The sequence below is a fragment of the Companilactobacillus sp. y65-5 genome, assembly GCF_057541095.1.
Genome location: NZ_BAAJOA010000008.1, coordinates 1 through 57,671 on the forward strand (window position 1 = coordinate 1; position 57,671 = coordinate 57,671).

General features: G+C 39.6%; 50 protein-coding genes and 1 tRNA gene (1 of these 51 running past the window's edge). 9 read left to right on the forward strand and 42 right to left on the reverse strand.

The window, feature by feature from the left end; translation table 11 throughout:
• The 9 genes from AC27FM_RS11100 to murB all read right to left on the reverse strand — a co-directional run.
• A partial coding sequence (locus tag AC27FM_RS11100; protein ID WP_487088305.1) for a leucine-rich repeat protein occupies positions 1 to 3,161 on the reverse strand: 3,161 nt, incomplete at its 3' end.
• Between the two features lie 140 nt (positions 3,162 to 3,301).
• Complete coding sequence (locus tag AC27FM_RS11105) at positions 3,302 to 3,826, reverse strand: VanZ family protein (RefSeq protein WP_487088307.1); 525 nt, start codon at positions 3,824 to 3,826, stop codon at positions 3,302 to 3,304.
• On the reverse strand, positions 3,819 to 5,423 hold the full coding sequence (locus AC27FM_RS11110) for an APC family permease (protein WP_487088309.1): 1,605 nt from the start codon (positions 5,421 to 5,423) through the stop codon (positions 3,819 to 3,821). Before AC27FM_RS11110 ends, AC27FM_RS11105 begins: the two co-directional genes overlap by 8 nt.
• A gap of 90 nt (positions 5,424 to 5,513) precedes the next feature.
• Positions 5,514 to 7,325 carry a glutamine--fructose-6-phosphate transaminase (isomerizing) gene (gene glmS / locus AC27FM_RS11115; protein ID WP_487088311.1) on the reverse strand — a complete coding sequence of 604 codons (1,812 nt, stop codon included), beginning with the start codon at positions 7,323 to 7,325 and terminating at the stop codon, positions 5,514 to 5,516.
• A 246-nt stretch (positions 7,326 to 7,571) separates the two neighbouring features.
• Positions 7,572 to 8,924, reverse strand: a complete 1,353-nt coding sequence (gene glmM / locus AC27FM_RS11120; protein ID WP_487088313.1) for a phosphoglucosamine mutase — start codon at positions 8,922 to 8,924, stop codon at positions 7,572 to 7,574.
• A gap of 17 nt (positions 8,925 to 8,941) precedes the next feature.
• Positions 8,942 to 10,057, reverse strand: coding sequence for a CdaR family protein (locus AC27FM_RS11125; RefSeq protein ID WP_487088315.1), 1,116 nt, complete (start codon positions 10,055 to 10,057; stop codon positions 8,942 to 8,944).
• Positions 10,035 to 10,901, reverse strand: a complete 867-nt coding sequence (gene cdaA / locus AC27FM_RS11130; RefSeq protein WP_487088317.1) for a diadenylate cyclase CdaA — start codon at positions 10,899 to 10,901, stop codon at positions 10,035 to 10,037. Before cdaA ends, AC27FM_RS11125 begins: the two co-directional genes overlap by 23 nt.
• Before the next feature lie 80 nt (positions 10,902 to 10,981).
• Entirely contained in the window at positions 10,982 to 13,108 is a 2,127-nt protein-coding gene (locus tag AC27FM_RS11135; protein ID WP_487088319.1) for a cation:proton antiporter, read from the reverse strand.
• A 25-nt stretch (positions 13,109 to 13,133) separates the two neighbouring features.
• Complete coding sequence (gene murB / locus AC27FM_RS11140) at positions 13,134 to 14,054, reverse strand: UDP-N-acetylmuramate dehydrogenase (RefSeq protein ID WP_487088556.1); 921 nt, start codon at positions 14,052 to 14,054, stop codon at positions 13,134 to 13,136.
• A gap of 96 nt (positions 14,055 to 14,150) precedes the next feature.
• Between murB and AC27FM_RS11145 the strand changes: the two genes are divergently transcribed.
• Both AC27FM_RS11145 and AC27FM_RS11150 read left to right on the forward strand, forming a co-directional pair.
• Complete coding sequence (locus AC27FM_RS11145) at positions 14,151 to 14,903, forward strand: exodeoxyribonuclease III (protein ID WP_487088321.1); 753 nt, start codon at positions 14,151 to 14,153, stop codon at positions 14,901 to 14,903.
• A 13-nt stretch (positions 14,904 to 14,916) separates the two neighbouring features.
• The gene (locus AC27FM_RS11150) at positions 14,917 to 15,453 is read left to right on the forward strand and encodes a 3'-5' exonuclease (RefSeq protein ID WP_487088323.1); all 537 of its coding nucleotides are present in this window, start codon (positions 14,917 to 14,919) and stop codon (positions 15,451 to 15,453) included.
• Here AC27FM_RS11150 and AC27FM_RS11155 read toward each other — a convergent pair.
• The 4 genes from AC27FM_RS11155 to AC27FM_RS11170 are packed head-to-tail and all read right to left on the reverse strand — an operon-like array spanning position 15,446 to position 18,071.
• Positions 15,446 to 15,913, reverse strand: coding sequence for a GNAT family N-acetyltransferase (locus AC27FM_RS11155; RefSeq protein WP_487088325.1), 468 nt, complete (start codon positions 15,911 to 15,913; stop codon positions 15,446 to 15,448). The two genes, AC27FM_RS11150 and AC27FM_RS11155, sit on opposite strands and share 8 nt — an antisense overlap.
• Entirely contained in the window at positions 15,913 to 16,389 is a 477-nt protein-coding gene (tsaE, locus tag AC27FM_RS11160) for a tRNA (adenosine(37)-N6)-threonylcarbamoyltransferase complex ATPase subunit type 1 TsaE (RefSeq protein ID WP_487088327.1), read from the reverse strand. The genes AC27FM_RS11155 and tsaE overlap by 1 nt, the downstream gene beginning before the upstream one ends.
• Positions 16,390 to 16,407: 18 nt before the next feature.
• A complete protein-coding gene (pta, locus tag AC27FM_RS11165) occupies positions 16,408 to 17,376 on the reverse strand; it encodes a phosphate acetyltransferase (RefSeq protein WP_487088329.1) in 969 nt (322 codons plus the stop codon).
• Entirely contained in the window at positions 17,376 to 18,071 is a 696-nt protein-coding gene (locus AC27FM_RS11170; RefSeq protein ID WP_487088331.1) for a uracil-DNA glycosylase, read from the reverse strand. Before AC27FM_RS11170 ends, pta begins: the two co-directional genes overlap by 1 nt.
• An 81-nt stretch (positions 18,072 to 18,152) precedes the next feature.
• On the opposite strand from AC27FM_RS11170, the gene AC27FM_RS11175 reads away from it, so the two are divergent.
• Together AC27FM_RS11175 and AC27FM_RS11180 are read left to right on the forward strand one after the other, a co-directional pair.
• Positions 18,153 to 19,046, forward strand: coding sequence for a Cof-type HAD-IIB family hydrolase (locus tag AC27FM_RS11175; protein ID WP_487088333.1), 894 nt, complete (start codon positions 18,153 to 18,155; stop codon positions 19,044 to 19,046).
• On the forward strand, positions 19,043 to 19,582 hold the full coding sequence (locus AC27FM_RS11180) for an LURP-one-related/scramblase family protein (RefSeq protein ID WP_487088335.1): 540 nt from the start codon (positions 19,043 to 19,045) through the stop codon (positions 19,580 to 19,582). Before AC27FM_RS11175 ends, AC27FM_RS11180 begins: the two co-directional genes overlap by 4 nt.
• 38 nt (positions 19,583 to 19,620) lie before the next feature.
• Here AC27FM_RS11180 and AC27FM_RS11185 read toward each other — a convergent pair whose 3' ends face one another.
• From AC27FM_RS11185 to AC27FM_RS11235, 11 genes are all read right to left on the reverse strand, one after another.
• A complete protein-coding gene (locus tag AC27FM_RS11185; RefSeq protein WP_487088337.1) occupies positions 19,621 to 20,187 on the reverse strand; it encodes a GNAT family N-acetyltransferase in 567 nt (188 codons plus the stop codon).
• A gap of 104 nt (positions 20,188 to 20,291) precedes the next feature.
• Positions 20,292 to 20,765 carry an SsrA-binding protein SmpB gene (smpB, locus tag AC27FM_RS11190; protein ID WP_487088339.1) on the reverse strand — a complete coding sequence of 158 codons (474 nt, stop codon included), beginning with the start codon at positions 20,763 to 20,765 and terminating at the stop codon, positions 20,292 to 20,294.
• Between the two features lie 6 nt (positions 20,766 to 20,771).
• Positions 20,772 to 23,129 (reverse strand): ribonuclease R, encoded by a 2,358-nt coding sequence (rnr, locus tag AC27FM_RS11195; protein ID WP_487088341.1) that lies wholly within the window; start codon positions 23,127 to 23,129, stop codon positions 20,772 to 20,774.
• The gene (locus AC27FM_RS11200; protein WP_487088343.1) at positions 23,122 to 23,871 is read right to left on the reverse strand and encodes an alpha/beta hydrolase; all 750 of its coding nucleotides are present in this window, start codon (positions 23,869 to 23,871) and stop codon (positions 23,122 to 23,124) included. Before AC27FM_RS11200 ends, rnr begins: the two co-directional genes overlap by 8 nt.
• A gap of 69 nt (positions 23,872 to 23,940) precedes the next feature.
• Positions 23,941 to 24,177: a preprotein translocase subunit SecG gene (secG, locus tag AC27FM_RS11205; RefSeq protein WP_487088345.1), complete on the reverse strand. Its 237-nt coding sequence runs from the start codon at positions 24,175 to 24,177 to the stop codon at positions 23,941 to 23,943.
• Positions 24,178 to 24,251: 74 nt separating this feature from the next.
• On the reverse strand, positions 24,252 to 25,790 hold the full coding sequence (locus AC27FM_RS11210; RefSeq protein WP_487088347.1) for a ClC family H(+)/Cl(-) exchange transporter: 1,539 nt from the start codon (positions 25,788 to 25,790) through the stop codon (positions 24,252 to 24,254).
• A gap of 90 nt (positions 25,791 to 25,880) precedes the next feature.
• Entirely contained in the window at positions 25,881 to 27,182 is a 1,302-nt protein-coding gene (gene eno, locus AC27FM_RS11215; RefSeq protein WP_487088349.1) for a phosphopyruvate hydratase, read from the reverse strand.
• 83 nt (positions 27,183 to 27,265) lie between these two features.
• On the reverse strand, positions 27,266 to 28,018 hold the full coding sequence (gene tpiA / locus AC27FM_RS11220; RefSeq protein WP_487088351.1) for a triose-phosphate isomerase: 753 nt from the start codon (positions 28,016 to 28,018) through the stop codon (positions 27,266 to 27,268).
• Between the two features lie 19 nt (positions 28,019 to 28,037).
• Positions 28,038 to 29,252: a phosphoglycerate kinase gene (locus tag AC27FM_RS11225; RefSeq protein ID WP_487088353.1), complete on the reverse strand. Its 1,215-nt coding sequence runs from the start codon at positions 29,250 to 29,252 to the stop codon at positions 28,038 to 28,040.
• 110 nt (positions 29,253 to 29,362) lie between these two features.
• On the reverse strand, positions 29,363 to 30,391 hold the full coding sequence (gene gap / locus AC27FM_RS11230) for a type I glyceraldehyde-3-phosphate dehydrogenase (RefSeq protein ID WP_487088355.1): 1,029 nt from the start codon (positions 30,389 to 30,391) through the stop codon (positions 29,363 to 29,365).
• A gap of 40 nt (positions 30,392 to 30,431) precedes the next feature.
• Complete coding sequence (locus AC27FM_RS11235) at positions 30,432 to 31,472, reverse strand: sugar-binding transcriptional regulator (protein WP_487088357.1); 1,041 nt, start codon at positions 31,470 to 31,472, stop codon at positions 30,432 to 30,434.
• 335 nt (positions 31,473 to 31,807) lie between these two features.
• Here AC27FM_RS11235 and AC27FM_RS11240 point away from each other — a divergent pair.
• A tRNA-Arg gene (locus tag AC27FM_RS11240) sits at positions 31,808 to 31,879 on the forward strand.
• Between the two features lie 82 nt (positions 31,880 to 31,961).
• On the opposite strand, the gene trpA is transcribed toward AC27FM_RS11240, so the two are convergent.
• The 6 genes from trpA to AC27FM_RS11270 form a co-directional block, all read right to left on the reverse strand.
• Positions 31,962 to 32,714: a tryptophan synthase subunit alpha gene (trpA, locus tag AC27FM_RS11245; protein ID WP_487088359.1), complete on the reverse strand. Its 753-nt coding sequence runs from the start codon at positions 32,712 to 32,714 to the stop codon at positions 31,962 to 31,964.
• The gene (trpB, locus tag AC27FM_RS11250) at positions 32,707 to 33,915 is read right to left on the reverse strand and encodes a tryptophan synthase subunit beta (RefSeq protein WP_487088361.1); all 1,209 of its coding nucleotides are present in this window, start codon (positions 33,913 to 33,915) and stop codon (positions 32,707 to 32,709) included. Before trpB ends, trpA begins: the two co-directional genes overlap by 8 nt.
• A gap of 11 nt (positions 33,916 to 33,926) precedes the next feature.
• Positions 33,927 to 34,502 carry a phosphoribosylanthranilate isomerase gene (locus AC27FM_RS11255; protein ID WP_487088363.1) on the reverse strand — a complete coding sequence of 192 codons (576 nt, stop codon included), beginning with the start codon at positions 34,500 to 34,502 and terminating at the stop codon, positions 33,927 to 33,929.
• 3 nt (positions 34,503 to 34,505) lie between these two features.
• Positions 34,506 to 35,240 carry an indole-3-glycerol phosphate synthase TrpC gene (gene trpC, locus AC27FM_RS11260; protein WP_487088365.1) on the reverse strand — a complete coding sequence of 245 codons (735 nt, stop codon included), beginning with the start codon at positions 35,238 to 35,240 and terminating at the stop codon, positions 34,506 to 34,508.
• Positions 35,237 to 36,271, reverse strand: coding sequence for an anthranilate phosphoribosyltransferase (trpD, locus tag AC27FM_RS11265; protein ID WP_487088367.1), 1,035 nt, complete (start codon positions 36,269 to 36,271; stop codon positions 35,237 to 35,239). The genes trpC and trpD overlap by 4 nt, the downstream gene beginning before the upstream one ends.
• Before the next feature lie 506 nt (positions 36,272 to 36,777).
• On the reverse strand, positions 36,778 to 37,254 hold the full coding sequence (locus tag AC27FM_RS11270) for a YbaK/EbsC family protein (RefSeq protein ID WP_487088558.1): 477 nt from the start codon (positions 37,252 to 37,254) through the stop codon (positions 36,778 to 36,780).
• A 138-nt stretch (positions 37,255 to 37,392) separates the two neighbouring features.
• On the opposite strand from AC27FM_RS11270, the gene AC27FM_RS11275 reads away from it, so the two are divergent.
• On the forward strand, positions 37,393 to 38,379 hold the full coding sequence (locus AC27FM_RS11275) for a 3-hydroxyacyl-CoA dehydrogenase (RefSeq protein ID WP_487088369.1): 987 nt from the start codon (positions 37,393 to 37,395) through the stop codon (positions 38,377 to 38,379).
• 324 nt (positions 38,380 to 38,703) lie between these two features.
• Positions 38,704 to 39,291 (forward strand): ATP-dependent Clp protease proteolytic subunit, encoded by a 588-nt coding sequence (locus tag AC27FM_RS11280; RefSeq protein WP_487088371.1) that lies wholly within the window; start codon positions 38,704 to 38,706, stop codon positions 39,289 to 39,291.
• Positions 39,292 to 39,340: 49 nt separating this feature from the next.
• On the opposite strand, the gene AC27FM_RS11285 is transcribed toward AC27FM_RS11280, so the two are convergent.
• Positions 39,341 to 39,529: a hypothetical protein gene (locus tag AC27FM_RS11285; RefSeq protein WP_487088373.1), complete on the reverse strand. Its 189-nt coding sequence runs from the start codon at positions 39,527 to 39,529 to the stop codon at positions 39,341 to 39,343.
• A gap of 254 nt (positions 39,530 to 39,783) precedes the next feature.
• On the opposite strand from AC27FM_RS11285, the gene AC27FM_RS11290 reads away from it, so the two are divergent.
• Both AC27FM_RS11290 and AC27FM_RS11295 read left to right on the forward strand, forming a co-directional pair.
• Positions 39,784 to 41,163, forward strand: a complete 1,380-nt coding sequence (locus AC27FM_RS11290) for a DHA2 family efflux MFS transporter permease subunit (protein WP_487088375.1) — start codon at positions 39,784 to 39,786, stop codon at positions 41,161 to 41,163.
• Positions 41,164 to 41,302: 139 nt separating this feature from the next.
• On the forward strand, positions 41,303 to 43,018 hold the full coding sequence (locus AC27FM_RS11295) for a hypothetical protein (RefSeq protein ID WP_487088377.1): 1,716 nt from the start codon (positions 41,303 to 41,305) through the stop codon (positions 43,016 to 43,018).
• 43 nt (positions 43,019 to 43,061) lie between these two features.
• Here the strand turns inward: AC27FM_RS11295 and whiA are convergent, their stop codons facing one another.
• The 11 genes from whiA to lgt form a co-directional block, all read right to left on the reverse strand.
• Positions 43,062 to 43,994 carry a DNA-binding protein WhiA gene (whiA, locus tag AC27FM_RS11300; RefSeq protein ID WP_487088379.1) on the reverse strand — a complete coding sequence of 311 codons (933 nt, stop codon included), beginning with the start codon at positions 43,992 to 43,994 and terminating at the stop codon, positions 43,062 to 43,064.
• Positions 43,994 to 45,028: a gluconeogenesis factor YvcK family protein gene (locus AC27FM_RS11305; RefSeq protein WP_487088381.1), complete on the reverse strand. Its 1,035-nt coding sequence runs from the start codon at positions 45,026 to 45,028 to the stop codon at positions 43,994 to 43,996. Before AC27FM_RS11305 ends, whiA begins: the two co-directional genes overlap by 1 nt.
• Entirely contained in the window at positions 45,015 to 45,929 is a 915-nt protein-coding gene (rapZ, locus tag AC27FM_RS11310; protein ID WP_487088383.1) for an RNase adapter RapZ, read from the reverse strand. The genes AC27FM_RS11305 and rapZ overlap by 14 nt, the downstream gene beginning before the upstream one ends.
• Before the next feature lie 93 nt (positions 45,930 to 46,022).
• Positions 46,023 to 48,887, reverse strand: a complete 2,865-nt coding sequence (gene uvrA, locus AC27FM_RS11315) for an excinuclease ABC subunit UvrA (RefSeq protein WP_487088385.1) — start codon at positions 48,885 to 48,887, stop codon at positions 46,023 to 46,025.
• Positions 48,888 to 50,897 (reverse strand): excinuclease ABC subunit UvrB, encoded by a 2,010-nt coding sequence (gene uvrB / locus AC27FM_RS11320; protein WP_487088387.1) that lies wholly within the window; start codon positions 50,895 to 50,897, stop codon positions 48,888 to 48,890.
• Between the two features lie 125 nt (positions 50,898 to 51,022).
• Positions 51,023 to 52,267 (reverse strand): MFS transporter, encoded by a 1,245-nt coding sequence (locus AC27FM_RS11325; protein ID WP_487088389.1) that lies wholly within the window; start codon positions 52,265 to 52,267, stop codon positions 51,023 to 51,025.
• Positions 52,264 to 53,553 carry an alkaline phosphatase family protein gene (locus tag AC27FM_RS11330; RefSeq protein ID WP_487088391.1) on the reverse strand — a complete coding sequence of 430 codons (1,290 nt, stop codon included), beginning with the start codon at positions 53,551 to 53,553 and terminating at the stop codon, positions 52,264 to 52,266. Before AC27FM_RS11330 ends, AC27FM_RS11325 begins: the two co-directional genes overlap by 4 nt.
• 127 nt (positions 53,554 to 53,680) lie before the next feature.
• Positions 53,681 to 55,399, reverse strand: coding sequence for a phospho-sugar mutase (locus AC27FM_RS11335; protein WP_487088393.1), 1,719 nt, complete (start codon positions 55,397 to 55,399; stop codon positions 53,681 to 53,683).
• A 117-nt stretch (positions 55,400 to 55,516) separates the two neighbouring features.
• Positions 55,517 to 55,768 carry a helix-turn-helix domain-containing protein gene (locus tag AC27FM_RS11340; protein WP_487088395.1) on the reverse strand — a complete coding sequence of 84 codons (252 nt, stop codon included), beginning with the start codon at positions 55,766 to 55,768 and terminating at the stop codon, positions 55,517 to 55,519.
• 152 nt (positions 55,769 to 55,920) lie between these two features.
• Complete coding sequence (gene trxB / locus AC27FM_RS11345) at positions 55,921 to 56,856, reverse strand: thioredoxin-disulfide reductase (protein WP_487088397.1); 936 nt, start codon at positions 56,854 to 56,856, stop codon at positions 55,921 to 55,923.
• Between the two features lie 98 nt (positions 56,857 to 56,954).
• Positions 56,955 to 57,671 carry the 3' portion of a prolipoprotein diacylglyceryl transferase gene (gene lgt / locus AC27FM_RS11350; RefSeq protein ID WP_487088399.1) on the reverse strand. It continues 99 nt past the right edge of the window, so 717 of the gene's 816 nt are visible here — the last part of the coding sequence; the start codon falls outside the window, past its right edge — the gene reads right to left on this strand; its stop codon occupies positions 56,955 to 56,957.

A 57,671-nucleotide genomic window follows, 5' to 3' on the forward strand; every position in this document is an offset into this window, starting at 1 on the left:
GGGTCCGCTGGGTCCGCTGGGTCCGCTGGGTCCGCTGGGTCCGCTGGGTCCGCTGGGTCCGCTGGGTCCGCTGGGTCCGCTGGGTCATCTGGCGTTACTGGATCCGTCGGATCTGCTGGTTGAGTTGGAGTTTCTGGATCTACTGGATCTACCGGATCCGTTGGTGTGGCTGGATCTGTCGAACCATTGTTATTACCACCTAAGGCTTTAGGTAACACATGTAACCTCACGGTTCGGCTCTGATCATCAGGTGTGCTTAAAACCACCTGATAGTCACCGACCACCATCCAATCAGCTTTACTTAAATCGACATTGACCGCTTCAGCTTGGCCGTTTTCATCAGTCGCACTCGCCTTGAAATCATCAACCGTCGGTTTAGGATCACCGACGTACATCGAATAATCACTTCCTGTTAAGCTCAACTGGGCTGGTAAAATATCCAACGTTCCAGGTACGACCGTAACATCATAATTGGGATTAGCGGTGGAATCAATATTGATATTCACTGCATACTTCCCGACTTGTTCACCTGCGACACGATCCACCGTATATTTGAGATCATCGTAATTTAATAATCCGCTCGGAGCAGTTACCGTTACAGTTAATTCGGGATCAGTTGCACCAGCCACCTTTGAAGCATTATTGGCAGTAATAGTGATTGCCGCCTTATTAATAGTGAATGTGGCATTACTATCCTTGTCAGTCCAATTGTAAATATTGCTCAAATGATCGATCCCTTGTTGGGTCAATTCTAGCTTATAACTACCAGCATTTTGCGCCGAACCCGCAATAGCAACGTCACCATTTTGCAATTTATAAACCGTTCCATCAGACAAAACTAGTTTGTAATTTGAAGGGTCAACAGTCTGGTTAGAACCAGTGTAACTATTAGAAGAGGTGCCACTCAAAGTATATGTGCCGTCGGTTTTGAATACCGAAACCGTTACAGACGCGCTGTCATTACCGTAACTATAAGTAACCTTATAATCTCCCGCTTTGGATGTATCAACAGTATTAACGACATCCCCATTTGGAGCTTGAACTTGTACAGCAACATCGGTCAAATCTGTATTAACACCAGTCGACGTCTGCACGCTCACGAAGTTATCCTTAGGCTCCCAAGTCGAACCAGCAGCGATCTGGGTACTGATGGCTTTGATGTCAGGATTACTTAAATCTACAAAATAGCGACCATCGTACCCATTGTCCATCGTCCAATCAAATGAAAAATTATCTGTGCCTGAAGGAATGGTGAATAAGCCATCAGTCGTAGAATAAGTTACACCGTTCGTCACATCAGCGATATTCAAGTTTTTTTCAGTCTCACCGTTAAGATTCAAAGTAAATAAATCAGAGATACTATTGTGAGCTGAGTCAGTAAAGATATTAGCAGATTGATTCGAAGCAATCTCCCCTAAATAAGTAAATGTCGGTGCATAAATTTTTGTAATACGATTATATTTGAATGCTTCATCTTGAATGTTGGTTTTGTTAACTTCAAACACTAGCGCTTCAATTTGATTGCCAAGAAAGGCATCAGTACCAATTGAGGTGATTGAAGCTGGAATAGTGATAGTACCTATAATTCGATTATAAGCGAAGGCAGAAGCACCGATACTCTGCACATTGTTGCCAAACTGAACTCCGATAATATTGTCACCCGCAAAGGCCTGATCTCCAACACTAGTGACTGAAGTAGGAATAATCACGTTTCCAGTTACATCAGAATATTCAAATGCTCCCTCACCGATGGTAGACAAACTAGTAGCTCCGGACATATCAACATTAGTCAAATTGTTGTCATATAAAAACGCGTCATTACCAATCGTCACCAATCCTGAAGCCAATTTAACCGATGATAATTTTGTATTCGAAACAAACGCATAAGCCCCGATTTTTTGTAAACTTTCTGGTAAAACTAATGCTTCTAGCGATGAATTGTAGGCGAAAGCACAGTCTCCGATTGTCTCTAATTGACTGTTATCAGCAAAGTTAACGGTTTGTAAATTAATGGCTGATGAAAAAGCTTCATCACCGATTGTCTTGAGACTAGCAGGAAAATCTATTGAATTTAAAGCCCCGTCATAAACAAATGACTGATATCCAATAGACTGCAAGTTACTAGATAGTTTAACCTTAGCTAACGACTCGTTGGCAAAAAAGGCTTGATCTCCAATCGTGGTTACTGAATCAGGTAAGACGACACTTTTTAAGTTGTTTGTAGCAAAGGCTAATTTATCAATCGTGGTCAAGGTCTTGTTATTCGACATATCAACCGTACTTAGATTCTTATCGTAGGCAAAAGCTCCTTCACCAATATCAGTCAAACCATTATTGATAGTGACGTCGGTGATATTCTCATTCGACCAAAAAGCATACTTGCCGATGGCAGTAACATCGTACGTCTTTTCATTCAAATCAACTGTTGAAGGAATATTTATTTGACTGTAATCACCATTTAAACCTGTGACTGTGGCACTGGAAGTAGTGTCATCCGTATCCCAAGTAAAATCACTAGCATTAGATGCAACTTTCGGTGTGGGCACAACGGGTGCTGGGACCGTAGGTGTCTGTACGGGAACGGTGGTTGGCGAAACGGTACTATCTGCGACCGGTATAGCGGATGTCGTGGTGGCACTTGCTGGAGTAGGAGTTTCTGCACTCGTGGCAATAGAAGCAGTTTTGGGGACCACGGCCGTATCTTCCGTCGTAACCGGTTCAGAATCGGTCTTGGTAGTGGCAGCTGTCGTTGCTGGAGCTATCGCGGTTAGTTTATTGGAAGAGTCAGTCGTATTGTCAATTGAACCATCGCTTGAATTAGGCGCTGCACTTTCGCTATTAGTAGTAGGTGCACTAGTATCACCACTCGTTGCTACCGTCTTGGAATCATTCGTAGTACTTGCGGTACTAGTTACTGTTGTATCTGAATTAGTAGCGTCTGATGTATTCGTAGCACTTGAAGTATGCGGTGTACTCGTAGAGCCAGAACTATCTGAACTAGCTGTCGTACCAGTAGATGCCGTCGTTGCGTCACCATTCGTATCGGCCTTTACTTGTAGTTCATCCTTCATTGAAATACCAATTCCCATAGTCACTACCGCACTAGTAACGATCAGTAGTTTTTTGCCATTCTTAGATAATACAATCTTATTCTTTTGCATAACAATACCCCATTAATTAAGATTTCCATTTGATATATCATAAGAAGAAATATCGTTTGATTTTAAACGAATATATTGTTTATTCATGACAAAAATAATAAGACCTGATATTCAATAAATAAAATATCAGGTCTTACTATTTACAACTCGTCTACTTTGAAACGATCGATCAACCACAGGATCAACTGTAGGATCAAAATACCAGTCAGCGCACCGGCACTATCTAATATCACATCAGTCACAGAGGGCGTTCTCCCGCCTGTCAAACCTTGATGAAACTCGTCAAAAGCTGCTAATCCCGTCGTGACCATCCACGGGATAAAAATAATTAGTAATTTATTTTTACTTAAATAATTATAAACCGCTAAACACAAGAACAATCCCAAGATAAGATAAATACTAAAATGTGCGCCTTTTCGGATAAAAAACTCCACGAAATGAAAATATCCGTCATTTTCGATCGACTGCGTTTTACCACCATAATTAAAACTGAATTGGCTTAAAAAATTATATAGGGGCTTATTATCCTGTCCCAATACACGTTCTAGGAACGGAACTGAAGTCTGTTGCTCGTACGTCATGGAGGAGCTATAAAATAATATTAATTCGATCAATATCACTACGCCCCAAAACCACTTGATGTTACTTTTTATTTTTTTATGCATTTCCCTTGTCATCCCAGTTAACCATTGAATTTAGTTTCTTCGCATCATCAAAGTATACAGAATGATAACAAGAACTCAATCCCCAATAGTACATGACGGTTGAGAACACAATGATCACGAGGAAATCCCAAGGATATTTTATCAAATCCAAACCACCAAAATTATTACTACCGACCCATGAAATAACTGATAATCCTACCAAATGGACGATCATCCACAGACTGGCGTATATCTTCTGTTTGAATTCTTTGAAACCACGCTGATAATCGTAAATAAAATAAATCGGTAATCCGACAATGATGATCACGATAACTTGGACTGTTGTCGGAAACATCGACCAATAAATCGCTAAGCTGATCAAGTCAAAGACAACTGGAGCCAGATACTTCATCCCGCGTATCTTGGCTGGTCGCTTAAAGTCAGGCCCCATCTTACGTAAACTGCCAGCAACTACTGGTCCCGTCAATAATGAGATCAAAGTAGAGGCTGCCACTACTCTCGACAAAAGTGCCCAGTTCTTGAACATCAATATCAACAAAAAACTCACTACAAAATCAACTGCCAAAGCAACTCGAGGGGCATTGTACTTGTTGTTAGTCCAACCAAGAATCTTGGGTAAATGACGATTTTTAGGCATCGAAGACAGCGACTTACTAGCTGAGGCTGAAAAGGCGATACCACTTCCGACTGGTGAAATAAAAGCCGTGAAGTAAATCAAAGTTGATAACCAGTATACATTCAATAAAATAGCTAAGTTAGCGAACGGTGAATCAAAGTTAATATTGGTCCAACCGGCATTGACGATCGATGCTGGCAAAGAACCGATAAAAACGATCTGCAATGAAATATAGATCAGGGCGCTGATAAATAGCGATAAAATGATTCCTCGTCTAATATTGATCGCCGGTTTAACGATGTCATTTCCCAAATTAATAACCGTTTGAAATGCAACGTATGAATAAATAATCCCCGCACTACCGATCGCAATAAAAATAGATGAGGTACCGTTAGGCATGAATTCATTCAGATTGGACCCCATATTGGCGACATCAAAATGTGCTGATATCAATACGATCATCGTGATTATAGGAACGAAAAGTTTGAAGATCGAAATCAAATTATTAAATCTAGCCATGATCGTGACTGACCAATAATTTATCAAGGTGAAAACAAAAATCAATAGCGTCGCCATCATCAAGCCTTGAGTCGATAACTCTCCATGCGACATTAACCCATGTGTCCACTGTGCCCATTTCCAAGGCCAAGTGCTCATGTATTGCGTTGAGGCCACTGCTTCAATAGGCAATATCGCCAATAATGATAACCAATTAGCCCATGAAGAGATATGTCCCAAGAAGGATCCGTGTGTATACATCGTAAAACGGCTCATCGCGCCATCTTCAGGGAACATCGTCCCTATTTCAACGTATACCATCGCGATCATTGCCACCAATATTGCACCAATGATCCAAGCAACGATTGCCGCAGGACCAGCGATCTTTGCTGCCTGACTAGATCCAAACATCCAACCGGATCCAATGATCGCACTGAGACCAAACATCACAGTTGAAAAAAGGCTAAGTTTTTTACCATTCATTAAATATCACCACATATCATTTTTTTAATACTTGAAAACAAAAAAATAGTCCCTATATAGAGACTATTTTCTTTATATATATTTTGTACCTTACTCTACTGTAACGCTTTTCGCAAGGTTACGTGGCTTATCAACGTCATTGCCACGAGCTAAACTAGCGTAGTATGAGAATAATTGTGCGGGTACCACGCTGACGATTGGAGAGATCATCTCGTCGATCTCAGGAATCACGATTTGATCATCTGATTCAGCATATTTTTCGTTAGCGATCACTAACACGTGTGCCCCACGAGCTTTAACTTCTTGAATATTACCACGAGTATGACTAGCGCCAACACCATCGTTGATATATGCGAAGACAGGCGTGCCATCTTCGATCAAGGCGATAGTTCCGTGTTTCAACTCACCGGCGGCGAAACCTTCAGCATGAATATAAGAAATCTCCTTCAACTTCAACGCTGCTTCAAGTGACAATGCATAATCGATTCCACGTCCGATATAGAAGGCGTGATCTTGACCATCCAAATAGTCTGCGCTCAATTGTTTGATGTAGTCTTTTTCGTCTACAATCGTTTGAATGCCATTTGCGGCAATAGCTAGTTGCTCTCTTAAGTCTAAGTCCTTCGCTGCTTGAACTCCTTTTAATTCACCTAGAGCCTTAGCTAGGACAGCTTCAACAGCAATTTGTGATGTATATGACTTGGTAGAGGCAACGGCGATTTCTGGACCAGCCAGCAATTCCATTGTATAAGTTGATTCACGTGAAAGAGTCGAGTTGGCAACGTTAGTCATCGTCAAACTTGGCAAGTTCATATCATTGATCTTAACCAATACTTGACGACTGTCAGCCGTCTCACCACTTTGTGATAAGAAGATAAAGAATGGATGCTTTGAGAGTTTTGGCATATGATAACCAAACTCACTACCCAATTCAACATCTACTGGGACATCTGACAAAGTTTCAAAAATATTTTTACCGACTAATCCAGCGTGATAACTAGTCCCAGCGGCGATGATGTACAAACGGTCGGCATTGTTGATTTCCTTCAACATTTCAGGATCAACATTGATAGAGCCATCTTGATTGACATAGTTCTTAGAAATACGACGCATAACACTAGGTTGTTCATCGATTTCCTTCAACATATAGTGGTCATAAGGACCCTTTGAAATATCATTTGCATCAATATTGACCATGTATGAACCACGTTTGACGGGTGTACCATCGATCTTACTGATAGATACGTTAGTCTTTTCAAGAATAACTACTTCACCATCATGAATTTCAACGAATTCATGAGTGTAGTCGAGCATTGCCATGGCATCTGAACAAATAACATTGAAGTCAGTACCCAAGCCGATCAACAATGGGCTCTTGTTCTTAGCAACAAAAATCTTGTCAGGTTCTTCTTTGTCGACCATCGCAAAAGCGTATGACCCTTCGATCATACCTAGTGCTTTTCTAAATGCGTCTTCAGCATTCAAACCTTCTTGAGCAAAATGTCCAACTAATTGAACCGCTACTTCTGTATCAGTTTGGCTCTTGAAATCTACACCTTGTAGATATTTTTCTTTGAGTTCTTGATAATTTGTAATCACACCATTGTGGACTAAGTAAAATCTATTATCAGCTGAAAAATGGGGATGAGCATTATCGATAGTTGCAGGTCCATGAGTGGCCCAACGTGTATGTCCAATACCAGTTAATCCTTGGACGTTAGATGATACTGCCTTTTCTAGTTCACTGATCTTACCGACTTCTTTAATTAAAAAATCTTTTCCTTTTTGATTGTTTACATAAATACCTGCAGAATCATATCCACGATATTCAAGTTTTTCTAATCCATTTAATAAAATATCCGTTGTTTCGCTATTTCCAACAACTCCAACAATTCCACACATCTTTAAAACCTCGCATTTATAATTGGTCTAGTCATTATTTAAATATTGGTCTAGCCTTATTTGCTAGACATTTAATTAAGGAACAAAGCCTAGAATACTAATATGTTGGAACTTTGTCAACGGTTTTATTTTGATTTTTCACAAAAATTAACAAATTGGTACAGTTGGTTTATACCAATATTGGTACAAATGAAAAGAATGTGAAAAAAATAGACCAGAGCTATCTCTGATCTGTTTTTTCATTTACTAGTTCATTTCTGTTTTAACAACTTCAACGATTTGATCACAAAATTCATTTACTTTTTCTTCAGTGGCAGCCTCACACATGACACGTAATAGCGCTTGTGTACCACTAGGACGTACGAGGACACGACCATCACCATCCATCTCATCTTCGACTGTCTTAATGACATCAAGGATTGGTTGATGTTCCTTCCACTTGTCCTTGTCATGTACAGGAACATTAACTAGTTTCTGTGGGTAAACCTTAACCGGTGCACCTAATTCGGCAAGACTCTTGTCAGTTTCTTTCATTACATGTAATAAGTGGATACCTGTCAACATACCGTCACCAGTATTCATATACTCATATAAGACGACGTGACCAGATTGCTCGCCACCGATATTGTAGTTGTTCTCACGAATTTCTTCCACCACATGACGATCACCCACGGCTGTTTGTACACTATGCATGCCATTTGCTTCAATCGCCTTGTATAATCCCAAGTTACTCATAACCGTAGTAACGATCGTATCTTTCTTCAATCTACCACCATCATGCAAATACTTACCTAAGATATACATGATCTTGTCACCGTCAACGATATTTCCGTCAGCGTCAACAGCGATACAACGGTCTCCATCTCCATCAAAAGCCAAACCAGCGACAGCGTCTGACTCTCTGACTTTTTCAGCCAATTGTTCTGGATGTGTCGAACCGACATTTTTGTTGATGTTGATTCCATCAGGATGTGAAGCCATAATTTCGAAGTCAACATTCAAGTCAGCGAATAATGTACTGGCTAAACGACTAGTTGAACCATTAGCAGTATCGAGCACGATCTTCAAACCGCTAAGATCATCTGATAAAGTCTGCTTCAAGAATTGTAAGTATTTTTGTGCGCCTTCTGGATAATCAGAGACACTACCTAAACCTTCAGCTGAAGGTCTTGGCAAAGTATCTTCCTTGGCGTCTAATAGTTCTTCGATCTCATCCTCAACGTCATCTGGCAACTTGTAGCCATCTGAACCAAAGAACTTGATCCCATTATCTTCTGCAGGATTGTGTGATGCCGAAATCATAATACCAGCATCAGCTGAAACCGCACGTACTAAATATGCAACAGCTGGAGTAGTTATGACATCCAAGTTCAACACTTCGATACCTACTGATAGCAATCCAGCAATCAAGCTAGATTGTAACATTTGCCCTGAAATACGTGTATCTCTAGCGACTAAAACGCGAGGATGTGCATTTTCGTTCTCAGAATGTTGTGTTAATACATAACCTCCTGAACGCCCTAATTTAAAAGCTAATTCCGGACTCAATTCCTTATTAGCGATTCCTCTAACTCCGTCTGTTCCAAAATATTTTGTCATAAATAATACCCCCAACGTTAATTTTCATCGTTGTTTTCATTGTTATTGTTATTTGAATCATTATTACTATTTGAAGAACTATTATCACCACTAGAAGTGTTGGTATTAGAACCATTGTTATTATTAGAATTAGTATTGTTACTATTGCCAGAAGTATTATTGCCAGTACTTCCACTGCCAGAAACGTTAATATTAACGTTTATCGTCTCAGGGTCAGTCGCCTCTACCTGACTCCCTAATGCGTCAGTAAGATTAATCGTTTTCTTGGTATCTTGGGTCACATCAGATACATCGATCGGCACATCAATTGAATCATCGATGGCGTCAAGTTGGTCTTGAGTGCCATAGATTCTGATGGTTTTCACATCAGATTCAAAGGAGAAATCCGAACTAGACGAATTCCCCTTCTGTGTTAGATTAATACTTACTTCTTTACTGGGCATACTAATTGGGATCTTAACATGAATAGTCTGTGGATCTAACGTTACATTAACAGTTTTACCATTTTTGTCCAAAGCTTGCACTAAAACTTCTTGATCAAAGGTTGTTTTTATACCCTTTGGTAAGATCGGTTTCACAACGACCTTCTTGATCTTATTTACTTCTGATGCTGCACCGGTGACGCTTACCGTCTCTGGTGACAAAGTTATCTTACCTGCTTCATAACCAGATGCTAGCGCGTTCTTACTGTAATCCACATCTACCGCAAATGTCTTAGTCTTACGCTTTTGGATATTCACATCTACATATTTGGGTTTTATGGAATACGTCAGTTCGCTATTCAAACCAGTTTCCTTAACTTGAACACGATGCTGACCAGTTGATAATTTTTTTAGATTTAAATATAGATTGAAATTTTGAGTGTTTTTCGTAGCTGTTACTAGTGCTGAGGGTCCCTCGATCGTTATTTTGACACTATCAGGATAGCCCGTTATGTAATAGTCATTAGTATTTGCTTGCACTTGCAACGGAACTGTCAATGTTGCTTTAGTATTAACAGTCGATGTACTTGATTGATTAGAGTCTCTTGTCGAACCGACTCCAGGAGAGCTGACAGTCAGGAACAACCAAATGGCTGCGCAAAGCGAAATGAAAGCATAAAAATAATTACTATTTATTATCTTTTTCATCATTGTTTTGCTTCCCTCCATTCTTTCGACTTATTGAGAAGAAACTTAAAATTGAATGACTACTCTCTTCATCTGGATCAGCTAATTGCGCTTTGAGATACTTCAAGTAGTCTTCCCTAGAGAGATCAAGCATCATATGACCATTCCGAGTGATCATCACACCACCAGTTTCTTCAGAAACTACGATAGTAATGGCATCAGTAACTTCACTGATTCCCACGGCTGCACGGTGACGTGTACCTAATTCTTTAGGAATAGTATTGCTTTCGGATAATGGTAAGTAGGCCGCCGCTACGGATATTCGATTTTTTCGGATGATCACCGCACCATCATGTAGCGGAGTATTCGGAATGAATGTATTGATCAAGAGCGCACCGGTTACTTCTGCATCCAGTTTGATACCAGTTTCGACGTATTCTTCCAAACCAGTATTCATCTCCAAGGTGATCAACGCACCTATGCGTCGTTTACTCATATACTGAATAGCTTGATCCAAACTCTCGATCAAATGATTCTTGGTCTTTCCTTCTTCATTACTGGTGGTACTGAACAGAGGCATTCGTCCTAAATGCTCCAGACCACGTCTAATTTCAGGTTGAAAAATAATAACTATGACAACAATTCCCCAATTGATCAATTGATCCATTAAGAATGAAACGGTATGAAGATTCAATGCCCAACTAGTTAATTTGATTAGGAAAATTATCGCGATACCCTTTAGTAGCTGAACTGCCTTAGTTCCACGAATTATCGACAGAACTTTGTAAAGGAAGTACCAGACTACTATAATATCAACCAAATTAGCCAAATTTTGCCATGTAAATATATTGCTTGGTATAAAATTCATATTTTTTACCCCTTTACAGCTCGAACTAATTATAGCAAACAACAAAAATTATAAAAGTTCACCCATTATAATTTTATTTATTAAGCAATATCAACGTTAATTACTTCTTCACTATAATTAATATTTTGACGTAATTCATTGGCTGTTGACTTGCTGATCTTACCTTGCTCCAATAAGTCCTGAACAAAGGCCCGTTGATAACTCAAAGCTTGGATCTCAATGCTGACTCTCTCGCTGTTAAATTCTGGAGAACGATGCTTATGCTTCCCTTGTAAGAGATCTAGTCGATCCGCATAGTGACGTTGGAAGACGTAAACTAGATTATCAGCTACACCACCGTGTTTGCTTTGGTCCAACTCATGTAATTTTGCTAGTGCACGTTCAGCTCCAGCAATAGAGATCTTCATCGCATCTTGGTCAAACTGAATAACTTCTTCCCGCTTGATGAAACTACGACGAATAATTTTTTTAATAGTCCGATATGTTTTTTTGAAATAATTAATAAAGAATTCTAACGTCTGACCATATCTACGACGAACTATTTCCTTTTTGTATTTAGTGATCTTTTTAACCGCTAAATTATAAGATTCTTCGGAGATCTCTTGATTTTTAAATAACTCCTCGATCGCTTCTAATTCACAGTTGAAACAAATATCCCATAATTCAGCATCTTTTTTATTTTTAACACGTTTTTTACTGATAGGCGAAGGATAATTCGACTGGACACCTAGGTTATGAAGACTGTATAAATATTCCGCAATGACGGTAGAATAAACAATATTATCTTGCTCCTCATTCTCATCCTTCAACTTATCGATCGTCTTCTCTAAAATAAACTTATTAGCTTGATACTGATCTAACTCGATCTGAGTATCGATAACCTCTGTATCTTCTGCCTCGTCGTCAATATTCACATCCTCATCGACGAATGAATTACCACGATATGCGACTGGTGCACTGTTCTTAGTCATGATCGGAATCAAGAGTGTTGCTCCAAGCAAACTGAAGATGATCACTGTACTAGCTAGGAACAATACTAGTGTTCTGGATGGGAATGGTGAACCATCACTGATCGTTAGTGGTATCGACAGAGCACCAACCATTGTGACGGCTCCACGGACTCCAGAGATACCAGACATCAGACAATAGTCAAACCTTTGTTTTGAGAATAAGACGAATTTATCATTTCCGTTCTTAGAAAAAGTCGTATATAGGTAACTCCACGCGAATCTAATTGCGACCAACATCACCCAAATGATGAATGACAGACCGATGGCTCCGAATGTACTAATGTTGTCGTTTCGGACTAATTTTTCCATTGCGAACGGAATTTCGATTCCTAATAAGACGAAGACGATACCGTTAAGAACATAAACTACCAAGTCCCAAGTTCTGGATGTGACCAGTCTGATTTCTGGTGAAAAAGCACTGACAGTCTTGCTGGATGAGATATTCATTATCCCGGCGACAACTACCGCCACAACACCTGAGACTTCAAAAACATCTTCAGCAATGTAATAAATAATAAACGGAATAATTATTTGAATAATAGCGTGTAAGATGGAATCGTCTACACCTTGATTTATCAAATAAAGTCTAATACCGTTGCATATCCAAATCATCACGGCACCCGCTAGAGCACCCATGATCGAAATATAAAAAAAGTCTAGTGTGGCACTCTGCAAGGAGAACATGCCCGTTACAGTTGCAGCCACTCCATACTTGAAACAGATCAATCCTGATGCATCATTTATCAAGCTCTCTCCACTGATCAGATGCATTAATTTATCTGGGATGTGGGCTTTTTTGGCAATAGACTGAACAGCGATCGGATCAGTCGGCGACAAGACCGCCACGAGTGTAAATGCGACTGACCATGGAAGCGTAGGAATAAGGTTTTTTACAATTATCCCTCCGACCACGGTGGAAATAATAACCAATATAACGGCGTTACCTATGATAGGTCCCCTCAAATTCCACAACTCTCGTTTAGGGAACCTGTTACCGTCGTTAAACAAAATTGGCGCAATAAACGCCAACATAAACCATTCTGTATTTACGGAAATTTTTACATTCATAAAAATAGCTGCCAAAATCCCAGCCGTGATTTGAATCAAACTGGGTGGAATCGACACGAAGTAGTGGCTAATAATATTCGCCACGATTAATAATGTAAGAATCAAAATAATTGATTCAAGTATCTGCACAGACATCACCCATTTTCTTTTTTTATTAGTCTTTTACATCTTCACCGATTATTCTTACTTCAGTTTGAAGATCAATATCAAATTGATATTTGATAGCCTTCTGGATCAAATGTATCAAATCCATATAATCAGTTGCCGTAGCGTGGTTGATATTTACAATGAATCCGGCGTGCTTCATCGAAACTTGTGCCCCACCAATGGTGCGACCTCTAAGACCTGCCTTGATGATCAATGGACCCGTAAAATGACCCGTAGGGCGTTTGAAGACACTACCACAACTAGGATATTCCAATGGCTGTTTAGACCCTCTGAGCTCGTTTAAGCGATCCATTTCGGCTTGAATCTGTTCACCATCACCAGATTCCAGACTAAAAGTAGCACTGATGACGATACCGCCATCTTCTTGAATCAAACTGTGACGGTATGAAAAGTTCATGTCATCGTGGAATAAAGTCACGATTTTGCCACTGGGCAACAATACTTCGGTGGATTCGAAGACGTCTTTAATCTCACCACCATAGGCTCCAGCGTTCATGAAGACAGCTCCACCGACACTACCGGGAATCCCTGCCGCAAATTCTAGACCTGTCAGAGAAGCCTTTTGCGCAGCGATAGTAGTATCAATAATGGTCGCACCCGCTTCAGCCGTGACTTTATTATTATCGATCGTTATTTTTTTGAAATTAGGTAAAATAATAACGATTCCTCGGATTCCACCATCCTTGATAATCAAATTACTTGCGTTACCAATGATAGTAATGGCAATATCATTCTCACGAGCAGTATTTACGATCTCGACTAATTCCTCACGAGTTTTAGGAAAAGCTAGTGTATCAGCGTTTCCACCAGTCTTAGTGAAAGTATATTTACTTAATGGTTCATCAATTTTAAATTCAATATTAGGTAATTTTTCAATTGGAAAGTTCAAAATTTCATCATCCTTAATATATGTAAGCTAGTTATAATTTTATCACATAGTCAGTTCCATAACGAACTGCCAAGCACTTGAATAATGATATAATCATTGCGAGGTGATTTAATTATGAAACTAATATCATGGAACGTTAATGGACTACGTGCCGTTGTTAAAAAAGATTTTCAAGCTATCGTAGATCAATTGGATGCTGATATTATCTCCATTCAAGAGACAAAACTACATCAAGACCAAATTGATCTAGACTTGCCCGGCTACCACCAATACTTTTATGACGCTGAACGTAAAGGTTATTCAGGAACTGCTATCTTCACCAAAGAAGAGCCTTTGAACGTTAGTCGTGGCTTAGGGGTTGATGAATTAGATACCGAAGGTCGTACACTGACATTAGAATTTCCAAAATTTTATTTGATCGACAGTTACTCACCTAATTCACAACAAGAGCTCAAACGACTTGATTTTAGAATGAAATACGATGACGCTTTACGTGAGTATATGAAGCGTTTATCTGCAGACAAACCTGTTATACTATGTGGTGATTTAAACGTCGCTCACGAAGAAATCGATATTAAAAATGACAAGACTAACCATAAGAATCCCGGATTTTCAGATGAAGAACGTAATAAATTCTCTGAATTATTAGATAGTGGATTCATTGACACTTTCCGTCATCTGCATCCCGACGAAGTCAAATATTCATGGTGGAGCTATCGTTTCAATGCTCGTAAGAATAATGCCGGTTGGCGGATCGATTATTTCGTAATTTCTAATAACGGCAAAGACCTGATTGCCAACGCTGATATACTCAATGATATTTACGGCTCAGATCACTGCCCGGTTGAATTAGATTTAAACCTATAAAAGGAGTTTTCATATGAATTTTGTCTCTATGGATTTTGAAACTGCAAACGGCCACCGCACTAGTGCCTGTTCACTAGCGCTAGTCTTAGTGCGTGACAGTCAGATCGTTGACAGTTTTTATACACTGATCAATCCACAAGAATATTTCAGTCCTAGAAATATTCAGATCCATCATATCCGACCTGATGATGTCAAAAGTGCTCCCACTTTTGATCAAGTTTGGCCCCACATCCAAACATTGTTTGACAGCTCACACTTAGTTGCCGCTCATAATGCCAGCTTTGATAATAGCGTCTTAAAAAACACGCTGACGAACTATGGTATTTTTGCACCTAAGTATCTGACGATCGATACTGTTAAGACTAGTCGTAGATTTTATCCACAGCTACCCAATCACAAGCTCGACACTGTTTCGCACAATTTGAATATCGACTTAGAGAATCACCACAATGCTCTGGCTGATAGTATTGCTTGTGCAAAAATCCTATTAAAAACCGAACAAGATTTTGGTACGGAACAAATAAAAAAGATGGTCAAGCTTACTAGCTAACCATCTTTGACATAATTATCGTATTTGATTTTTCTAACTCTGTTGTAAATCCATATTTTTGATAAATGTGGATCGCAGCAGGGTTATTTTTGTATACTTCCAAAACCAACTTATCAAGCGCAGAATCCTCCGCCCAAGCAAGCACTTCTTCAACTAAGTATGATGCAATACCATTATTCCAAAAATCAGAATCCACTACAACACCTAACTCAGCGACACCATCAGCTGTCTTCTCAAGTCGACAGAAGCCAATAATATCTTCTTCAAAGATTGCAACAACTAGCTCATTCTCAGCCGAATGATAAATATTATCTAGCGCTTCAGCCTCTATCTCAACCGTAACACCGTCTAATGAATCATGCTCGATAAAATCACTTTGAGTGCTGGCACGCTTTAGGAATGCCAGTAATTGTGCTGAGTCGACTGGGATCGCTTCTCGTAAAATCAATTGTTCACTCATCAGTTAACCTCATTCAGATAATCGCCAAAATCTCGTTGTTCATAACGATCGCCGTATAGTTTAAAGGTAATTTGGCGATCATCGTCAGCTGCAAGGCGTTTGATATTGATCGACATGTGGGCAGCTGGAACTTCATCTTTGATAAACTGCGGCCATTCAACGATTGTGACACCGTCACCATTAAAATATTCATCAAATCCTAAGTCCTCATCTGGGCTACTTTCTAGACGATAAGCATCCATATGATATAACGGTAACCGTCCATCTTGATATTCACGAATCAAGGTAAATGTTGGACTTTTAACATTCTTTTTGATGCCTAAACCTTGAGCTAACCCACGTGTAAAAGTAGTTTTACCCACACCGAGGTCGCCGTTCATCAAGACGACATCCCCAGCTTTCAAGTATGGAGCCAATCGCTTACCCAATGATTCTGTATCCTGATAAGAGTGTGTTTGTAGTTGATATTCAGTCATATTATTCCCCATTAAATATTAAAGTGCTAATGCGGCAGTAAGAATTGAAGTCTTGTAAACATCCTCTTCGTTACAACCACGTGATAAATCAGAGATAGGTTTGTTCAAACCTTGTAAGATAGGTCCAATTGCTTCGAATCCACCGAATCTTTGAGCGATCTTGTAGCCGATGTTACCTGATTGCAAGTCTGGGAATACAAAGACGTTAGCATTACCAGCAACTTTTGAACCGGGAGCTTTTTGTGCACCAACGCTAGGTACAAATGCAGCGTCGAATTGTAATTCACCATCGAGTGGAAGGTCAGCGTCGAGTCCGTGAGCGAATTCTGTAGCCAAAGCTACCTTATCAACTTCTTCACTCTTAGCACTACCCTTGGTTGAAAAACTAAGCATAGCAACTTTTGGATCAATATCAAAGAGTTTTGCACTCTTAGCAGTTTGCACAGCGATCTCAGCTAGACCTTGTGCATCTGGGTTGATGTTGATAGCACAGTCAGCGAACATGTATCTCTCGTCACCCTTTTGCAAAATAAATGATCCACTGATTCTTGAATTACCTGGAGCTGTTTTAACGATTTGAAGTGCTGGACGAACAGTATCACCAGTTGAATGGACAGAACCGGATACCATACCATCGGCTTTATTCATATAAACAAGCATTGTACCGAAATAGTTATTGTCTTTCAACATTTTAAGTGCTTGTTCTTTAGTATTCTTACCCTTACGACGTTCAACGAATGAATCGACCATTTCATCGAATTCAGGATATGTTTCTGGGTCCATAACTGTTAAATCATCAATATTCCATGAATGTTCGCTTGCTACCTTTGCGACTTCATCTTTGTTACCTATTAAAATTGGTTTAAGGATATTTTCTTTTTGTAGACGAACTGCAGCACCCAAGACACGTGGTTCCGTACCTTCAGGCAATACGATCGTTAAGTTTTTTCCATCAATTTTGTTCTTTAGACTTTCAAATAAATCCATTATTTCTCCTCCATTTCATTGACAATTTCAGGTAATTGCCAATTGATTACCCTTTCATTATAGGATAAAAGCGCTTTATTTGTACGAGAAAATGGTTTTGAACCGAAAAAACCTCGATATGCGGACAGCGGACTGGGGTGTGGCGAGGAAATAATCGTATTTTTACTTTGATCGATCAACGGAATTTTGCTCTTAGCAGCTCCGCCCCAAAGAATGAAAACTACCTTGCCACGTTCCGACAACGCCTTGATCGCATAGTCGGTCAGTTCTTCCCAACCTTTGCCTCGATGTGAGTATGCCTGCCCTTTTCTAACGGTCAAAACTGAATTGAGCAACAATACACCTTGGTCAGCCCATGATTTCAAATAACCATGCTCTACTGGCGTACAGCCAACATCATCTTGTAATTCTTTATAAATATTCACCAATGATGGTGGAATCCTCACCCCCGGTGCCACAGCAAAACTACAACCTATCGCCTGATTAGGCTCATGATAAGGGTCTTGTCCTAAGATCACGACCTTAGTATCTGTGAACGATGTCCAAATAAAAGCTTGAAAAATATGGTACATATTGGGATAGATAGTTTGTGTGCTATATTCTTCTTTCAAAAAATCATGAAGGCTTTGATAATACGGTTTATCAAATTCTCCACCTAAAATATCTTGCCAATCATTTTTTATTAATGTTCTCAAATTTACACCTACTGTCCTTGTATATGTTCTCTAAAAATATGGTAACATTCAATTATAGAATAACGCATTCGGAGGGACTTTATGATTAAATTAATTGCATCAGATATGGACGGGACTTTATTAAACGAAAAAATGGAAGTATCCGAACGTAATATTCAAGCTATAAAAAGCGCTAAAGAAAATGGTATTGAATTTCTAATAGCATCTGGTCGAGGTTTGAGTGAGGCCAAACCTTTCCTAAAAGATCGTGTTCATCCAGGATTCATTACTTTAAACGGTGCTGAGGTTTTTGATAGTGACGAAAACCTTATTTCTAGCAATCCTATTTCAATCGAATCAAAAAATAAAATCATCGAATTATTTCATAAATATAATATGTATTTTGAAGTAGTTACTGACAAAGGTATCTTTTCAGATAACAAAGAATTACGTATCTCCAGCTTAGCCAACCTATTGATGAGCCTGAATCCGGGCACTACTTACGAACAGGCTTATGCCGACACTTTGGAACGAATTAAGTTAACTCCGATGACTTTTTTGGATAGTTACGATAAAATCTTCAATGACGAATCATATCAGATTATGAAGTTATTAGCTTTTGACTCAGGAGATAACCGAGACGCTAAGTTGAATCCTCTAACAGATGAGATTCATAACACTTTAAAAGACGTCATCGTTACCTCATCATCACCTAACAACATTGAGGTCAACAGCACTAGTGCCCAAAAAGGTATAGCTCTATTGAAATACGCCAAAGCCAAAGGTATCAAGCAAGCCGAGACCATGGCGATCGGTGACAATCTCAACGACGCTTCCATGATCCAAGATGCTGGTATCGGTGTCGCAATGGAAAATGCCATCCCTGAAATCAAAGCAATAGCTGATGAATTTACTGATAACAATTCTAATGATGGTGTTGCTCAAGTTATCGAAATGGTTATTGAGCAAAACGAGAGAGAAGGCCAAGTGGAATGAAACTTTATATACGCAAAGCAGACTTAATGGTGGGGAATATTCTTGTAGTTACCAATCAGAATAAAGAAACTATTTTTATTGCTTCGCGTGATAAAGACAATCCTTTTTTGATTCAACTTTACAATCGTCTGAATACAAAAATTGGTGAAATAAAGCTTAAAAATAGTTTCTTGAAAATTTATTCGATCGAAATCGACGGCGAGGAAGTAGCTACTATCAATGCTCTGCCAATGATAGATATGAAATACGTTTATCTATCAAAAATCAACTGGAATATACTCGGTAATCTAGTCACTTCCAAGTATCACGTCGTACAGGCGGGAGAAGAAATCATGAAAGTTCAACCTACGATCATGGCTCAAGGTCACCCCGGACTTGAGATCGACATCGATAATATTGACGATGGAGCGGTGGGGACTTTGATTGCGATCTTCCTCGACAAATATATCAAGCTACCTAACATCAAATCTGACACCGACGTAAAAATCGGCATGAAATCAAAATTATCATTTTTTGACTTTAAAAGTAAATGCTAAATAGGGCCATGACAATAACTTGTCACAGCCCTATTTTTTTATTTATTCAACTCAAATTGCATGTGGTCATATAAGTGACTGCCAATGTACAATTGACCGACCTTTTCAAAACCAATTTTGTCATATAAATGTCTGGCCGCTTCATTCGTAACGTCAACATTCAAACTCATGATCTTTTCACCGCGATCACGGATCAAATCGATCAATCCGATCAATGTCTTCGTACCGATTCCCTTACCTTGCATATCAGGAGCAACTGCGAATGAATCCAAATACCATTCACCTGGCCAAGCTTCCTTGTCAGTGAATAAATGATCTTCTTGGATTCCGTGCTTTTGCATGATCTTCGTCAATGGAGCATCGATACCAGCTTCTAATTCTTCTGGATAACCAACTGAAATTGCGGCGACCTTACCATCGATATCATTGACCAAAATATGATCTAATCCGTAACGATAGTCTGGTAATTTGAAACCTTCACGAATGATCTGTGACATTTTATCATTTCCGACTCGTTTAAAAATATCTAACTCCATTTCGTCAAATATTTGAAACAGTGTGGGCAATATCTGATCGATATCTCCCTCTTTTGCATATCTAAACATACTTTCACCTCATTTAATATGATACATGATGCCTGTAAAATCACCAAATTAGACGAAACCAAAAAAAGAAACCACGGCAAGATTTTGCCATAATTTCTATCAAGTTAACGAACTGCGCTCTTCATTACTCGTTGAATCTCACGTTCTTGATCGCGCCGTTTGATAGTTTCACGTTTATCGTATTGACGTTTACCTTGAGCTACTCCAATTAATACCTTTGCGAATCCGTTCTTCAAATATACTTTCAGAGGAATCACCGTGATCCCTTTTTCTTGTACGGTTGAAGCAATTCTTCTGATTTCTTTTTTGTGTAACAATAATTTGCGATTGCGCAATGGATCATGATTGAATTGATTACCTTGATCGTAAATAGCGATATTTACATTTTCAAGCCACAATTCACCATTTCTAGCTTGCACGAATCCATCACGGATGTTGATTTTACTGGCTCTAACTGATTTTATTTCAGTACCTGTCAGCGAGATTCCTGCCTCATAAGTATCCAAAATATTATAATCATGGCGAGCCTTACGGTTGTTAGCTACTTCGTTAGCAGCTTTTACGTGATGTTTCTTCATTTATCATCACCGACTTTCGTATTTACCACGTCTTCTATTATTGCCGTTTCCATGGCTATTACGACCACTTCCACCGTTGTTAGAGCGATGGTTTGAATGTCCGTTGTTTCCGCTGTGACGACGGTCGCTTCTACTGCGACTGTTGCGACGCTTAGCGAATTCTTCTTCACGTTTCTTTGCTTGTTCAGCTTCTTCTGGCGTTAGAACTCTCTCAAAGTCAATTTGACGGTGTTCAACGTCTGCCCTGATAAGTTTTACTTGAATTGCTTGACCGACCTTAAACGTCTTCCCAGTGCCGCGTCCGTGCATCGACATGCTCTTCTCATCATATTCGTAATAATCATCTTTCATATTAGAGATATGAATCAAACCTTCAATTGTATTGTCCAATTGGATGAACATACCGAAGCTGGTAACTGAGCTAACTACGGCATCAAAAGTTTCACCAACTTGATCAGCCATATATTCAGTCTTCTTAAGATCATCAACGGCACGTTCAGCATCGATCGACTTTCTTTCACGACCAGAAGTATGATCACCGATTTCTTTCAGACGACTACCCCACTTAGCTTGTTCATCATCAGTAAAGCCATTTTCTGCATAGCTATGAATCATACGATGTACTGTCAAGTCAGGGTAACGACGAATTGGTGAAGTGAAGTGAGTGTAGTATTTAGCAGCCAAACCGAAGTGACCTAGTGGTTCATCTGAATATCTAGCTTGTTGCATACTTCTCAATAGCATGATCGTTACGACTGCTTCTTCCGGTGTACCAAGAACTTGTGCAAGTACTCCTTGGAACATCTTAGGACTGATGTCTTTCAAATTACCATGGACATCGATGCCCATTGCTGCAACGAATTCAAAGAATTTTTTAACTTTTTCATCGTCAGGCTTTTCGTGGACACGGTATAAGAATGGTACGTGCTTCAAGTTGTAGTTCTTAGCAACGGTTTCGTTCGCTTCCAACATGAATGATTCGATCATTCGTTCAGAAGTACCGCGATCACGTAGTTGGATATCAATTGGCTTACCAGTTTCATCCACAATGATCTTAGCTTCTGTTTCTTCGAAGTCGATCGCACCACGGTCATGACGCATGTTGAATAAGATCTCATGAAGTTCGGCCATATCTTGCAACGTTGGCACTAGTGCCTTATATTCCTCACATAGTTCAGCATCGCCATCTAAGATCTTGTTAACGTTGTTATAAGTCATACGATACTTAGATTGGATGACACTTGGGTAAATATCATATGTCTCAACTTGTCCAGAACGGTTGATTACCATATCGCAAGTCAAGGCTAATCTATCTTCACCCGGATTCAATGAACAAACTCCATTAGATAATCGGAATGGAAGCATTGGGATAACACGGTCAACTAAATAAGTACTCGTACCACGCTCGTAAGCTTCTTTGTCTAGAGCTGAACCTTCCGTTACGTAGTGAGTTACATCCGCAATATGAACCTCCAAATGGAATTTACCGTCGGAGAGTTTTTCGACACCAACAGCGTCATCAAAATCCTTTGAGTCGTCGCCATCGATCGTAATGACCATATTGTCAGTCAAGTCACGGCGACCTTCTCGGTCACTATCGAGAACGTGATCAGGAACCTTTTCAGCTTCTTCCAGCACTTCCTTAGGGAATTCGGGATTGATATCGTTATCGACAACAATCGACATGATATCAACACCGGGATCGTTCTTGTTACCAATGACCTCTAATGCAGTCCCTTCCATACTTTGGGGATGCTTATCATTCGGATATTCGTCGATCGACACTTGAACCATATCGCCCATTTGTGGGTGTAATCCCTTGTCAGAGATGAATATCATGTATGAAGCCAATTTCTTTTCATGACTCTTAACATAGCCGTAGTGTCCAGATTTTTCGACCTGAGCATCACTATATGGATGGAACTCACCAACGATCTTAGAAAGTGAACGTTCGACGATCTTGATGATCTCACCTTCAGGTCCTTTGTCGATCCAAGGATTTGACGGTTTAGTGATTTTAACTTCAACCGTATCACCATTAACGGCGTGGAGCGTATTGTCCTTGGCAACGAATGCGTCAGGTTCTACTTCATCGTATCTGACGAATCCAAACCCTTTATCATTACCCTTGAATGTACCTTCCAATACTTTATTAGGTTGGGACATTTTAAATTCTTCTTTGTTTGTGAGCGTGATCTTGCCTTCACCCTCAAGCACGGCCAATGCTTTAACGACACGTTTGAATGCTGAAGCTCCATGCATTCTCAGTGCATCTTCAATTTGTTCAGAAGTATATCTACGTTCTGGATTACCTCTGAAAAATTCTAATATATCCGCAATTAATTTATCTTCTTTATCAGGCATTTCTATCCTCAATATTTTCTAAAAAGTTTAACACATCGCCCTCTAAGTCCTTATGAGCACGATTTATCGTTAGGACGTGACCAGCATCGTACTGATGGAAGTCTGCTGTCTTAACTATCTGAGCCACTCGTTTGGCGGCTTCAGGATCTACCATTTTATCTTTTGTACCTTGCCCTATGAAATAAGGCTTATTTATTTCAGCTAATTTATTACCCACACCGTCTGTCGTATTTCGAATGTTGATCAACATTGAATCAATTTTCGAATCGATAGTTCTCATGTTTTGGTATTTTTCTACTTCAGAAATCTCATGAACTTCGTATACTTTTTCGGCATATGTCATGAAAGCACTCCGAACGTTTTTGAAGTCCTTGGATAGTACCGGCGATCCAAATACTCCTCCACCTACGACTTCAGGAATCTCTTCCACGGCTTTAGTAGCGAAGATGGCCCCGAGGGAGAGTCCAAAGACAAAAATCTCAGTCTTGCCCTGATCCTTCAAAAAGTCCACTGCATCATTGACTTGTTGCCACCAATTATCGGGACCACCGAGATTTAGGATATCCATTGGCTCAGCTGTCCCGTGACCCATAAACATGGGCGCATACGCAGAATAGTTGTTTCGTTCCAACATTCTACCCATCAATCTCATATCATTAGATGTTCCTGAAAATGAATGCAACAATAATACTGCCTTTTTCCCCGTATCGAAGAAGAAGGGTTTTGGTGTTAATACCTTCAATAAAACCACTCCTTATACTAAAAAACCTCCTGAGCAACTTTTTTTAGTAGCTTCAGGAGGGTAACTTGCTTAGTGTGATGATAAATATACTAATACTAATGCAAAAATAAAGAATAACACTAACAAAACATAGGTAACCTTAACCATGAAGGCTTCAAAACCACGTTTCTTCTGGTTACTGAACAAGTCTCCACCGCCACCTGACAATGCGTTCAATGCATCTTGTTGTTTTGTAGGCTGCATTAGCACAGCGATAATTATCAAAATAGAAACAATAATTAGTAAAGTTTCAATAACGTTATACACCCGTAAAACCTCCGTTCATGGTGTTAAAAAGCTGAAATCACTCCTAAAACAATACCACAAAATAAGTCAAAATTCTAGTGAATTTCATTAATCAAATGATTTATCTCATTTCGAATTTGAACTCGCTTAGCTGCATTGACCATCATTACGATTCGATCACCAGCCTTGATAACAGTATCACCCTTAGGAATAATTTGAGTTTCTCCACGATAGATGGCGATTATCAAAACATCCTTTGGAAATGGGATGTCACGAATATATTTACCATCGATCGTACTACCTTCAAAAATCGGCATCTCTAATCGATCGTTGAACTTGCTGACACGATTCAAATAACTCGAATCAATATTCAGACGTTCTTTCAATGACTCATAGATCGGTGCACCATTAAGCATATCCACTACTATGTACGCCACTAATGATAACACAGCTAATGGCATAAGATGCTTCAGTGAACCGACCATCTCAGTGACAAGGATAATGGCGGTAAATGGTGCCTTACCGATGCAGGCAAAATAACCAGCCATAGAAAAAATAATTAAATTGCTCTCAAATATTGCTGGGATCAACCCTAACTGGTGCATGAAGACGGCATAAATAGCACCGATGATCGCTCCCAAATTAAGGATCGGCAAAAAAATTCCACCCGGCAAACCTGATCCATAGGAAATCATCGAGAAAACAAACCTCAATGCCAATATCCCTAATAAAAAGAATATGCTGAAATTCCAATCATTCAAACTAGTGATGATGCTATTACCACCACCAATAAGGGTAGGAAATGCCATCCCGATCGGTAAAATCAAGATGATAGGAATCAATCCTTGTAAATACCTAGGAATTCTAGTCTTGGCGTACAATGCTGGCATCGCTAACAAGACTTTTTGGTATAAACGCCCCATCAATCCCAAAACTATTCCTAACAAAATCAGATGCCAATACAATCCGATCGGCAAACTATGCTTGTACGGAATATTCAATACTGGGGTTAAACCAAAGACATATAGCGCCACTAGATTGGCGCTAACCGCACTGGCTAAAGAAGTGACCCAGACTAATGGTGAAAAGTTATGATAAATCTCTTCCAAAACGAACATGGCACCAGCAATCGGTGCATTAAAAGCAGCCGCTAGACCACCAGCCGCACCACTCGCAATCAAAACTCGACGAAATACCCCTGTTTCTTTAGTCACATCACTGAATCCTTGACCGATGGCTGACCCTAATTGAATCGAAGGACCTTCCCGTCCCAAGAATAATCCCGGACCAATACTGAGGATTCCACCGACAAATTTTCGCCAAAGGATCGACCACCAATTCATTTCCATCTCACCGGCTAATTGTGCTTCTACTTGTGGAATACCGGATCCAGAAATATTTGGTTCTTTTTTTAAAAAGCTAGCTACTAACAATCCTACTGCAATCAATAAGACCAGCAGCGCTAACAAAATCGCTACGTTATTACGAGCGGCAATGTAAGCTGCTTGAAATATCAGCAGCAATTTACCGATTGACCATCTAAATACACTCACAATGGCACCTGATAGCACCCCGACGACGATTCCTTCGAATGTAAGTTTTAACTTATCATTATCAGCCACAACTACTTTCATGTGATTCCCCCTATTACAAAAATTATACTCCAATATCAAGGGGAAAAAAAAGACAACCCTTAAAGGATTGTCTTGATTTCAAATAATTAATTATTTGTTTAAGTTGTAGAAACTGTGGATACCTTTGTATTCAGCTTGGTCACCTAATTGATCTTCGATTCTCATCAATTGGTTGTACTTAGCAATACGATCTGTACGGCTCATTGAACCAGTCTTGATTTGACCTGCGTTTGTAGCAACAACAAGGTCAGCAATTGTTGTATCTTCTGTTTCACCTGAACGGTGTGATACAACGGCTGTGAATCCAGCTTCTTTAGCCATTTCGATAGCTTCAAATGTTTCTGTAAGTGTACCGATTTGGTTAAGTTTGATAAGGATTGAGTTTGATACTCCCATATCAATACCCTTCTTCAAGTAGTCTGTGTTTGTAACGAACAAGTCATCACCAACAAGTTGTACTTTCTTACCAAGAGCTTTTGTAACTTTTTGCCAATCTTCCCAGTTGTTTTCGTCAAGTGGGTCTTCGATTGTGATAACAGGATATTTTTCAACAATTCCGTCAAGTAAGTCGATGAATTCGTCAGTTGTTAAGCTGGCACCATTTTCGCCTTCACCTTTAAGATCATACTTACCAGTTTCTTTGTTGTATAACTCTGATGAAGCAACGTCAAATCCAATAGAAATGTCTTCGCCAGGTTTGTAACCAGCTTTTTCGATAGCTTCAACCAAAATCTTGAAAGGAGCTTCGTTGTTTTCAAGGTCAGGAGCAAATCCACCTTCATCACCAACAGCAGTATTTAGACCGCGTTCTTTAAGCAATGATTTAAGTGATTGGAATGTTTCTGAACCCATACGTACGGCTTCATGAACTGATTTTGCACCAACAGGTACGATCATGAATTCTTGGAAGTCAACGTTGTTGTCAGCATGCTCGCCACCATTGATAACGTTCATCATTGGTGTTGGTAATACGTGAGCATTAGGGCCACCAAGGTATTCGTACAATGGAAGACCTAATTCATCAGCAGCAGCACGTGCGGCAGCAAGTGAAACACCTAAGATAGCATTTGCACCAAGGTTACCCTTGTTTTCTGTACCGTCAAGATCGATCATTGCTTGATCAATAGCTCTTTGATCAGTAACATCCATGCCGATAACTTTCTTAGAAATCTTGTCATTAACGTTAGCAACGGCTTTAAGAACACCTTTGCCACCAAAACGTGATTTGTCGCCATCACGTAATTCAACAGCTTCGTGTTCACCAGTTGAAGCACCTGATGGAACGATTGCGCGGCCAAAGCCACCTAGTTCAGTATATAGTTCAACTTCAACAGTTGGGTTACCACGTGAATCAAGAACTTCACGACCTAAAATATCAGTAATTACAGACATATTTTAAAAATCTCCTTTATGATTTTAATACAACCTAATTTTAACCTTTTTGATGCTTAAAATAAATATCTTAATCAAGATTATTATTTATTGTAGTTAACTAATGCTAAGAATGATTCTGGGTCCATGCTGGCACCACCAACAAGTCCACCGTCGATATCTTCTTTAGACATTAATTCTTTAACGTTAGCTGGTTTAACTGAACCACCGTAAAGAATACGTACTTTATCAGCAGTATCAGCATCGTACAAGCTAGCTAATTTTTCACGAATTACGTGAACAACTTCTTGTGCTTGATCACTTGTAGCAGTCTTACCTGTACCGATAGCCCAGATTGGTTCGTAAGCTACAACAGACTTAGCCATATCTTCAGCTGAGATACCCTTAACAGCTGCTTCTACTTGACCTGTAACCCAAGTTTCTGTATCGCCCGCTTCACGTTGTTCAAGTGTTTCACCACAACAGATGATAGGTAGCATGTTGTTGTTAAGAATAGCATGTGCCTTCTTGTTGATATCTTCGTCAGTTTCGTTGAAATATTGACGTCTTTCTGAGTGACCAATGATTACATAGTCAATACCCATGTCTGAAAGTGCCTTTGGTGATGTTTCACCAGTGAATGCACCGGCGTCTTCAAAGTAGCAGTTTTCAGCAGCTGTCTTAAGTGGTTCGTCTTTTGAGAACCATGTAAGAGCGTTCAAATCAATAGCAGGAGCACCAATGATAGCTTCTACGCCAGATTCTGGCAACTTACCCTTGATAGCTTCTAGAAATTCTTGGGTTTCTTGAGGATTTTTGTTCATCTTCCAGTTACCCGCAATAATAGGTGTACGCATAAATTTAACACTCCTTAGATTATTTGTCAGAAATTGAATCGATACCAGGTAATACTTTACCTTCTAGATATTCAAGTGAAGCACCACCACCAGTTGAGATGTGTGTTAGCTTGTCAGCAATACCCAAACTCTTAGCAGCAGCAGTTGAATCACCACCACCAACGATTGTTGTGGCACCTGTTAATTCGCCAAGTGCACGTCCAACTTCTAGTGTACCTTCAGCAAACTTGCTCATTTCGAATGCACCCATAGGTCCATTCCATACAACAGTCTTAGCATCCTTCAAAGTATCTTTGAACAATGCAACAGACTTAGGTCCAATATCAAGAGCCATTGCGTCATCAGGAATCTCAACATCTGAAGTTGTAATTGCTTCAGCGTCATTTGAGAATTCTTTTGCTACGATATGATCGATAGGAAGAACAATCTTGTCGCCTGCTTTTTGAAGGAGGTCTTTAGCAAGTTCAACTTTGTCTTCTTCGAACAACGACTTACCGATCTTGTGGCCTTGAGCAGCTAGGAATGTATATGCCATACCACCACCGATAATGATGTGGTCTGACTTAGGAATTAGATGTTCGATAACACCGATCTTATCTGAAACCTTTGCACCACCAAGGATTGTTACGAATGGATGTACAGGGTTGTCAACGGCATTACCTAAGAATTGAATTTCTTTTTCCATTAAGTATCCAGCAGCGACTGGCTTACCAGCAGCTTTCATAGCTGTTGAAATACCAACGTTTGATGCGTGGCTTCTGTGAGCTGTACCGAATGCGTCGTTGATAAATACGTCACCAAGTGATGCCCAGTATTCACCAAGTTTTGGATCATTCTTACTTTCGCGTTTACCGAAATCATTGTCGATATCTTGGAAACGTGTGTTTTCCATCAATAAGATGTCACCATCTTTTAATTCGCTGATAGCATCTTCAAGTTCTTTACCTTCGTTAGTTGGTACGAACTTAACTGATAGTCCACTTAATTCTTGTAATTTTTCAGCAACTGGCTTCAATGACAAAGCTTTCTTGTCTTCATCACTCTTGATTCTACCCAAGTGTGATAGCAAGATAACTTTTCCACCTTGTTCAGATACATATTTGATAGTAGGGATTGCGGCAACGATACGGTTTGTATCTCCGACAACACCATCTTTAATAGGAACGTTGAAATCTACACGCATAAGAACCTTTTTGTCTTTTACGTCAACGTCAGAAACAATAAGTTTGGCCATTAATAAATCCTCCAATGTTTTCCTAAAAAAAGGCGGAAGGAGTTATCCTCCCTCCGCCAATTTAAATCGCTAAATTAGGTTTTTAAATCCAGCTAAAAGCTAATCTAAAATTAGTCTAAGCTAGCAAATTTTTCAAGTGTACGAACCATTTGTGCAGTAAATCCTGATTCGTTGTCATACCATGCAACAGTCTTTACAACTTGGCCTTCACCTGAACCAACAACTTGTGTTTGTGTTGGGTCAAATACTGAACCAAATGATGTACCGATGATGTCTGATGATACGATTTCGTCATCGTTGTAACCGAATGAAGGGTTGTTTTCTGTATACTTCTTAACAGCAGCATTAACTTCGTCAACTGTAACTTCTTTGTCAAAAGTTGCAACTAATTCTGTTAGTGAACCTGTGATAACTGGTACACGTTGTGCATGTCCATCAAGTTTACCCTTAAGTTCTGGAACAACAAGACCAAGAGCCTTAGCAGCACCAGTTGAATGAGGGATGATGTTAGCAGCAGCAGCACGTGCAGCACGAACATTACCTTTACGTTCTGGACCATCTTGAAGCATTTGTGTAGCTGTGTATGCGTGAACTGTTGTCATTGTACCAGCTTTGATACCGAATTCTTTGTTAACGGCATTAGCTAATGGTGCAAGACAGTTTGTTGTACATGAACCAGCTGAAGCGATCTTAACGTCATTTGTAAGAATGTCGTCGTTAACACCGTAAACAACTGTAGGCATAGCACCTGATGGAGCTGAGATCAATACACGTTTTGCGCCAGCATCGATATGAGCTTGTGCTTTTTCTTCTGATGTATAGAAACCAGTACATTCAAGAACGATGTCAACACCGTCGTTGCCAACCCATTTAAGGTCTGCAGCGTTCATTTCAGCGTATACAGGAATGTTCTTTCCATCAACGTTGATTGCATTTTCTGTGGCACTGATCTTGTCTGACAAGAAGTTACCATGAGCTGTATCATACTTCAATAGATGTGCAAGCATTGCAGGTGATGTTAAATCGTTGATTGCAACAACTTCCAAATCAGTCTTTCCTTGTGATTGAAGATCAGCAATGCGACGGAATGCCAAACGACCGATACGTCCAAATCCATTAATACCAACTTTTGTAGTCATACAAAAATTCCTCCTTCAGGAAATTAAAAAATATATATTTTTAAGGATTATCCCTTAAAATCAGTTTTGAGGCACCTTCATCAGTAATTAGTATTGTGTGAGAAGGTGCGTTTTTCATATATGATTGAATCGCACTGGCCTTTCCAGACCCACCAGCGATCGCAATCACATACTTAATTCTATCAAGGTCCCGGACATGAAGTCCTATCCTAGGTACCTTGTAAACAAGTCTACCACTCTGATCGAAGAAATCACCAAACGCTTCGGAAACGGCTTGCCCTTCGGCAATCATTAACTTTTCGCTTCTTGATAAGTTTCTTCTATCAGCCATGATGCTTGCTGAGCCAACGCTATGAATCACTACATCACTCCTATATATTAAATCAAGAACTGACTTAATTGAAGTTTCTTTTTGAAGAGATTCGAAGCTTTTCTCACTAATATCTTCAGGAAGATACATTGCTCGATATTGGCCCTGTGTTTTCTCAGCCATTTCCGCACAAACACTATTGGCTTGAATCACTACGGACTCACCAACACCACCACGGGCGGGTAGGAAAACCAATCGACGGTTTTTTGACAAATCTGGTGATAGGTTCCTTGCCACTTTGGCTAGTGTACGACCACCAGTAACTGAGATGAACACTTCTCCATTCGGAAGAATTGAACCTAGTAATTGGTTCAATCTCCTTCCGAATGAATCAACTACACGTGGTTGTTTGTCAGCATTACCTGGTAAAACAATACAACGTGCAATTCCTAACTTCTGGCTGAGCTGTTTCTCCAGAAGCGCTGTACCTTGATAGTCGGCTAACATCTTACCAAGTTGGTCAGTTACGTGACCACCATGTCGTGTTAGTGACATACCAGACTTAGAAGAAGTAATTAAACCTTGCTTTCTAAGTAAATCTGTCTCCGTGCGCAAACTACGCTCGGTAACATCTAGATCATCAGCGAGAACTCTTCGTCCCACCGGCTCCACTAATGATATACGCTGAAGAATCATAAATCGCTTTTCCACAGTTTTAATGAAGTCTGGGGCAACTAGATCCAGCAATTCTAAATCTTCATTATTAGTCATTTGATATACTCCACGGGGCGAGATACGTCCCTGTATGTCTTAATACGACCCATATACTCAAAAAATAATAGCTCAGTCGAACCATCACTCTCCTAAGCACACTGATTATTATAAACCGTCTTGATTATTTTTCAAGCTATTTGATCGAAAATAACGCACATTTGTGAAAGTTTTTTTGAGATTACTTTACCCTCACTATTCTTTACTATAGACGAATTGTCGCCAATAGTGAAGTAAAACGATTTCACTATTATTTCTTTTGGAACTGAATTAATATTTTAAAAGTTAATTTACTTTTATGGTATAAGTGCGATAAAATTAATTTATATTGCATTGCGCTGTTAGTGTAATGGATCGCACGCAGGATTCCGGTTCCTGAAATACGGGTTCGACTCCCGTATAGCGCATTTAATACGTCAAATAGTCTCCAAACTAATGCAACTACGAAAAACATCGCTAATCTTAATTGATTGGCGATGTTTTTTGAATTCAAATTGCTGCACTGATTTCCTTAGTGTATTTCTCTAAATCTCCACGTTCATTAACTAGTTCAACCACTGCACTGCCGATGATGATTCCATCAGCGATCTCAGACAAGTCTCTAGCTTGTTGGGTTGAATGGATACCAAAGCCAATCGCTATTGGTACATCAGTATATTTTCTAGTTTCTTCTATTGTATGACCCAATTCTCTTGAGAAGTCCTCACGCTTACCTGTCACGCCGATCGAGGACACCATGTAGATGAATCCTTTTGCTTGTTTAGCAATCTTCTCGATTCGTTGACCTGAAGTTGGTGCAATTAATTGGATCAATGAAATATCGCATTGATCTGCATACTCTGATAAGTCACCTTGTTCTTCTAGTGGTAAGTCCGGAATGACTAATCCACTAATATCTAATTCTGCGCATTTTTTACAAAATTCTTCATAGCCATATTTAAAGACAACGTTAGTATAAGTTAAGAAGATCATAGGTACATTCGTTGATTCTCTAACTTTAGCAACAATATCGAAGACTACATCTGTATTAACACCTGCATCAAAGGCTCTCAAATCTGCGGCTTGTATTATGGGACCATCAGCAACAGGGTCTGAGAATGGAATCCCTAATTCGATAATATCAGCACCGTTCTCAGCCAAAGTCAAAATATTTTTTACCGTTGTATCAAAATCAGGATCGTCAGCGACTACGAATGGAATAAAAGCTTTTTTATTTTGGAAAACCTCTTGTAATTTATTCATCAATATCTCTCCCTCTGTATTTAGCAATTGCGGCAACATCTTTATCTCCACGTCCTGATAAGGTACAAATAATAATTTTATCTTTTGACATTGTTGGAGCTAATTTTTGAACATAAGCCACGGCATGACAACTCTCGATGGCGGCAATGATTCCTTCAGTTTTTGCAATATATTCGAAGGCATTGACTGCTTCGTCATCAGTGATACCCACGTATTGAGCGCGTTTCGTGATTGCCAAGTGTGCGTGTTCTGGTCCTACACCGGGATAATCTAATCCAGCTGAGATCGAGTAAACTTTGTCGATTTGACCATCTTTGTCTTGCAAGAATAATGACTTCATCCCATGAAAGATTCCAGTTGATCCACGTTCGATCGTAGCTGCAGTTTGATCAGTATCAACACCCTTACCTGCGGCCTCACAACCGATCAAGTCGACCTCTTCGTCATCGATATATTCCGCAAAACTACCAATAGCATTACTTCCACCACCGACACAGGCGACCACGGCATCTGGTAAGCGTCCTTCTTCATCCAGGATTTGTTGCTTGGATTCCTTACTGATCACACTTTGGAAATCGTGAACCATCTCTGGAAACGGATATGGTCCCACGGCAGAACCCATTACATAAAAGGTGTCTTCGATACGTTGAGTCCATGCTTGCAAGGCGGCATTAACGGCATCCTTCAAAACCATGGAACCCGTAGTTACTGGATGAACTTTGGCACCAAGTAATTCCATTCGATAGACGTTTAGTTTTTGGCGATCTGTATCGAGCTTACCCATGTAGATCTCACATTCCATACCAAACAATGCGGCAATAGTGGCTGTGGCGACACCGTGTTGACCTGCGCCTGTTTCAGCGATCAAACGTGTCTTACCCATTCTTTTTGCGATCAATGCTTGACCGATAACGTTATTTATCTTGTGTGCACCAGTGTGATTCAAATCTTCACGTTTGAAATAAATTTTAGCTCCACCTAAATCTTCAGTCATATTCTTGGCATAATATAAAAGTGAAGGACGATTGGCATAGTCGCTCAATAAAGTATGTAGTTCATCCAAGAAGTCAGGATCATCTTTGTATTTGTCATAAGCATCTGAAACTTCATTCAGTGCTGTCATTAGTGTCTCAGGAATAAATTGTCCGCCAAATTCACCGTAGTAACGTGACTTTGGATCTGTCTTTTGCATTTCTTTCATAGTTATTCTCCTTAGAATTGATGTACTTCATTTACGATTTGTTTTATTTTTAATGGATCTTTTTGATTGTTAGATTCAACTCCACGGGAGACATCGATTATCTTTGGCCCTGCTTGTTGAATTGCTTGATTTACATTAGTAGGATCGATCGCTCCAGCTAGAATGTCCGGCGTTACTGGCAAAGATTGCCAATCCAACACTTGTCCATCCCCTGCCCCACTATCGATCATCAAATAGTCAGCGTCGGTTTTAACGACCTTATCTCGAGGTAACTTATAGACTTGAATTACTTTGATGTCGTGATTGTGGAGTATCGTCACTGTTTCTTCTGATTCCCTGCCATGAAGCTGTACTATGGATATTGCTCCACTTTTTACGATTTTTAACATCTCTGTCATTGATTCATCAACGAAGACCCCGACACTAGGAATATTGCTATTGAGTTCGGCTCGTAATTTTAAGGCTTGTTCCAGATCAACATGGTGTCTCCCTTTAGCGAAGACGAATCCAGCAAAATCAGCACTGGCACGATTGACTGCTTGGACATCTTTTTCAGTCATCAATCCACAAATTTTTACTTTGGTCATAAGCTACACTTCTTTGAATTTATTGATCAAGTCGATTTTTTTATCCGACTTCATAAAAGTCTCTCCTATCAAGACTTCATTAACCTTAGCTTCCTTGAGTAATTTAATATCGGCTGTAGTTTTTATCCCACTCTCTGCAACGAATGGAATACTCGTTGGCACTAGTGGTCTTAGATTCAAACTGTTTTGTAAATCGACAGTGAAATCTTTAAGATTACGATTGTTAACGCCGATGATCTTAGCTCCAGCATCCAGAGCAATTTTTAGTTCAGATTCAGAATGGACTTCTACGATTGCGGCCAAGTCTAGTTCGTCAGCTAATTGTTGATAGGCTCTCAGTTGTTCTGGCGTCAGGATTGCGGTTATTAGTAGGATTATACTTGCGCCAGCAAATTTAGCTTGATAAATCATATATGGGTCAATCACGAAGTCTTTTCTGAGGACTGGTAGATCAACCTCGTTAGCGACATCTTTTAGATACTGTAGCTTGCCATTGAAATACTTAGGTTCAGTCAACACTGAGATGGCGTCTACTCCAGCAGCTTGATAGTCTGTAGCAATTTTTAAATATGGAAATTCTTCAACGATCGTACCTTTAGATGGGGACGATTTTTTTATTTCACCAATAAAACCCATCTCTGGTTCTAAAAATTTCTTTATTATACGTTGAACATTTCCAGAATATTTTTCATTTTGAATCCTAGTTTTTGTGGCTGAAACCAAGTCATCCAAGATCATGCGACTAAGCCAACCTTTGTCAACGAAACGAAACGGTCTAATTGTCGTTTAGCAGCACCGTTGTCAATCGCCTCTCGCGCCATTTCAATACCATCAGCAATGCTTACTTCCGGTCTAGCAGTGTGGATCGCTACCCCAGAATTTAACAAGACTACATCTCGTCTAGCATCTCTAGCACCGTCCAAAATATCACGAGTGATCAGAGCATTCTCAGCTGGCGTGCCACCTATTACATCTGATTTATAGCAACGATTGATTCCAAACTCTTCTGGAGTGATTTCGTATTTCTTGATTTTTCCATCAATTATTTCAGCAATCGTGGTTGGAGCTGAGGCTGAAACTTCATCGAATCCGTCTTGTCCATGAACGACGGTCGCATTCTTGATCCCTAATTGATTCAAAACCTTAGCCATTGGTTCGACTAGTGATTCATCATAAACACCTAAAACTTGTGAAGTCGCATGAGCTGGATTAGCTAGCGGGCCTAAGATATTGAATAACGTTCTAATTCCTAATTCCTTACGAATCGGTGCAACGTACTTCATTGCCTTGTGATATTCTTGAGCGAATAAGAAGCAGATCCCGATTTCTTTCAAGACCGCTTGGCTCTTTTCAGGGTCGATATTGATATTGATTCCTAACGCTTCCAAGACATCAGCTGCTCCACTCTTGGAACTAGCGGCACGATTACCATGTTTAGCTACTGGGATACCAGTTGCTGAAACTACTAATGCTGAGGTAGTGGAAATGTTGAAGGAGTTGGAATGATCACCACCAGTTCCGACGATTTCAAGGACTGGTTCATCTATTTCAAATTTTAAAGCATGGGCTCTCATTGCATCGGCTGCCCCAGCAATTTCTTCAACAGTTTCTTTTCGTAGTGACAAAGCTGTCAAAAAACTAGATATTTGAACAGGCGTTGTTTTACCACTCATGATTTCGTCGATCACTTGGTTAGTTTCTTCAAAATTCAAGTCGGATCCGTTTACTAATTTTTTAATGGCACTTTCAATTTTTGTATTTTCTTGCATGATGATTCCTCCAATTTAGTTTGTTGCATCTAAACCAAATTGATTGAACCATCGCTTTCCGGGATTTTGTATCATGGACTTATCTTCCTTTTCCAAATAGACTACAAAAAAATCCGTCCATAAACTTGATTAGAAGTTTAAGGACGGATTTACCGCGGTGCCACCTTATTTTAATAGACTGATAGTGTATGCAAAAACAGTTAACACTACAATCCATTACTCTTAGCGAAGGGCTATCACCCTCCCGACAACTTACGTATGCCTAACGTTTCTCTGTACTAATTCGATTTATACAATCAAATATTCGAAAGAACCCTCGATGGTCCATTTAACTACCTGCGTTTGGTTACACTCTCAGCAATGGTAACTCTCTGTGCATGCACAATAGTCTTGATCTCCATCTCATCGGTTTATGGACGAATTTGTTTTGTTGTTTATGAGAATAAGACTGTTTAATAGTTTTGTCAACTACAAAATTTGATTTTTTTTAATTTAATTAATCATTTTCACTCTTCATCTTCAGAATAAACATAATGATCATTGCCTAGTAACTCAATGATACGAGGAAGATCCTTCCCCAAAACTACCATGGTCCGATCTGGTCGACCGGGAGCAAAAACTAATTTTTCTTTACTATAAAGTTCTTCATCTACGATCAATGGCACGTCACTTGGATAGCCAAATGGTGAAACGGCACCCGGTTTTTGTCCCGTTTGTGCTTCCATGTCTTCCGATGAGACAATCGATAGCTTTTCACCGACAACACGTTTGAGTAGTTTAAAGTCAGTCCGCTTGGTCGTAAATGTTATTAAAACAAAATTACGGCCGTCTTTACCCTTCAAGAATAAACTCTTTGTTTCTGTACCAGTAAAACCTTTTTCGGATTTTACCACGAGAGCATCCTCGTTAGTATAGATGGCCCGATGTTCGTACAGTTCATAATAAATATCTTCGGCTTTAAATTTATCTGCTAGATTAATAATTTCCATAGTTATCCCTCCAAGTATTGTGAAATTTTTGTGCCGTATTGTAGGCATTTAAATAGACAAATTCACAATATACCAGTTATACTGTAACCGATTTCATTAGTTATTAATATAACAAAAATTGGAGGATTTATCATGTCGATTAAAAACGTAACTATAGCTGGTAGTGGTGTACTAGGAAGTCAAATCGCGTTTCAAACTGCATTCCGTGGATACAACGTTACGATTTACGATATTAACGATACGGTAATTTCAAAAGCCAAGGATAGGATCCATGGCTTGGTTGATACATATAAACAAGAAGTCAAAGGTCAGTCGGATCACCTTTCAGTCTTTTTAAGAAATGGTGTTTATGAGAGCACCATCCTACCTAATCTGAAGGATACCCTTATCCGTGACTTGACTACTTCAAGAAAGAACGCTGAAGCTGTTCCTGCAAGTATCAAATACTCCAGTGATCTTGCAGATGCAGTCAAGAATGCCGACTTGGTGATCGAAGCTATTCCTGAACGTATGGACATCAAGGAGAGCTACTACAAACAACTCAGTGAAGTAGCCGCACCAGAAACTATCTTTGCAACTAATACTTCTACCCTCTTACCAAGTCAGTTTGCAGAAGTAACTGGTCGTCCTGAAAAATTCTTAGCACTTCACTTTGCTAACGAAATTTGGAAGAACAATACTGCTGAAATTATGGGTACAAAGTGGACTGACCCAGAAATTTACGAAGAGATCGTAGACTTTGCTAAGGGGATTGGAATGATTCCAATCCAACTAAAGAAAGAACAACCAGGTTATGTACTCAATACATTATTAGTACCACTGCTAGACGCCGCTCAAATGTTACTAGCTAAGGGCATCGCTGACATCGAAACAGTCGACAAGACTTGGATGCTCGCAACCAAAGCTCCACTTGGACCATTCGGGATCCTTGATGTTGTTGGATTGAAGACGGCTTATGATATTACAGCCAGTGCGGCAGAGACCGACCCAGAATACAAACCATTGGCTGACATGATCAAGAATGATTATATCGACAAGGGCAAAATGGGTGTCGCTACTCAAGAAGGATTCTACAAATATCCTCATCCAGCATACTCACGTCCAGATTTCTTAGAATAATTCATAAGGTTGTCGATTGCGAAAACACGGTAATGAAGAAACTACCCAAAATCTGGTAGTTTCTTTTTTTACACTATAACCTAGCTGAAGTACCTCTGATCAATTTACCATCCGGTCAAACTTGTATTATTTTTCGATAAGTCGAATCACCAACAAAAAAATAAAACTTATGTAATAATAAAAAAGTTATAGCATAGATGGTATTTATTTTTATATTTCGAGGTTTGTTTGTTGACCCGATACTAATTCTATGCTAAATTAGCACTGTACTATTTAGAGTGCTAAAAAATAAAACAAGTGCTAATAATAATTAGGAGGCAGTTTATGTTAGTTCCTACAGTTATTGAACAAAGCTCACGTGGCGAACGTGCCTATGATATTTATTCAAGATTACTAAAAGATAGAATCATTATGTTATCAGGTGAAGTTAATAGTCAAATGGCTAATACAGTCATTGCTGAATTGCTATTCCTTGATGCTCAAGACTCAGACAAAGATATTTCAATGTATATCAACTCACCAGGTGGATCAGTTACTGATGGATTAGCTATCGTTGATACTATGAACTTCGTTAAATCAGACGTTCAAACGATCGCTACTGGATTGGCAGCATCAATGGGAAGTGTTATCTTGTCATCAGGAACAAAGGGCAAACGTTTTGCTCTTCCAAACTCAACTGTTCTTATTCACCAACCATTAGGCGGTGCTCAAGGACAACAAACTGAGATTGAAATAGCTGCTCAAGAAATTCTCAAGACTAGAAAGAGATTGAACCACATTTTGGCAGACAATTCTGGACAAACTTTTGAAAAACTTCAACAAGATACTGATCGTGATAACTACATGACAGCTCAAGAAGCCAAGGATTATGGTTTGATCGATGATATTATGACAAATAGTCAACCAAAATAATTGGTTAAAATAAGGTATAGTCGATATAATTCGACCATACCTTATTTTTTTACCTTTGCATATTCAATTCGACTTTACGATTTCTAATGATTGATTCCAGTTCTTCCAAATCTGACAAAGTTGACTTATTACGGATAAAACTCCTAGCAGACGATCTCATTGCAATATAATTAGCACGTTCACGATTGTTCCTGTGCCATTTTTCGTTCGCGCGTCTTTGCGCATCGCTTAATACCATGATACTAACCCCCTGATAATTGTCTACAAATATTATAGCGTTAATTTACTATATAGTTACTCAAATATTATAATTTAATTTTACAAAACTCGATACAGTTTCACTTATATTTTTTATACTATTCACTTATTAAAATAATAGTAATTATTTATACAATAGTTATTAATCAATAGACGTCTCGTCTGGGTTTCGACAAGGATCGCAATGGAATAATAATCTCAACTGGTTTATTCTAATCACTGGAGGTTAAAAATATGGATAATACTATTGATAGCACGCTCAAACGCAAACTCTTTATCATCACCTTATTGTCTGGAACATTCACCATGTCAATAAGTCAGTCATCACTGTCCACCGCGTACCCTACTTTGATGAAATACTTCGGTGTGACTGCACCTACTATCCAGTGGCTTACGACCGGTTTCATGTTGATCATGAGTATCATGATGCCGATCAGTCCTTGGTTACTTAACAACATCTCTTTCAAGAAGATATTTCTTGGAGTTGTGGGAATTTTTGCGATTGGAACATTAATAATCATCTTAGCTCAAAACTTTGCGATGGCAATGTTAGGCAGAGCACTTGAAGCTATCGGTGTGGGAATCTTATTTCCGTCGTTTCAATCGGTACTTATGACTATCACTCCTGAGGGCAATCGTGGTACTACGATGGGCTTCGCCGGGTTAGTCATGGGTTCCGCCCTAGCATCTGGTCCAATTATTTCAGGAATCGTTTTGAACTTTTTACAGTGGCAAGGTCTCTTTGTTATCTTCTTGCTGATAATGATCGTTATCTTTATCACCGGTTTGATTTACATCAAGGATGTCATGCCACGTCGGAAGGTCAAACTCGACGGTCTTTCTATTATTTATTTACTAGGTATCATCGGACTGTTATATGTCGTCAATCAGGCCGGTAGTCAGCATCACTTATCCACTGACTTAATAATATTATTGGCAATAAGTTTAATATTATCAGGATTGTTCATCCATCGTCAATTAACTAAGACCGACCCTCTGCTCGACCTAAAAGTCATGCGTAACTTCAATTTTGATCTATCGGTCTTGCTGACAGGTTTCTCATATATTTCTCTGATCGTCGTGACGATCATCTATCCACTCTATTACCAAAATATCTTACATACTTCTATCTTGGTTTCCGGTTTAGCACTAGTGCCACCAGCCATCTTGTTGAGTATTTTGAATCCTTTGACTGGCAAATTAGCTGACAAGATAGGTTTCAAAAAAACCTTAATATCAGGTATGTCAATGATCGTTATCGGTTGGATTTTGTTATTCGTACTAAATATGAGACTAGGTTTATTGCCAATGATCGTGATCGCAATGCTGATCGAGGGTGGGAATGCCTTCGTCATGATGCCAGCTACGACTTTAGGTGGTAATTCCTTGCCAGAGAATCTCATCCCCCATGGAACGGCGATTATCACGACTGTAAGACAATTACTAGGTTCGTTGGGTGTTTCACTCGCCACGTTGATCTTAGTAACAGCGAATCAAAACCACGGCTTATCAGCCAATCTCGGACTGGTTGGATATCATTATGTCTTCGGTTTCTTTTGTGCCATGGCAATTATCGGATTCATCTTTTCATTAATGATCAAAAATAAATCTTAATGTGATATCAAAAAAATCTGAGATTATTACTCAGATTTTTTTGTTTACAATTTTTTTACAGTCTTTTGTCCCGCTATTCTCGCTCTAGGATTGTATTAGAAGTATAATTAAATTCTGGATTAATATTATGGAGGAATTTATGGATACTCAGAGCCGCATTAACAAACGAACTGTTTGTACTATTTTGTTATTCTTTATTTCATTATTTGGTTGGATGTTCTGGCAATTTCACTTTAACTTTATGATCTCTGGTAGCGACACCTTTTTCCACACTCAAAGGGTTTACGAAATAAGACAAGCTTTTCTCAGTGGAAACTTACCTGGGTGGTTAAATTTTGACACCTTCTTCTCAGCTGGACAAGCTGTGAACGGTATGTATCCTGACTTCACCCTCTGGCCTTTTGTCTTTATCACTAATAACTTATCACCGATCCATCAAGTGATCGCGATAAAAGTCTTGATCGCAGCTCTGACCTATCTTGTGACATTCTTGTCACTAAACAAACGCTATAATAGTTTCAACTCAAGCATGGCCGCTATCATCTTCACCTATTCTGGAGCTGTTTTGCGAGACATTACCACAGAATTTCAACCCGGCACTGCAATTGTACTAGCCTTTGCATTCCCTATATTATTTACATTCAAAAATATTATCGAAAGTAAAAGAATAGATTATATTTTAGCAATCAAACTAGGATTATTGATGACGATCGTTATCAATTCGCACTTGCTCAGTGCCGTAGCGCTGTCATTGATTGCCGGCATCTTCTTGATAGTAAAATCTATCAAAGACCGGACGATAATGCCTTGGGTCAATCTGATCCTCGCTGGAGCTATCACTGTCATCCTCTGTCTGCCAGTGATTTATCGAATCTGGACTATCTCAAAGACAGGCTTGCTACCACCGTTTGGCAGAGGCAATATCATAGCCGACCCACTTACGTTATTATTCGCAAATTCCAAGTGGAACGCCCGTGTCGCCTTTTCCACACTCTCACTGATACTACTCCTTATTACCTTGGTTGGATTTGACAGAGTAAAAATCAAATCCCTAGCCCCATGGCTATTGATCGAAACATTATTAATAGTACTGAGCACCGACCTAACACCTTGGTCGCTCTTCAATCACGTTCCTATCATCAACAACTTCCAAGAATCTAGTTGGAGGTTTGCTCTCTTCCTAGGTGTCATCCCTATCGTCTTGTTACTGGATAATTTCAAAGAACAGACGAGTAAATATATTTTGCTGATACTCTCTGTCCTGTCTATTTCAGCATCACTACAAATCACGACTAATTATGTTTATAATCACGGCAAGGATCTACCCATCGTAACGGATATTTCCAGTGACAAAATCGGTTTGAACGATGATGTTAAATTAACTTCGAGTGGGATCAATAGCGAGACGATTCAACGTACCTTGATCCCGGATTATGCACCGGAAAAAGTTTCTCTAGAACCTAATAGCAATGGTCAGTCATTGTCAGCTGAAATTAAGACCAAATTGATCAACCATTGGGCAACGCAAAACAAGCATCAAATCCCGTTGAAAAAAATCGCCTCTAATACTAATAGCGTCAGTTATCGTGCACGGAATATTCAGCAAGGTGATCTTGAATTGCCTGTCTTCGGTTATTCATCATTGAATTACATCATCACTGTCAATGGCAAAACCATCAAATGGACTACTGACGAAAATGGTTTCTTGGCGATTCATAATACTAAAAAGATCAAAGAAGCGGATATCTTAATAATCAGCACTCATTCGCACTGGTATCCATATATGATTTGGATAGCATTAGTGTTGTTCTTATCATTATGCGGGTATCTTATTTACAAAAAATTTCATATTTAACCTAAAAGAACTAGATCACTCAATCAGAGTAATCTAGTTCTTTTTATACGGCTTCTTCAGCCAATTGATTTAATTTTCGTAATCTGTGATTGATCCCAGACTTAGAGATGGCACCACTGGGAACCATATCTCCTAATTCTTTTAGCGAAACTTCTGGGTTCTCAAGTCGCAATACCGCGATTTCTCGTAATTTCTCAGGTAAGGAATCTAATCCCACCGTACTCTGTAGATGCTTGATATTCTCAACTTGACGTTCAGCCGCAGCCACAGTCTTGTTGATATTAGCGTTTTCACAGTTGACTAGTCGATTGACTGAGTTACGCATGTCACGCACGATTCGAATATCCTCAAACTTCAGCATCGCATTGGTTGCACCGACGACTTGTAAGAAGTCAGCGATTTTTTCAGCCTCTTTCAAGTATACGATGTAGCCATTGCGACGTTGAGTCACTCGTGCATTCAGATTGAAGTGATTCATCATCTGTGCCACGTCCTCGTTATGAGACTCATAGAGTGAATAAATCTCCAAGTGATACCTAGATGTTTCAGGGTTGTTAACACTTCCAGTGGCTAAGAAAGCTCCACGAAGATAGGAACGCATGCGTTGGTCCTCATCTAAGATATCTTCTGGCACATCCGTATTGATCGACAACCCCGTCTCATCCAATATACCTAGATCTTTTAAGACTTTTTCAGTGTCATATTTTAGTCGAACAAGATATTGATTGTTCTTCTTTAATTTCATTTTTTTACGAACCAATAGTTCTGATTCCATCCCGTAGCGCAATTTAATTAGTGAAAAAATCCTACGAGCAATCGCAGGATTCTCTGTTTGTGCTGTCAAAACAAAATGATGATTTTGTATACTTAGTGAGCCATTCATTCTCAACAGAGCTGACAACTCAACACGTGCATGTTCAGGATGGACTTCCAAACTAGTGAGTTCTTTCTTTACTTCACTTGCATAAGAAGCCACTAACGTCTCACCTCATTTTTTCTATTTCCAGATTGAAATGCTAAATTCAAAATTTCACGACCAATTTTTTTGCCATCGTGAAAGGCCCCATTATCGTGGAGCGACAAGAAGTCGTCTTGGATCACCCGACATCCCATTTTTCGTAATGATAAGAAGTCTGGCTTAACTTGACTGACATATTCATCGTATTTCTTGTGATCCATATAGCCATCAGGTATATCGCGTGTATTGACTAATACGGTGTCAACAAAATTACCACCGAGATGTTCATTCAAAACATTAACGTGATCTGCATCGGTAAAGCCTTCGGTTTCACCGATCTGTGTCATGATATTACAAATATATACGACTTCGGCTGGTGTCTGACGTACTGCCTCACCGAGATCACTGATCATCAAGTTAGGCAAGATACTAGTAAACAAACTACCCGGTCCTAATACGACGACATCAGCCTGCATGATCGAAGCTACCACTGGTAACAGCGACTTAGGTGTTTGGTCTGGATTGTCTGAATTAGTGACCCATACCCGCTTAACATGCTTACCCGAATGCGTTATTTCATGTTCACCAGACAGTGTCGTTCCATCTGTGAATTCGGCATTCAAAGTCAATTTGGTATTGCTGGCAGGAAATACTCTACCATCAACACGCATCATTTTGGATAATTCTTGTACAGCGTCAAAGATATTAGGTGACATTTCTGATAAAGCGGCAATGATCAAGTTGCCGATCGCATGACCGGAAAAGAAATCATCGTCACTATTAAAACGATATTGAAAAACATCCAAGTCTACCTTTGGTAGATCTGAAAGTGATGCTAAAACGTTTCGAATGTCCCCAGGTGGTACGACGTTGATGTAATCTCTCAATACACCAGACGATCCGCCATCATCCGCTACGGTCACGATTGCCGTGATATCAGCATCTTTGTTTCTCAAACTATTTAATACAACTGGCAAGCCAGTTCCCCCACCTATAACAACAACTTTTGGTCGACGTCCCTTGACGACACGAACTATCCTATTTGTTGGCATGTTCAATTACCTTCTTTTGAGATTTTTCCATATCACGGTGTGTAATATCGACGTGGTAGTTATCATTAAGATCTGTTCCTAGACGTTGAGCAATCGCAACTGATCGATGTTGTCCACCAGTACAACCGATGGCGATCGTCAAGCTAGTCTTGCCCTCCTTCTCGTATCCGGGAATTATGCTCTTCAATAAATCAGATAGTTTTTGATAAAAACTTTCAGTCGTGGGATCGTCCATGACATAGTCATAGACAGGTTTATCCATTCCCGTCTTAGTCTTCAAACTATCAACATAAAAAGGATTCTTTAAGAATCTGACATCCATCACAATATCTGCATCGATCGGTAAGCCATACTTAAAACCAAATGACATTACCTCAATGTGAAATTTTGGAGTGCCTTCGTTTTCTTGGAAATTATCAAAAATCTCCTCACGAAGTTGGCGCGGTGTCAAATCGGTCGTATCAATCTCAACTTGCGCGCGACTTCTGATCTCAGATAGTATTTCACGTTCTTTTTGAATACCATCGAGCAGACGGCCTTCCATGGCAAGTGGATGACTACGACGAGTCTCCTTATAACGCGAGACCAATTCTTCATCAGAAGCATTCAAGAACAATATTTTCATATCGACTTGTTGTTTCTTTTCTTGTTCATCCTCTTCTACTTTAGAAACCATCGAAAAAATTTCATCGTAAAAATCGCGTGAACGTATATCAACAACTAATGCTACTTTATTGATTTTTCCTGATTCATGAACTAGCTCCCAAAATTTAGGAAGAAGATTTGGTGGCATATTATCAATACAAAAATATCCTAAATCTTCAAAGGACTGCATTGCTACGGTCTTACCGGCACCACTCATACCGGTCACAATTACTAAACTAAGCGTGTCTTTTGACATAGTGCACCTCGCATTCAGATATTAGCATAACACAACGGGCCTGGTGTGTCATTTTTATAATAATAAAAAATCGACCATTTCTGATCGACTTTATTATTTTTTAGATTTTTCTTCTGCTTCGACGGTCCGTTTTTTATCTCGTTCCAAAACTGGTTTCAAATATTGACCAGTATAACTCTCTTTGACTTCACAAATATCTTCTGGTGTTCCAGTAGCGACGACTTGTCCGCCACCTTCTCCACCTTCAGGGCCTAGGTCAATCACCCAGTCAGATGATTTGATGACATCGAGGTTGTGTTCAATTACTAACACAGTATTGCCTTCATCGACTAAACGTTGCAAGACCCCTAATAGTCGCTTGATATCGTCAGTATGCAATCCAGTCGTAGGCTCGTCTAAGATATAGAAATTATGCCCGGCCGACTTCTTATACAGCTCTGAGGCTAATTTCATACGTTGGGCTTCACCACCAGATAGCTGTGTAGCTGATTGTCCCATGGAAACATAGCCCAAACCAACGTCAACGATCGTCTGCAGTTTGCGCCTGATCTTTGGAATATTATTGAAGAAATCTAATGCATCCTCAACTTTCATATCCAAAACTTCAGCGATATTCTTGCCCTTATAAGTGACTTCTAGTGTTTCCGAATTATAACGTGTTCCATGACAGACTTCGCAAGGAACATAGACGTCAGGCAAAAAGTTCATTTCGATTTTGATTATTCCATCACCGTGGCAGTTTTCACAACGACCACCTTTAACATTGAATGAGAATCTGCCCTTCTTATATCCACGAAGTTTGGCTTCATTGGTTTGAGCAAATAAATCACGAATGTCGTCAAAAACCCCTGTATACGTGGCTGGATTACTTCTTGGTGTCCGTCCGATCGGACTCTGATCGATAGCAATCATTTTTTCCAGCTTGTCGTAGCCAGTGATTTTCTTGTATTTACCCGGTTTGTGAGAATTACGATTCATTTTTTGTGCTAAGGCACGTTTCAAAATAGTATTGACCAGCGTTGACTTACCAGAGCCCGATACACCGGTGACAGAGATGAATTTTCCCAATGGGAATTTTACATCAATCTGCTTGAGGTTATTTTCTGCAGCACCAAAGACTTCCACATAGTCACCACTACCGGCTTTTCGTTCCAGTGGAACGGGAATGAACTTTTTGCCTGATAAATACTGACCCGTCAGCGATTTGGCACTACGCATGACTTGCTTGGGAGTTCCAGCAGCAACAATCTCTCCGCCTTTTTCACCAGCTCCCGGTCCTACGTCGATCAAGTAGTCGGCTGACAACATAGTATCTTCGTCATGTTCCACTACGATCAAGGTATTACCGAGATCACGCATCTTCTTCAATGAACTGATCAAGCGATTATTATCACGCTGATGTAAACCGATCGATGGTTCATCGAGAATATACATAACACCTGATAAGTTAGAACCTATCTGTGTTGCCAAGCGGATTCGTTGCGCTTCACCACCAGACAAGGTTCCTGCAGAACGTGACAGCGTCAAATAATCCAAGCCCACGTTGATCAAGAAAGTCAAACGATCCTTGACTTCCTTTAAGATCGGCTTAGCAATAACTGTATTTTGTTCACCTAATGTGATCTCCTTGAAAAATGGCAGTTCATCTTTGATCGACATATTCGAAACATCAGCGATATCTTGACCTTCGACCTTAACGGCTAGAGCTTGACGATTCAATCTCTTACCGTGACAGACTGGACAAGTCAGTTCTGTCATATACTTACGCATTACTTCGCGAGTAAAGTCACTGTTAGTTTCGTGGTAACGACGATCTATATTGGGAATGACACCTTCAAATGGCACATCGACATCGCGAACATTACCAAAATCATTCTCATAATGGAAGTGGAAATCCTTGCCGCCTGATCCATACAGAACAATATCTCTAGCTTCATCAGATAGCTTCTCAAATGGTGTATCCATATCGATCTTGAATTCCTTACAGGCTTGTTCCAACATTTGAGGATAATATTGTGAACTGATCGGATTCCAAGGGATGATCGCACCCTCAGCTAAGGTCTTTGATTGGTCAGGTACCACAAGGTCAATATCTACTTCCAATTTGATACCCAGGCCATCACAGTTATCACAGGCTCCAAAGGGGGCATTGAAAGAGAACAAACGTGGCTCTAACTCGCCAACTGTGAAACCACATAGTGGACAGGCATTTTTTTCAGAGAAGACCATCATATCCTGACCGATCACATCGACATTCATGTAGCCGTCTGACAAACGCAAAGCTGCTTCGACAGAATCAAATAAACGTGACTTGATGTGGTCATTGATAACGATTCTATCGACAATAACATCAATATCATGCTTTTTATTCTTGTCTAATTTGATATCTTCACTGATATCATGAATTTCACCATCGACTCTAACTCTGACATAACCTTGTTTTTGAATTTGTGCAAAAGCTTTTTTATGTTGTCCTTTTTTGGCTCTGATAACTGGTGAAAGAACTTGTAGTTTAGTCTTTTCATCGAGTTTTAAGATGGCATCTACCATCTGTTGTGCTGATTGACTGGTGATCACTGTGCCGTCGTTTGGACAGATCGGTGTACCCACTCGCGCCCACAACAAACGCAAATAATCATTGATCTCCGTCACTGTTCCGACGGTTGAACGCGGGTTCTTAGAAGTAGTCTTCTGGTCGATCGAAATAGCTGGACTCAAGCCATCGATTGAATCAACATCAGGTTTGTCCATCTGTCCTAAGAATTGACGAGCATAGGAGGAGAGACTTTCGACATAGCGACGTTGACCTTCAGCGTACAAAGTATCAAATGCTAAGGAACTCTTTCCCGAGCCAGATAATCCGGTCATAACTACTAACTTATCACGTGGAATCGTCACATCAATATCCTTTAAATTGTGTGCTCGTGCTCCGTGAATAACAATTTTATCATTTAACATCTATTTCATTTCCGCCTTCAAATCTAGGATTGTATCACGCAAATTGGCAGCGGCTTCGAAGTCTAGTTTCTTGGCTGCAGCTTCCATTTGTTCTTGTAAATTATCAAGTAATTCTTTTTGTTCTTTTTTAGACATATCTTCAAACTTCAGATCATCATCGATCTTTTCGGATTCTGAAGCTGTATTATCGACCTTTTGGAACATAGAAATCGCATCACGAATCGGTTTGACGATAGTCTTAGGTGTGATTCCATGTTCTTCATTGAATTTTTCTTGTAGTTCACGACGATGAGACGTCTTGGAAATAGCAGCTTGCATGGAATCGGTGATACCATCAGCGTACATGATGACCTTACCGTTCTCATTTCTAGAAGCACGTCCAATGATCTGAATCAACGAGCGTTCAGCACGTAAAAAGCCTTCCTTATCAGCATCCAAAATAGCAATCAAGGAAACTTCAGGAACATCGATTCCCTCACGAAGCAAATTGATCCCGATCAAAACGTCGAATTTTCCTAAACGCAGGTCACGGATTATCTTCGTACGTTCCAATGTCTTGACATCACTGTGCAAATATCTAACTTTGATCCCTAAGTCCTTGAAGTAATCTGTCAGATCTTCTGCCATCTTCTTAGTCAAAGTCGTCACGAAGACACGCTCGTGTTTTTCGATACGGTCATTTATCTCACCCACTAAGTCGTCGATCTGACCCATGATTGGACGTACTTCGATCTTAGGATCCAATAGACCAGTCGGACGAATGATCTGCGTAGCGACATGTTTGGTGCGTTCCAATTCGTATGGACCTGGAGTAGCTGAGACGTACAAAATACGATTGACATGCTCTTCAAATTCTTCCAATTTTAGAGGACGGTTGTCCAAGGCACTAGGAAGTCTGAATCCGTAGTCTACCAGCATTTCTTTTCTGGCACGGTCACCATTATACATCCCTCGGACTTGTGGCATAGTAACGTGCGATTCATCGATCATGATGTTGAAGTCCTTGGGGAAGAAGTCGATCAGCGTGAATGGTGGTTCACCTTCAGCACGTCCTTCCATATGACGTGAGTAGTTCTCGATGCCAGATGTATACCCCATCTCACGCATCATCTCAATATCATACTCAGTCCGTTGTTTGATTCGCTGTGCCTCAAGAAGCTTGCCCTCTTTGGTAAACTTAGCGACCTGTGTGTCCATTTCTTTTTGAATTCGATCCAGCGCATCTTCCATCTTTGAATCACTGATCATGAAGTGAGTTGCTGGGAAAATACCAATATGATCCATCTGTCCTTTGATCTCACCTGTTAAGGCATCCATCTCAATGATACGATCGATCTCCTCACCAAAAAACTCCACACGAATAGCGTTATCATCACGTGAAGCTGGGAAAATATCCACAACATCCCCACGTACACGAAAACGTCCACGTTGAAAGTCGATATCATTACGTTCGAATTGGTTATCGACTAACTTCTCAAGTAATTGGTCACGTCCGATCTGTTGACCCACTCGTAGAGAAATAATACTGTCCGCATATTCTCTAGGATCACCCAAACCAAAGATACATGAAACTGAAGCGACCACAATCACATCATTACGCTCTAACAAAGAACTGGTAGCTGAGTGACGTAACTTATCAATCTCATCGTTGATACTCGAATCCTTCTCGATATAAGTATCACTCGATGGCACATAAGCCTCCGGTTGATAGTAATCATAGTAACTGACAAAATATTCGACTGCGTTATTAGGAAAGAATTCCTTGAATTCTCCATACAACTGTCCAGCCAAAGTCTTATTGTGAGAAATGATCAAAGTTGGTTTGTTCAAGTTCTGAATGACATTTGCCATTGTAAAAGTCTTACCTGTACCAGTGGCACCCTCAAGTATAACTTCCTTATCTCCAGCTTTGAAATCATTAGTGATCTTATCGATCGCTTGTTGCTGATCCCCCGCTGGTGAATACTTTGAAACTAAATCAAACTTATTATCGTCCACTCTATCTATCAAATATTCATCCTCCATAAAGCTAAAAAAAGAGCGCGACGAAATGAATTTCGTTCAAGCTCCCATTTTTATTAGGCAAAAATACATCGCCTATATATTAACATATCGAACATACTTTCGCCATAAATTTACTCACTTGCGGAAAGACGAGGTAAGTAGATGAAAATAATCAATCCTATCAAGAAAAGAACGCTCAATGAAGCAGCTCCGATAGTTGATTTACCAGTGATCTGCGTAACTATTCCGACTAATACCGGACCCATAACGGCTGAGAATTTACCCAAAATATTATAAAATCCGAAGAACTCGCTCCCTGATTCCTTGGGGATCAGTCTACCAAAATACGAACGGCTTAAAGCTTGAATACCACCTTGACTAGTACCTACCAACACGGCTAATATCCAAAAATCAGTCACGGTATTCAGTTTCAAAGCATATAAACAAATTCCTAAATACAAAATTATCCCAATAAAAATCCCAGTTCTGGTAGAAGTCTTATTGGCTAACCAACCGTACAAAATCGAAAATGGAAATGCCACCAGCTGTACGACTAACAAGACTATCATCAGTGTTGTAGTTGTAATACCCATATCCATTCCAATCGAAGTTGCCATGGTAAAGATCGTATCTACCCCATCAATATAGAAGAAATAAGCTACCAAGAACCAAGCAACATCCTTGTACTGCTTGATATGCTTGAGAGTTTCCCAAACCCTACCAAAACTGGCACTGATCGGATGTGAATCAGCTTTGACGGCATAAACTTGTTTGACATTTCTAATCAGTGGAATATAAAAAATTATCCACCAAGCGGCAGCTAAAACGAAACTCCATCTAGCCACACCATAGCTCGATAACATGCCAAAGCCACTCGTCAATTGTAGGACTAGGAATAATATAAATGCCAAAACCCCACCTAAATATCCAAAGCCATAACCGTAAGAAGATACCTTATCCATCTCTTGATTATCAGCGACATCAGTTAAAAAACTATCATAAAAAAGATTTCCCCCTGAATAACCGATGATGGACAAAATATACACTACTAAGAGCCACGACCACTGATTCGTAGGTACCACACTCAGTCCAAAGGTCATTACGACACCCGCTAGTGCGAAAATATTTAGCATTCGTTTTTTATAGCCCGGATAATCGGCTAGTGCCCCGAGGACTGGAGCTAAGATAGAGACTAATAATGTTCCAAAACTGTTAGCATATCCCCAGTAAGCTGTTGAATTTGCGGCGCTGACACCATTATCCTGTGCAATTGCTTTAAAATATACTGGCAAAACAGCCGTGGTAATAATGATACCATAACCTGAATTCGCCCAATCATAAAATATCCAGCTCCATTGTTGCTTGTTAAACCTCATTTGATCACTCCTTCAATGCATTCTCCTGCTAACGCATCTTTGAAGTGAAGACCTAGTAAACGTGCAAACGTTGGTGCCTCATCAACTAAATTAGCGTGCTCAATGGTCTTTCCAATATTAACAGCTGGACCGTTGAACAAAATCGTAGTTTGATAATCTGGTTTATTAGGATCGTATCCATGCACACCGTGATAACGATCGGGTTGTCCCAACGTATCAAGATCAACCTTTTCAACTACTCCCGGTCGACTACTTTCGTCCGTGAAGTAATAACCCTCTTTGGCTTCCACCATAAAGGTACAATCTGGATCAGCACCGAATTCGATAGCTTGATAACGTGGATAAACTTGCTCTACTCCTTCAACCTGACTGATCAACTGAGCTAATTCTTCCTTTTCAGCGAAATTCTTGGTGTAGATATAAGTTGAACCATCACAGGTTTTCGCCATAACTCGCCAGTCTTTTTCATACGTTTGATCTGATTTAGGCGTTAACCAACCTTTTTGGGCAAACAAGGTGTTGAGATGAATCATCGTATCGACATTGATTTGATAATGGTCTCCTAAAATAACAAAATTAGTGTCATAAAAAGTTCCTGCCCGTTTAGTCGCATCAACAACCTGTGCCACGTGATCGTCCAAGCGATGTAAAGCCTCCATTGCTTCCTTAGAACGAACACCATATCGATGACGCATGCTGTCCATATCAACCAAGTGAAGTAGTGTTAGATTAGGCTTTTTGTGTTCGATCGTATCTACCGCACAGGCGGTGATAAAATCATCTAATTGTGGTTGCTTGATACCATTTCGCAACTTGCCGTATTTATGATCCATTTCCATCAAGAATAATGGTGAGCTGGCCTTGAGTGAGACTAACACTTGGTTAGTCCAAATACGATTGGGAAAAATTTCAGCCAAATTATAATTTATCTTACTCCCAGCTGTCACTGGCCACAAAAAAGCAGCCGTCTTCATCCCTCTTTCATGTGCCAGATCATAGAGTGTTGTTGATTTAATATCTTTTTGGTACCAGAACCAATCTGGTGAACGACGTTCCGGTTGAATCTTAGTATTATTAACGACCCCGTGCACATTTGGATATTGTCCAGTAATGATCGTAGTATGTGATGGATAAGTCAGTGTTGGATAAATCCCCGTAACAGACTTGACCCACGTACCACCTGTTATTAGTTTGTTCAATGTTGGTAGTTCTGCTTGATGCTCACGAATATCTCTAAATCCCAACGAATCTAGCGAGATTATGACCATATGTTGATTTGTTGACAAATTAAATCCCCTCACTCTCATAAGTGATATTATAACGCAAGTAAGTGAATACTTACCAATAAATGTGGCAACTAAAAAATCCGAAACAAGCTCTAACTTGTCTCGGATTTTAACTAATTATTAATTATTATTCCCAACCTTCAATAACCTTAGCAAAGTTATCGATCTTAACTGCGGCATTGTTATCACTGTCACTAGTAATTCCAATATAGAATTTCATCTTAGGCTCAGTACCAGAAGGACGAATTGCTACCCAAGTTCCATCTTCCAAAATAAACTTCAGTGCATCAGCTTTTGGCAAGCCAGTTTCTTTGACACCATCGGCAGTTTTGTCAGTTTGATTCAAATAATCAAGTGATTCCACTACATCAACACCGTTGATTTCTTTGATACCTTCTTCGCGGAATTGTTTCATGATAGCCTTCATTCTATCCTTACCTGAAATACCCTCAAAAGTCTTTGAGATGGTCTTTTCACGGTAATAGCCAAATTCAGCATATAAATCTTCTAGTGCATCATAGATCGTCTTACCCTTTGATTCATAATAAGCAGCAGCTTCAGCCAATAAAATAGTTGACTGCATGGCATCCTTATCACGAACAAATGGTTTAACTAAATAACCATAACTCTCTTCAAATCCGAATAAGAATTCGTGACTACCAGTATCTTCAAAGCTCTGAATTTTTTCAGCGATATATTTGAAACCTGTCAAAACATCGTACATTTTGACAGCATACTTATTAGCAATTGCCGTTGCTAGTTCTGAAGAAACGATGGATTTGACTACGGCACCGTTACTTGGTAATTGTCCTAATTCTTTTTTAGCGTTCAAAATATAATTCAATAATACCGAAGCAATCTGGTTACCAGTCATTAATTTGTATGAATCATCTGGTTGACGAACAGCCGCACCCAATCTATCAGCATCGGGATCAGTAGCGATCAAAATATTAGCACCGATTTTTTTACCCTTTTCAATTGCTAAATCAAATGTTTGAGCAAACTCAGGGTTAGGGAATGGTGTCGTTTCAAATTCTGGATCAAGAATAGCTTGTTCAGTTACCATTGAGAAGTTCTTGAATCCTAATTTTTGAAAGATTCTTGGAGCAATCATCTTACCAGTACCGTGAAGTGGTGTGTAGACAAAATTCATCTTGTCCCCTACTTCTTCAATCAGCTTGTGATCGACAACTACTGTATCTAGTTTTTCTAGATACGCTAGATCAACATCTTCACCGATCAACGTCAATAACTTATCAGCACGTAATTGTTGAACGGTTTTGGTTTCAATAGCAAATAGGTCACTGGCCTTACGTGCGAAGCTAGTAATATTATCTGACTCTACTGGAGGCATCTGTCCCCCATCAGGTCCATAGATCTTGAATCCGTTGTATTGTTTAGGATTGTGACTGGCAGTGATCATGATTCCGGCATATGTGTGGAGACTTCTCACTGCAAATGATAATTCTGGAGTTGGACGCAAGCTATCAAAGATATAACTGTGAATCCCATGCGCACCTAAGACTCTTGCAGATTCATAAGCAAAGTCTTGTGAATGATAACGTGAATCATAGCTGATAGCCACTCCTTGTGACTTCTGTGCATCATCTAAAGTGTCCATGAATGCAGCTAATCCTTCCGCGGCTTGACGAACAGTATAAATATTCATCCGATTGATTCCAGGTCCAATCAATCCACGCATACCAGCGGTTCCAAACTCCATAGGAGCATAAAAAGCTTCTTCGCATGCATCAGAATCATTTTGTAATTCAATTAATTGAGATTTTAACTCAGGATCTAATTCCTTGTAATCTAACCATTGTTGTACTGTTTCTTGCCAAGACATTAAACGGTCCTCCTAATTTGTAAGTACTTACACATTTTTATTATAACAATAAAATTTAAGTAGAGCTTAAAATACACATAAAAATAACCCGTTACCTTAATAACGAGTTATTTAATTCTAAATTGCTTCACAACTTATAATACAGTTAACTGTCGTGCCATAATAATCTGCTAACCTGATCAAAGTTTCAATATCGGGCACTCTAATTCCTGTTTCATAGTGAGATAGTGTCGTTACATCAATGTGTAAAACTTCTGCCACTTGTTTTTGAGTTACCCCATATTTTTGACGGAGTAATTTTAAATTCGTGTGAATATTCAATTCAGAATCTTGAAACACTTGGTTACTTTCATTTATAAATTCGCGCATATAAAACACTCCAATCCTTATCTTTAATTCATAACATATTATATGTTTAAACAAGTTAGAAGTGAAGTCAATTTCGACAAAAATATTTTAATTATTGTGGGTAAAAAAATAAGCCTAGGAATGTTATCCCAGACTTATTGTCTTTATCTCAATTAAGAAGTAACTTTGTCACCTAATGTTTGAATGTAATTGAAGGCTTCTTGACCCGCAACTCCACCGTCACCAACGGCAGTTGCTATTTGACGTAGATCTTTCTTTCTTACATCACCAATAGCATAGACACCGGGTACTTTTGTCTCCATATGGTCAGTTGTATCGATCCAACCATCAGCATCAAGAATACCCAGACTCTTGAATGAATCTGTCATAGGTTGGATTCCCACATAGATGAAGGCTCCACTAGCGGGAACAACGTGTTCATTGCCAGTTTCCTTATCAACGTAACGAACTCCACCGACTTTGCCGTCTTTTTCAACGATTTCTTTTACATCAGCATTCCAAACAAACTTAATCTTGTCATTCTTGAATGCACGATCTTGAAGGATCTTTTGAGCACGTAATTGGTCGCGACGATGGATAATCGTAACTGACTTAGCTAGTTGTGTTAGGTAAACACCTTCTTCAACAGCGGAATCTCCACCGCCAACTACTGCAACGTCTTTGCCCTTAAAGAAGGCACCGTCACATACAGCACAGTATGAGACACCACGTCCAGAGAGTTCTTCTTCGCCGGGAATGCCGATCTTCTTGTATTGTGATCCAGTAGCAATAATGACAACTTTTGCTTCATAGTCTCCATCATCAGTATGAACGATCTTAGTCGTTCCCTTATCCTCAACTGATTCTACAGCACCATAACCAAAGTCGGCACCAAAACGAGTTGATGAATTATACATTTTTTCACTCAAGTCTGGTCCTAAAATAGAATCAAACCCAGGATAATTCTCAATCTCAGCGGTATTGTTCATCTGACCACCATAAATACCGCGATCCAGAATCATTACTGATAAGTTAGCTCTCGATGCATATAGAGCGGCGGTCAATCCACCAGGACCTGCACCAATAACTACTACGTCATATGTTTTCATTAATAGTACCTCCTCTTATATATATTTGCAGATAAGCAAACACATGTACTTATCTGTCTCAACTTTTAAAATCTTACCATTTTCAAAATAAATATCCATTATTTTGCCTCAACATACCACGGCAATCGAAAAACATTGCGACGGCGATAAATAAAAATACTGATAGCGGCGATGAATAAGATCACCGATAACATCTGCGAGACTCTAATGCCGGGCAAAATATACAAACTATCAGTTCTCATACCTTCAACGAAAAATCGTACTGTCGGGTACCAAATCAAATAGGATAAGAAAACTTCTCCTTGTTTGAGTAATTGCTTACGATGCCTGATAGCCAAAATAATAATCAACCCGATCAGATTGAAAAACGACTCATACAAAAATGTCGGTTGACGATAAGCACCGTTGATGTACATCTGTTCAACAACAAAATTAGGCAAATGTAATGACTGCAAAAAGATAAGGCTAGTCTTAGCACCGAATGCCTCTTGATTCATGAAATTACCCCAGCGGCCGACGATTTGTCCAACTAAGACTGACGGAGCGGCTATATCTAACATCAACCAAACCGAGATACCTCGTTTCTTACACAAGACGTATAATACGATCCCTGCAGCGATCAATCCACCATAAATGGCAATGCCTCCATGCCATATTTTGATGATTTCACCCGGATTAGCTAGATAAAATGGCAATTCAAAAATCACATAGTACAAGCGTGCACCTACTAAGCCGATAGGTACTCCCCACAAGACTAAATCCAAAATATTATCGGGATCGATACCACGTTTTTTAGCCTCGGACATCGCCATAAC

What these genes read in the sequence shown, in the direction of transcription:
- AC27FM_RS11105 (WP_487088307.1), bottom strand. Translation starts at nt 3,826, where the DNA reads ATGCATAAAAAAATAAAAAGTAACATCAAGTGGTTTTGGGGCGTAGTG.
- AC27FM_RS11110 (WP_487088309.1), bottom strand. Translation starts at nt 5,423, where the DNA reads ATGAATGGTAAAAAACTTAGCCTTTTTTCAACTGTGATGTTTGGTCTC.
- glmS (WP_487088311.1), bottom strand. Translation starts at nt 7,325, where the DNA reads ATGTGTGGAATTGTTGGAGTTGTTGGAAATAGCGAAACAACGGATATT.
- glmM (WP_487088313.1), bottom strand. Translation starts at nt 8,924, where the DNA reads ATGACAAAATATTTTGGAACAGACGGAGTTAGAGGAATCGCTAATAAG.
- AC27FM_RS11125 (WP_487088315.1), bottom strand. Translation starts at nt 10,057, where the DNA reads ATGATGAAAAAGATAATAAATAGTAATTATTTTTATGCTTTCATTTCG.
- cdaA (WP_487088317.1), bottom strand. Translation starts at nt 10,901, where the DNA reads ATGAATTTTATACCAAGCAATATATTTACATGGCAAAATTTGGCTAAT.
- AC27FM_RS11145 (WP_487088321.1), top strand. Translation starts at nt 14,151, where the DNA reads ATGAAACTAATATCATGGAACGTTAATGGACTACGTGCCGTTGTTAAA.
- AC27FM_RS11150 (WP_487088323.1), top strand. Translation starts at nt 14,917, where the DNA reads ATGAATTTTGTCTCTATGGATTTTGAAACTGCAAACGGCCACCGCACT.
- AC27FM_RS11155 (WP_487088325.1), bottom strand. Translation starts at nt 15,913, where the DNA reads ATGAGTGAACAATTGATTTTACGAGAAGCGATCCCAGTCGACTCAGCA.
- tsaE (WP_487088327.1), bottom strand. Translation starts at nt 16,389, where the DNA reads ATGACTGAATATCAACTACAAACACACTCTTATCAGGATACAGAATCA.
- pta (WP_487088329.1), bottom strand. Translation starts at nt 17,376, where the DNA reads ATGGATTTATTTGAAAGTCTAAAGAACAAAATTGATGGAAAAAACTTA.
- AC27FM_RS11175 (WP_487088333.1), top strand. Translation starts at nt 18,153, where the DNA reads ATGATTAAATTAATTGCATCAGATATGGACGGGACTTTATTAAACGAA.
- AC27FM_RS11180 (WP_487088335.1), top strand. Translation starts at nt 19,043, where the DNA reads ATGAAACTTTATATACGCAAAGCAGACTTAATGGTGGGGAATATTCTT.
- AC27FM_RS11185 (WP_487088337.1), bottom strand. Translation starts at nt 20,187, where the DNA reads ATGTTTAGATATGCAAAAGAGGGAGATATCGATCAGATATTGCCCACA.
- smpB (WP_487088339.1), bottom strand. Translation starts at nt 20,765, where the DNA reads ATGAAGAAACATCACGTAAAAGCTGCTAACGAAGTAGCTAACAACCGT.
- rnr (WP_487088341.1), bottom strand. Translation starts at nt 23,129, where the DNA reads ATGCCTGATAAAGAAGATAAATTAATTGCGGATATATTAGAATTTTTC.
- AC27FM_RS11210 (WP_487088347.1), bottom strand. Translation starts at nt 25,790, where the DNA reads ATGAAAGTAGTTGTGGCTGATAATGATAAGTTAAAACTTACATTCGAA.
- eno (WP_487088349.1), bottom strand. Translation starts at nt 27,182, where the DNA reads ATGTCTGTAATTACTGATATTTTAGGTCGTGAAGTTCTTGATTCACGT.
- tpiA (WP_487088351.1), bottom strand. Translation starts at nt 28,018, where the DNA reads ATGCGTACACCTATTATTGCGGGTAACTGGAAGATGAACAAAAATCCT.
- AC27FM_RS11225 (WP_487088353.1), bottom strand. Translation starts at nt 29,252, where the DNA reads ATGGCCAAACTTATTGTTTCTGACGTTGACGTAAAAGACAAAAAGGTT.
- gap (WP_487088355.1), bottom strand. Translation starts at nt 30,391, where the DNA reads ATGACTACAAAAGTTGGTATTAATGGATTTGGACGTATCGGTCGTTTG.
- AC27FM_RS11235 (WP_487088357.1), bottom strand. Translation starts at nt 31,472, where the DNA reads ATGACTAATAATGAAGATTTAGAATTGCTGGATCTAGTTGCCCCAGAC.
- trpA (WP_487088359.1), bottom strand. Translation starts at nt 32,714, where the DNA reads ATGAATAAATTACAAGAGGTTTTCCAAAATAAAAAAGCTTTTATTCCA.
- trpB (WP_487088361.1), bottom strand. Translation starts at nt 33,915, where the DNA reads ATGAAAGAAATGCAAAAGACAGATCCAAAGTCACGTTACTACGGTGAA.
- AC27FM_RS11255 (WP_487088363.1), bottom strand. Translation starts at nt 34,502, where the DNA reads ATGACCAAAGTAAAAATTTGTGGATTGATGACTGAAAAAGATGTCCAA.
- trpC (WP_487088365.1), bottom strand. Translation starts at nt 35,240, where the DNA reads ATGATCTTGGATGACTTGGTTTCAGCCACAAAAACTAGGATTCAAAAT.
- trpD (WP_487088367.1), bottom strand. Translation starts at nt 36,271, where the DNA reads ATGCAAGAAAATACAAAAATTGAAAGTGCCATTAAAAAATTAGTAAAC.
- AC27FM_RS11275 (WP_487088369.1), top strand. Translation starts at nt 37,393, where the DNA reads ATGTCGATTAAAAACGTAACTATAGCTGGTAGTGGTGTACTAGGAAGT.
- AC27FM_RS11280 (WP_487088371.1), top strand. Translation starts at nt 38,704, where the DNA reads ATGTTAGTTCCTACAGTTATTGAACAAAGCTCACGTGGCGAACGTGCC.
- AC27FM_RS11285 (WP_487088373.1), bottom strand. Translation starts at nt 39,529, where the DNA reads ATGGTATTAAGCGATGCGCAAAGACGCGCGAACGAAAAATGGCACAGG.
- AC27FM_RS11290 (WP_487088375.1), top strand. Translation starts at nt 39,784, where the DNA reads ATGGATAATACTATTGATAGCACGCTCAAACGCAAACTCTTTATCATC.
- AC27FM_RS11295 (WP_487088377.1), top strand. Translation starts at nt 41,303, where the DNA reads ATGGATACTCAGAGCCGCATTAACAAACGAACTGTTTGTACTATTTTG.
- AC27FM_RS11305 (WP_487088381.1), bottom strand. Translation starts at nt 45,028, where the DNA reads ATGCCAACAAATAGGATAGTTCGTGTCGTCAAGGGACGTCGACCAAAA.
- rapZ (WP_487088383.1), bottom strand. Translation starts at nt 45,929, where the DNA reads ATGTCAAAAGACACGCTTAGTTTAGTAATTGTGACCGGTATGAGTGGT.
- uvrA (WP_487088385.1), bottom strand. Translation starts at nt 48,887, where the DNA reads ATGTTAAATGATAAAATTGTTATTCACGGAGCACGAGCACACAATTTA.
- AC27FM_RS11325 (WP_487088389.1), bottom strand. Translation starts at nt 52,267, where the DNA reads ATGAGGTTTAACAAGCAACAATGGAGCTGGATATTTTATGATTGGGCG.
- AC27FM_RS11335 (WP_487088393.1), bottom strand. Translation starts at nt 55,399, where the DNA reads ATGTCTTGGCAAGAAACAGTACAACAATGGTTAGATTACAAGGAATTA.
- AC27FM_RS11340 (WP_487088395.1), bottom strand. Translation starts at nt 55,768, where the DNA reads ATGCGCGAATTTATAAATGAAAGTAACCAAGTGTTTCAAGATTCTGAA.
- trxB (WP_487088397.1), bottom strand. Translation starts at nt 56,856, where the DNA reads ATGAAAACATATGACGTAGTAGTTATTGGTGCAGGTCCTGGTGGATTG.